The 57,671-nt window shown below is 69.1% G+C and carries 41 protein-coding genes (2 of these 41 cut by a window edge); 23 read left to right on the forward strand and 18 right to left on the reverse strand.

Annotation, left to right across the window (positions count from 1 at the left end; genetic code table 11):
- Positions 1-489: the 3' portion of a SigE family RNA polymerase sigma factor gene (locus AB0J95_RS22330; RefSeq protein ID WP_364760741.1), read on the forward strand. It extends 3 nt beyond the left edge of the window; 489 of the gene's 492 nt are visible here — the last part of the coding sequence; its start codon lies off the left edge, out of view; the stop codon is at positions 487-489.
- Entirely contained in the window at positions 486-1,229 is a 744-nt protein-coding gene (locus tag AB0J95_RS22335; protein WP_364760744.1) for a hypothetical protein, read from the forward strand. The genes AB0J95_RS22330 and AB0J95_RS22335 overlap by 4 nt, the downstream gene beginning before the upstream one ends.
- A gap of 100 nt (positions 1,230-1,329) precedes the next feature.
- Here the strand turns inward: AB0J95_RS22335 and AB0J95_RS22340 are convergent, their stop codons facing one another.
- The 4 genes from AB0J95_RS22340 to AB0J95_RS22355 form a co-directional block, all read right to left on the reverse strand.
- Positions 1,330-2,394, reverse strand: coding sequence for a glutamate--cysteine ligase (locus tag AB0J95_RS22340; RefSeq protein ID WP_364760747.1), 1,065 nt, complete (start codon positions 2,392-2,394; stop codon positions 1,330-1,332).
- A complete protein-coding gene (locus AB0J95_RS22345; protein WP_364760750.1) occupies positions 2,391-4,190 on the reverse strand; it encodes an FAD/NAD(P)-binding protein in 1,800 nt (599 codons plus the stop codon). The genes AB0J95_RS22340 and AB0J95_RS22345 overlap by 4 nt, the downstream gene beginning before the upstream one ends.
- A gap of 94 nt (positions 4,191-4,284) precedes the next feature.
- On the reverse strand, positions 4,285-4,812 hold the full coding sequence (locus AB0J95_RS22350) for an ATP-binding protein (protein WP_364760753.1): 528 nt from the start codon (positions 4,810-4,812) through the stop codon (positions 4,285-4,287).
- 48 nt (positions 4,813-4,860) lie between these two features.
- Positions 4,861-5,193, reverse strand: coding sequence for an STAS domain-containing protein (locus tag AB0J95_RS22355; RefSeq protein ID WP_364760756.1), 333 nt, complete (start codon positions 5,191-5,193; stop codon positions 4,861-4,863).
- 297 nt (positions 5,194-5,490) lie between these two features.
- On the opposite strand from AB0J95_RS22355, the gene AB0J95_RS22360 reads away from it, so the two are divergent.
- Both AB0J95_RS22360 and AB0J95_RS22365 read left to right on the forward strand, forming a co-directional pair.
- A complete protein-coding gene (locus AB0J95_RS22360; RefSeq protein ID WP_364760759.1) occupies positions 5,491-6,315 on the forward strand; it encodes an ANTAR domain-containing protein in 825 nt (274 codons plus the stop codon).
- A gap of 458 nt (positions 6,316-6,773) precedes the next feature.
- Positions 6,774-8,021, forward strand: coding sequence for an STAS domain-containing protein (locus AB0J95_RS22365; protein ID WP_364760762.1), 1,248 nt, complete (start codon positions 6,774-6,776; stop codon positions 8,019-8,021).
- A 140-nt stretch (positions 8,022-8,161) separates the two neighbouring features.
- Here AB0J95_RS22365 and AB0J95_RS22370 read toward each other — a convergent pair whose 3' ends face one another.
- Positions 8,162-9,037 carry a TIGR03619 family F420-dependent LLM class oxidoreductase gene (locus tag AB0J95_RS22370; protein WP_364760765.1) on the reverse strand — a complete coding sequence of 292 codons (876 nt, stop codon included), beginning with the start codon at positions 9,035-9,037 and terminating at the stop codon, positions 8,162-8,164.
- Positions 9,038-9,147: 110 nt separating this feature from the next.
- On the opposite strand from AB0J95_RS22370, the gene AB0J95_RS22375 reads away from it, so the two are divergent.
- Positions 9,148-10,215 (forward strand): hypothetical protein, encoded by a 1,068-nt coding sequence (locus tag AB0J95_RS22375; RefSeq protein ID WP_364760768.1) that lies wholly within the window; start codon positions 9,148-9,150, stop codon positions 10,213-10,215.
- Positions 10,212-10,805 carry a helix-turn-helix domain-containing protein gene (locus tag AB0J95_RS22380; RefSeq protein ID WP_364760771.1) on the forward strand — a complete coding sequence of 198 codons (594 nt, stop codon included), beginning with the start codon at positions 10,212-10,214 and terminating at the stop codon, positions 10,803-10,805. The genes AB0J95_RS22375 and AB0J95_RS22380 overlap by 4 nt, the downstream gene beginning before the upstream one ends.
- An 86-nt stretch (positions 10,806-10,891) precedes the next feature.
- Here the strand turns inward: AB0J95_RS22380 and AB0J95_RS22385 are convergent, their stop codons facing one another.
- On the reverse strand, positions 10,892-12,136 hold the full coding sequence (locus AB0J95_RS22385) for an FAD-dependent monooxygenase (RefSeq protein WP_364760774.1): 1,245 nt from the start codon (positions 12,134-12,136) through the stop codon (positions 10,892-10,894).
- A gap of 89 nt (positions 12,137-12,225) precedes the next feature.
- On the opposite strand from AB0J95_RS22385, the gene AB0J95_RS22390 reads away from it, so the two are divergent.
- Positions 12,226-12,687, forward strand: a complete 462-nt coding sequence (locus tag AB0J95_RS22390) for a MarR family transcriptional regulator (protein WP_364760777.1) — start codon at positions 12,226-12,228, stop codon at positions 12,685-12,687.
- Positions 12,688-12,713: 26 nt separating this feature from the next.
- On the opposite strand, the gene AB0J95_RS22395 is transcribed toward AB0J95_RS22390, so the two are convergent.
- Together AB0J95_RS22395 and AB0J95_RS22400 are read right to left on the reverse strand one after the other, a co-directional pair.
- Complete coding sequence (locus AB0J95_RS22395) at positions 12,714-13,322, reverse strand: hypothetical protein (RefSeq protein WP_364760780.1); 609 nt, start codon at positions 13,320-13,322, stop codon at positions 12,714-12,716.
- Positions 13,319-15,586, reverse strand: coding sequence for a hypothetical protein (locus tag AB0J95_RS22400; protein WP_364760783.1), 2,268 nt, complete (start codon positions 15,584-15,586; stop codon positions 13,319-13,321). The genes AB0J95_RS22395 and AB0J95_RS22400 overlap by 4 nt, the downstream gene beginning before the upstream one ends.
- A 194-nt stretch (positions 15,587-15,780) precedes the next feature.
- Between AB0J95_RS22400 and AB0J95_RS22405 the strand changes: the two genes are divergently transcribed.
- Both AB0J95_RS22405 and AB0J95_RS22410 read left to right on the forward strand, forming a co-directional pair.
- A complete protein-coding gene (locus AB0J95_RS22405) occupies positions 15,781-16,380 on the forward strand; it encodes a hypothetical protein (RefSeq protein ID WP_364760786.1) in 600 nt (199 codons plus the stop codon).
- A gap of 199 nt (positions 16,381-16,579) precedes the next feature.
- Complete coding sequence (locus tag AB0J95_RS22410; protein WP_364760789.1) at positions 16,580-19,777, forward strand: tetratricopeptide repeat protein; 3,198 nt, start codon at positions 16,580-16,582, stop codon at positions 19,775-19,777.
- Positions 19,778-19,815: 38 nt separating this feature from the next.
- Here AB0J95_RS22410 and AB0J95_RS22415 read toward each other — a convergent pair whose 3' ends face one another.
- Together AB0J95_RS22415 and AB0J95_RS22420 are read right to left on the reverse strand one after the other, a co-directional pair.
- Positions 19,816-25,581, reverse strand: a complete 5,766-nt coding sequence (locus AB0J95_RS22415; RefSeq protein ID WP_364760792.1) for an RHS repeat-associated core domain-containing protein — start codon at positions 25,579-25,581, stop codon at positions 19,816-19,818.
- 41 nt (positions 25,582-25,622) lie between these two features.
- Positions 25,623-32,264 carry a LamG domain-containing protein gene (locus tag AB0J95_RS22420; RefSeq protein ID WP_364760795.1) on the reverse strand — a complete coding sequence of 2,214 codons (6,642 nt, stop codon included), beginning with the start codon at positions 32,262-32,264 and terminating at the stop codon, positions 25,623-25,625.
- A 232-nt stretch (positions 32,265-32,496) separates the two neighbouring features.
- On the opposite strand from AB0J95_RS22420, the gene AB0J95_RS22425 reads away from it, so the two are divergent.
- The gene (locus AB0J95_RS22425; protein ID WP_364760798.1) at positions 32,497-33,402 is read left to right on the forward strand and encodes a hypothetical protein; all 906 of its coding nucleotides are present in this window, start codon (positions 32,497-32,499) and stop codon (positions 33,400-33,402) included.
- 15 nt (positions 33,403-33,417) lie between these two features.
- Positions 33,418-34,338, forward strand: a complete 921-nt coding sequence (locus AB0J95_RS22430; RefSeq protein ID WP_364760801.1) for an NAD(P)-dependent oxidoreductase — start codon at positions 33,418-33,420, stop codon at positions 34,336-34,338.
- Positions 34,339-34,409: 71 nt separating this feature from the next.
- Here the strand turns inward: AB0J95_RS22430 and AB0J95_RS22435 are convergent, their stop codons facing one another.
- Both AB0J95_RS22435 and AB0J95_RS22440 read right to left on the reverse strand, forming a co-directional pair.
- A complete protein-coding gene (locus AB0J95_RS22435; protein WP_364761120.1) occupies positions 34,410-35,246 on the reverse strand; it encodes a dienelactone hydrolase family protein in 837 nt (278 codons plus the stop codon).
- 214 nt (positions 35,247-35,460) lie between these two features.
- Positions 35,461-35,703 carry a hypothetical protein gene (locus tag AB0J95_RS22440; protein ID WP_364760804.1) on the reverse strand — a complete coding sequence of 81 codons (243 nt, stop codon included), beginning with the start codon at positions 35,701-35,703 and terminating at the stop codon, positions 35,461-35,463.
- Between the two features lie 329 nt (positions 35,704-36,032).
- On the opposite strand from AB0J95_RS22440, the gene AB0J95_RS22445 reads away from it, so the two are divergent.
- The 3 genes from AB0J95_RS22445 to AB0J95_RS22455 all read left to right on the forward strand — a co-directional run bounded on the left by AB0J95_RS22445 (position 36,033) and on the right by AB0J95_RS22455 (position 45,018).
- Positions 36,033-43,592 carry a DNRLRE domain-containing protein gene (locus AB0J95_RS22445; protein ID WP_364760807.1) on the forward strand — a complete coding sequence of 2,520 codons (7,560 nt, stop codon included), beginning with the start codon at positions 36,033-36,035 and terminating at the stop codon, positions 43,590-43,592.
- A gap of 84 nt (positions 43,593-43,676) precedes the next feature.
- On the forward strand, positions 43,677-43,994 hold the full coding sequence (locus AB0J95_RS22450; RefSeq protein ID WP_364760810.1) for a hypothetical protein: 318 nt from the start codon (positions 43,677-43,679) through the stop codon (positions 43,992-43,994).
- A 22-nt stretch (positions 43,995-44,016) separates the two neighbouring features.
- The gene (locus AB0J95_RS22455; RefSeq protein ID WP_364760813.1) at positions 44,017-45,018 is read left to right on the forward strand and encodes a hypothetical protein; all 1,002 of its coding nucleotides are present in this window, start codon (positions 44,017-44,019) and stop codon (positions 45,016-45,018) included.
- Between the two features lie 67 nt (positions 45,019-45,085).
- On the opposite strand, the gene AB0J95_RS22460 is transcribed toward AB0J95_RS22455, so the two are convergent.
- Entirely contained in the window at positions 45,086-45,562 is a 477-nt protein-coding gene (locus AB0J95_RS22460; RefSeq protein ID WP_364760816.1) for a cupin domain-containing protein, read from the reverse strand.
- Between the two features lie 219 nt (positions 45,563-45,781).
- On the opposite strand from AB0J95_RS22460, the gene AB0J95_RS22465 reads away from it, so the two are divergent.
- Genes AB0J95_RS22465 through AB0J95_RS22475 form a run of 3 tightly spaced genes read left to right on the forward strand, consistent with a single transcriptional unit; the run spans position 45,782 to position 47,606 of the window.
- A complete protein-coding gene (locus tag AB0J95_RS22465; protein WP_364760819.1) occupies positions 45,782-46,150 on the forward strand; it encodes a hypothetical protein in 369 nt (122 codons plus the stop codon).
- On the forward strand, positions 46,147-47,289 hold the full coding sequence (locus AB0J95_RS22470; protein WP_364760822.1) for an EndoU domain-containing protein: 1,143 nt from the start codon (positions 46,147-46,149) through the stop codon (positions 47,287-47,289). Before AB0J95_RS22465 ends, AB0J95_RS22470 begins: the two co-directional genes overlap by 4 nt.
- Entirely contained in the window at positions 47,289-47,606 is a 318-nt protein-coding gene (locus AB0J95_RS22475) for a hypothetical protein (protein ID WP_364760825.1), read from the forward strand. The genes AB0J95_RS22470 and AB0J95_RS22475 overlap by 1 nt, the downstream gene beginning before the upstream one ends.
- Positions 47,607-47,800: 194 nt before the next feature.
- Here AB0J95_RS22475 and AB0J95_RS22480 read toward each other — a convergent pair whose 3' ends face one another.
- Positions 47,801-49,246, reverse strand: a complete 1,446-nt coding sequence (locus AB0J95_RS22480) for an MFS transporter (protein ID WP_364760828.1) — start codon at positions 49,244-49,246, stop codon at positions 47,801-47,803.
- A 121-nt stretch (positions 49,247-49,367) separates the two neighbouring features.
- On the opposite strand from AB0J95_RS22480, the gene AB0J95_RS22485 reads away from it, so the two are divergent.
- From AB0J95_RS22485 to AB0J95_RS22505, 5 genes are read left to right on the forward strand one after another with little or no spacing between them, the layout of a single operon-like run.
- Entirely contained in the window at positions 49,368-50,576 is a 1,209-nt protein-coding gene (locus tag AB0J95_RS22485; RefSeq protein ID WP_364760831.1) for a cytochrome P450, read from the forward strand.
- A 6-nt stretch (positions 50,577-50,582) separates the two neighbouring features.
- On the forward strand, positions 50,583-51,260 hold the full coding sequence (locus AB0J95_RS22490) for a TetR family transcriptional regulator (RefSeq protein ID WP_364760834.1): 678 nt from the start codon (positions 50,583-50,585) through the stop codon (positions 51,258-51,260).
- Positions 51,257-51,451: a ferredoxin gene (locus AB0J95_RS22495; protein ID WP_364760837.1), complete on the forward strand. Its 195-nt coding sequence runs from the start codon at positions 51,257-51,259 to the stop codon at positions 51,449-51,451. Before AB0J95_RS22490 ends, AB0J95_RS22495 begins: the two co-directional genes overlap by 4 nt.
- The gene (locus AB0J95_RS22500) at positions 51,448-52,638 is read left to right on the forward strand and encodes an FAD-dependent oxidoreductase (RefSeq protein ID WP_364760840.1); all 1,191 of its coding nucleotides are present in this window, start codon (positions 51,448-51,450) and stop codon (positions 52,636-52,638) included. Before AB0J95_RS22495 ends, AB0J95_RS22500 begins: the two co-directional genes overlap by 4 nt.
- Positions 52,635-53,834: a cytochrome P450 gene (locus AB0J95_RS22505; protein WP_364760843.1), complete on the forward strand. Its 1,200-nt coding sequence runs from the start codon at positions 52,635-52,637 to the stop codon at positions 53,832-53,834. Before AB0J95_RS22500 ends, AB0J95_RS22505 begins: the two co-directional genes overlap by 4 nt.
- 69 nt (positions 53,835-53,903) lie before the next feature.
- Here the strand turns inward: AB0J95_RS22505 and AB0J95_RS22510 are convergent, their stop codons facing one another.
- Positions 53,904-54,068 (reverse strand): hypothetical protein, encoded by a 165-nt coding sequence (locus AB0J95_RS22510; RefSeq protein WP_364760846.1) that lies wholly within the window; start codon positions 54,066-54,068, stop codon positions 53,904-53,906.
- A gap of 129 nt (positions 54,069-54,197) precedes the next feature.
- Positions 54,198-54,335, reverse strand: coding sequence for a hypothetical protein (locus AB0J95_RS22515; protein ID WP_364760849.1), 138 nt, complete (start codon positions 54,333-54,335; stop codon positions 54,198-54,200).
- Positions 54,336-54,400: 65 nt separating this feature from the next.
- Between AB0J95_RS22515 and AB0J95_RS22520 the strand changes: the two genes are divergently transcribed.
- Positions 54,401-54,949, forward strand: coding sequence for an isochorismatase family cysteine hydrolase (locus AB0J95_RS22520; protein WP_364760852.1), 549 nt, complete (start codon positions 54,401-54,403; stop codon positions 54,947-54,949).
- On the opposite strand, the gene AB0J95_RS22525 is transcribed toward AB0J95_RS22520, so the two are convergent.
- Together AB0J95_RS22525 and AB0J95_RS22530 are read right to left on the reverse strand one after the other, a co-directional pair.
- Entirely contained in the window at positions 54,913-55,239 is a 327-nt protein-coding gene (locus AB0J95_RS22525) for a hypothetical protein (RefSeq protein WP_364760855.1), read from the reverse strand. The genes AB0J95_RS22520 and AB0J95_RS22525 overlap by 37 nt on opposite strands.
- 60 nt (positions 55,240-55,299) lie before the next feature.
- Positions 55,300-57,671, reverse strand: partial view of a cutinase family protein gene (locus AB0J95_RS22530; protein ID WP_364760858.1) — the 3' portion only. It continues 487 nt past the right edge of the window; 2,372 of the gene's 2,859 nt are visible here — the last part of the coding sequence; the start codon falls outside the window, past its right edge; it ends in the stop codon at positions 55,300-55,302.

The following is a 57,671-nucleotide window of genomic DNA, read 5'->3' on the forward strand; positions in this document are numbered from 1 at the left end:
GATCGTGATCAGGAGTTCGGGGAGTACATGGACGCACGGGCTCTCGTGATGCTGCGCACCGCGTACCTGCTGTGCGGGGACTGGCATCGTGCCGAGGACATCGTGCAGATCGCGCTGACCAAGCTCTACGTGGTGTGGCCTCGCGTGCAACGCGGCGGCACGGTGGACGCGTATGTCCGGAAGATGCTGGTGCGCTCGGCGATCGACGAAAGCCGGCGCGGCTTTCTCCGGCGGGAAAGGGCCGTACCCGACCCGCCCGATGTATCGGTCCCAGTGGCCACGCCGGATCTCGACGTGCGGCGCGCGCTGGCCGCGTTGCCGCTCGGGCAACGCACGGTCGTGGTACTGCGGTACTGGGAGGACCTCAGCGTCACCGAGGTCGCCCGCCTGCTCGGCCGGACCGAAGGCACCGTGAAAAGCCAGGCGGCGAAGGGACTTGCCACGCTGCGCAACCTGCTTGGCACCCCAATGTTCGAGGAGCGGCGATGAACGACATCAAGCGGGTACTGGCGACTGCGTTCGAGGCCCAACCGCCGGTCCGGCTGGACCGGGCACAGGTGATCGAGAGTGGCCGGCGCCGGTTGTGGCGCCGGCGGATGGCGATGGCCGGTGGGACGGTGCTCGCTGTGGCCGCGATCGTGACCACGACCGTGTTCGTCGGATTTCGCCAGCCGCAACAGCTTCAGGTCGGTACGCCCATCGTGACGGGGTCAGGAGCCCAGACGCCGCCACCGTCATCGGCGGGCGTGGCGCAGCGGTTGACCAAGGTTCTTGCCGAAAGCCGGATCGTGCCCGCCGGGATCACGCTTCAGGCCCTTCCCGACAGCGGCGATGCGCTTCAGTTCCAATGGGAGCGCAACAGGTACGAGGCAGCGGCCGACCTCGTCAACAACCAGGGCGACGAGGGAACGTTGTTCGTGATGGTGGCCGAGAGCAAGGCAAACGACGCCAGGCCGACCTGCGCGCCGCCGAACACCTGCGTCCAGCGCGAATTCGGTGGACGATCGGTACAACTCACCACCGCGCCCATCGGTTCCCGGGGTGAGGTACTCCTGATGGCGCACACAAAACTCCCCGACGGCGTACAGATCTACGCGATGACGTCCAACGTGTCGGTCAAAGCCGCGACGCAGCACGGCAAGGGCGCATCCTCGCCGACCACCCCAGCCCACCTGCTCACCCTCGACCAGCTGGGCCAGATCACCGGGCTGGCCGGGTTGAAGCTCTGACCCGGCGGTCACCGGCTCGGTGCCGGGCAGCAGCGCCGCCGACCGGCACGCGGCGCTGCTGCTGCCACCGGCGGTGCGGCGGCGATCGTCGGGTGGACGATCAAAATTGCTCGGCCAGCAGGTCGATGACGTCGCGGATGCGCCGGCGCCGGGCGAACACGGCTCGTTGCCGGAACGCGCCGCCGGGGACGGATTTCAGTGCGGTCACCCGGCGGTCGACGAACTCGTCCTCCCCCGGGGCGAACTCTTCTCGCACGTGGTCGACCAGTCGCTGCAGGGCAACGGTGGCGGGCATCAATCGTTCCGCGAACGGATCGGGGCACAGCCCTTCGAGGCCGTCCTTGCCCGCTCGCCACAATGCGGCCGCGATCGTCTCGGTGGGGACGGGAGGTGCGTCGGCCCGTTGTTGCAACGCTGTGGCAGCCAATGCCCGGGTCAGCACAGCCAGGAGGGTGGCGTCCGGTGCGGTCGGCGCCACGTCGCACACCCGGATCTCGACAGTGGGATGTCGGGGGGACAGCCGGATGTCCCAGTAGATCATCTGCTCGTCAACGATGGCCCCGGTGCCCAGTAACGCTTGTACCGTCGCGTCGTAGTGGTCCGGCGAGTCGAAGTGCGGAGGTGGTCCGGCAGTCGGCCACATGGCGATGGTCTGGTGGCGCCAGCTGGCGTGGCCGGTGTCGCGGCCCGCGGCGAACGGCGAGTTCGCGCTCACCGCGAGCAGCACAGGCAGCCACGGCCGCAGGTAGTTGCTCACCCGCACGCCACTGGCGCGGTCCGGGATCCCGATGTGGACATGGCAGCCGCAGATGTTCGCGCTGTCGATCAGTGTTCCGAAGTGGGTGGCCATTCGTTCGTACCGGCGGTCGGCGGTCACCGCGGTCTGCCAGGTGTCCGGCTGGGGTGCGGTACCCGCGGGCAGCAGCCGCAGATCGTGCCGTCCGGCGGCCTTGGCGAGCTGGTCGCGTTGGGTCCGCAGGTGACCGAGCAGTTCGTCGGCGGTCGAGCACACCGGGGTGGCCGATTCGACCTGGCAGCGGACCAGCTCGGGCTGCAGTTCGCCGTCGGCGGGCGGGGCGTCGGCCAGGACGGCCGCGCTGGCGTTGCTCAGCCGGCCGTGCCTGTCGACCACCATGAACTCCTCCTCGACACCGAACGTGATCATCGGCGTCCTCCCGCGCTGGTGGCCATGGATCGGACGATGTCCTGGGCGATCGCGTCGGCTTCCCGGCAGAACGGGCTGTCCTGGCCCGGGCGGCCGGTGCCCACCTGGGTGAACCAGCGGGTCTTCTCGGTGGCCACCCCGATCGCGTAGATGTCGGGGTTGACCTGCCCGTCGGCGCCGATCACCCGGCAGGGCGCCGGGGTGATCGCCATGCCGCCGGTGGCGAACGCCTCGCCGGACACGGGGCTGGTGTTGACGAACTCGGTGATCAGGCCGTCGGCCAGCATCCGGCGCAGCAGCGGCATCGTCGTCCGGCGGATGTCGTTGCCCGGTACCCGCGCCTCTACCAGGGTTTCCGCGGTCCGGCGCGACCCGGCGACCTGTGGCGAGCCGATCGTGAACCGGCCCGTCCGGTAGTCAGTCCCGAAGCGCGTGCCGGGACCGGTCACGGTCACCACTCCAGCCCGGATCAACGCGACCAGGTGGGCGACATGCGCATCGGGCGGCCCGGCGGACAGGATGAAACTCAACGGGGCGAACCGGGACAGGAAATCCCGGTGTGAGTCCGGCAACAAGCCACCGAAGTCCACAACGGACGGCAACAGTGGACGGAGGCTGCGCAGCGTCTCCAGCCCGGCCTTGACCGGGCTGGCCTGAATGCCCTGACGCGCCTGGGCCACGTCCGCGCGCAGCAGGTTCACCAGGCGGCCGCTGAAAGCGGCGGGACTGCTGAACCGCTGTCCACGGAACGGGTTCCCGATCGTGTCCAACCGGAACAGACGACTGGGCAGGCCCTGCCGGGCGGCGCACGTGTCATACGCGGCCTGCGCCTCAGCGGCGAGCAGCGGCTCGACCTGCCGTGCGAAGTCGAGCTGAGCCGTGCCCCGCCGGGCGAAGGCTGCCGCACGCATCTGCGCAAGCCGTTGCTCGGTAAGGATTTTCGGGCGGACCGAGGTGTCCGGTGCGTGGCTGAACCGTGCTCTGGCCAGGAAGGGCAACCCGGTGCGGGACCCCGCGAGGATGACCGGCTCCCGCCCGCTGGGGCGGTACTCCACCCGCCCGGACCGGGCATGCGTGAACCGGCCGCCGCGGCCGATCGTCAGCGAGCGCACGATGTCGTAGAACGACAGTCCCAGCCCTCGTACGGCCACAGTGGTCCGCGAAGGGATGTCCTCAAGGGGCAGATCGGCCGCGATGTTCCCAGCCAGATAACGGCATTCCGCGTTCTGCCCGGCGTGCTCGGCGAAGCGCTGCTGCTCGTCGCTGAGTTCCTGCGGCGTGTGGCCCGTTGCGAGCACGACCTTATGAGCGAATATCGGCGCGGCGGCAGTGTCTACCGTGAGGACATAGCCCTTGGCCGACCGGGACAACGAGGTGACCTCGCCGAGCACCGGACGGACCGTGACGGACGGCGGAACATCTGCGCACAGCCGCTGAAAGGCGTCCTTCAGGTAGGCCCCGTAGACCCGCCGTGGCGGATAGTCGGTGGGCCCCACCGGTTCGCCGCACCAGGTCCCGCTCGCTGTCCATTCCACCAGCCCTCCGCCAGGCAGGTGGCTGTCCGGCGATCGAACCGTGACCTCGCCCCCGGTCGCGTTCATCGCCAGCCACTCGGGCTGGCCCGTGCGCCACACCCGGCCCGAGCCATGTTCCACGGTGTCAACGGCCCAGATCGTCACCGCACGGCGTTCGTAACCCGATCTCAGCCGGATCAGCAGGCGCTCCACCACGGACAGACCTCGCGGCCCCAGCCCCACGATGGCAACGGACAACCCACTGGATCCGGCGCATGTCATGTTCCCGACTACCCGGACTGCCGCCGACGAATCCGGACCTGGCGATAACCCTGGTCACACAGGGTGCCCTTCAGCGTTCTACAGTGGATTCGACTCAAGCCGGCAGGGACCAGCCGAGAACCACGGTGGTGCCGCCTGGGCCGGACATCAGCCGGAACACCTCGGCCACCAGTTCCATCATGGCCAGGCCGCGGCCGCGGAATCCGGGGTCTGCCGGGGGCGGGCGCCACAGCCCCTCATCCGAGACGATCACCCGCACCGCGTCCCCGGACCGCGTGTGGGCGGCGAAGATCGTCACCGTGCCCGGTGTGCTGGGGTATGCGTGCTCGACGGCGTTGCTGGCCGCTTCGTCGACGGCCAGCACCACGTCCTGCCTCTGCACCGCCGTCAGGCCGAGCCGGCCTGCCCAGCCGGTGAGCTGCGCCCGGATCAGGCCGACGTGTTCGGCCATCGCCGGCATCCGGGTGTAGATGTGCGGCCGGGAGGTATCCGTCTGGGAGACCACCTCGGCGGCGAAAGAAGGCAACGAGCTCGCCCAGTCGCGCAGCGCGGGGGCGGGTAGCACGGAATTGGGGTCGTCGGGCATCGGCGAGTCGTCACCCACTTCCGGAGAAGGCGTCACCGGAGGTCATACCCAATGGTCTTCCGTCCTAACCGAACGGCGATATCGCTACCGCGTTTCCGCTTCCTCGATCGACGGGTAGACCGCCAGGACCTGACCCAACCCGGTGACGTCGATGATCCGGCGCACGATCGGCGACATGCCGGCCACTCGCACCGAGCGCCCTGCCTGCTGGGCGTCCGCGTGGACCTGGAGCAGGACCCGCAGTCCCACCGAGCTCATGAAGGTGACCTTGTCCAGGTCGACGATCACCACCAGTGCTCCGCTGCGCATCCCCGTGCGCATGGCCTCCTCGAAGTCGGGTTGCGTGGCGATGTCGATCTCGCCGCTGACGTGCACCACGGTCGAGTGCTCGCCCGGTTCGACCGTCCAGCCCAACACGGATTCTGCCTTGCCCACGGTGTGCCCGCCTCATCGTGGATTGCCCGTCTGCCACCCTGGCCACGCCTGTTCACAGCCTGCGCGAGGTTCGGCCCTCACCTTAGCCGCACGGCGTCGTCGTTCGCTCGTGTGGGTGATCCACTCGAGGTGACTCGCGCCGAGGTCAGCGCCTGAATTGGGCGGTGCTCACCCGTCTGGTGGGCACCCCGTGACGGGTGGTTTGACCGTCGGGGCATCGGGGAATATGCCTGACGGTCGATGGCACGTATCGACGGCGTTTCCGAAGGAGGCGGGGGCGTGACCGGCAACCTGACCGACGCCGCGGACCGGTGGAAGCCTTTGAACGAGCAGTTGTGGCTGCTGCTGGACCACATCGCGGCCGACATACCGGGGTGCATGGGGGTCTCACTGACCACGAGGCAGCATGGTGGGCCGCTGTCCGTCCTGGCCACACATGGAATAGCCGAGTATCTCGCCGAGGCGCAACTGCGGCACGGTGGTCCCATCACGGCAGCCGCCGCCACGGGCGACCCGGTGGCGGCCCGCGACCTGTTCGCGGATGATCGCTGGCCCGCACTCGACCGGGACAAGCTGATCGAGCAGGCTCCCGAGCTGGCCGACCAGTTCCAACGCGTCCGCGGAGCCGCGGCGCATGCCGGGATTTGGAACGAGAACAACACCTTGGTGCTGGGCGCCGCACTGGACCGGCCGGCCGGCAGGGACACGCTGGCCGTGCTCATGGGGTACGAGCGGCTCACCGCGCTCACCCTGACCGTGGCCGAGACGGCGGCCAACGGCGCGGAGCAGATCCTGAGCCTGCTCGCCTCGCGTGCCGCCATCGAACAGGCCAAGGGCGCGATCGTCGCCGTGCGCCGGTGCAGCCCCGACGAAGCCTGGGAAACACTCCGGCGAGCCAGCCAGCAGTTCAACGTCAAAGTCCGCGACCTGGCCATCGCCCTGGTCGAGTACGTCGCGGACGCACCGACATCCAGCCAGGACGGGATACCGGCCGTCCAGCCCGGAACCGCAGCACGTCAAGCCGCGCAACTGCTGTGGGCCGCGTTCGCCGGCCCGCCGTCGCACGTCCGAAGCCCAAGATCATCACGCGAACGCGGCTTTTGAGTCACCAGGCTCCGCGGCAGGGTCGCGCAGTGGGTATCCCGCGCGATCCGCGAAGGACCGGCTGGCCGGCGCTCCACCGAGAGCCCACATCCTGGCCGTCCACTCTGGACGACCAGGATGACACCAACCCAGCCACGCCGATCCGTGCTACGCAACCCTTCCCGACTTCGCGCGCCCGGCCTGGAACCGTCCACATCGGACCGTTGGTTGTGGCCGGACGCGGCATTCCGGGCGAGTTCCCGACGGATAGCTATCACCTGTCTCAGAGTTGGTCACCACGCAGGGCACAGAGATGCACCGCCCTATTGATGTCCACAAAGGAATTGCACTCCGTGACCGGCGTACCTTTGCCATGCGATTGTTCCCCCAGCGGCTCACGGTGAGTTATCGTGGATTGGGTCTGTCCAGCAGCGTGGCGTCCCGTCAGGGTCCGCGCTGGATGGGCGAAGGGGTGTGTCGTGACGGCAACCAGAGGGACTGTCCGTCCTGGTGGCGAACGGTCCCCGCTGCGCATCAGGCTGTCCGCCGATCGTCCGGACGGGGTCATCGTCGTGCGGGTGAGTGGGTCGATCGCGGGCGATGACTGTCCGACGCTTGATCACTTCCTGCACACGAAGGTTCCTTGGCGCACAGGCCACGTCGTGATGGACCTCAGCGGGGTCACCCTGCTGAGCGCGGCCGGCATCCGCGTCCTCACCCGATATGCGAACAGACTCAACCAGCGCGGCCGTGGGTTCTCGCTCGTCGCGGTCAGTGAGCAGGTCCGGCGCACCCTCGAAGTTGCCTGGGCCGACGCCATGTTCAAGATCTACGACTCGGTTTCCTTGGCCGCGGCCGGCCACAGCAGCCTTCCCACGCCGCAAGTCACCCCCGACCCGCCGCAGGACCAGAACGATCGGCTGGTCACGGCGCTCGACCAGGTGCTGCGCCTGCGTGCGGCCACGTACACGAAACCGGTCATCGCCCGGGCGGTGGGCGTCATCCAAGGCCGCTACGGCATCGATGACGCCGACCATGCGTTGCGACTGCTCGGTCAATGCGCCAAAAACCATCATCTGCCCCTGGTCCTGCTCGCCAGAACCCTGCTGGCCACGCCCGCACCGACTGGTACCGGATCGTGGCTGCCGGATCGGCCCCATCGCACGGAACCTCTGCTGACCTTCTACGTCCGCCCGGCCGCACATCACGCCAACCGGATCGCAGTCGTGGCCGCTTTCCTTGACACAGCCGTGAAATACATGGCCACCACCATGGGAGCGGTGCACGTCGCCGACCCCCTCGGCGACGGGTTGTGCCTCGGGCAGCACCAAGGCCTGCCGGACAGCCTCGCCTTCCACCTTGTCGACCCGGAGGACGGCCACCAGGTGGCCCTGGCCGCGCGGGCGGGGCGTACCCGGATCACCATCCCCGACATCGCGGACACCACCACGAGCACGCAGGTTCCCGAGCAGACAGCACGACTGCTGATCCGGCTCGGCATCCACGCCCTGCAGTGCACTCCGTTGCTTACGCCCGAAGGCCACTGCGCCGGCACCATCACGACCTACCACCGCGACAGCGGCCACACAGCCAGTGAGCTGGCCTACGCCAGACTCGACCAGGCAGCGACGGAGCTGGCCGACTGGCTGGAGTGGCACCAGGCCACGATCGCCCGCGAGGCCCTTGAACAACTGCACCAACGCGCCACCGACACGCGGGTCAGATAGGCCGGTGAATGACGTCCGCTGGTCAGGCGGGTCGCGACGCCATCCCGCGCCGGAACGGCGGAATGGCAATCTGCGGACCAGCGGTGGAGTTCGTTCAGCGCACCAGAGTCATGCTCGGCGCTCCCCCGGTCCTGCCGTGGTCAAGGGTTGACCTTCGCGATCACGCGTTCGGCGAAGCGCTCCAGGTTCATGATCTTGCGGTCGAGCGGCTCGGTGTCGGGGCCGACGATGTAGGGCAGGCGGAAGCCGACGATCACGTCGGTGACGCCCTTGTCCTCCAGGCGCTTGACCCCGTCGGGGGTGTAGGCGTCGAGGGAGATCACGTGGATCTCGAACGGCGCGTCCTGCTTGCCCTCCGCGTGGCGGATCGCGTTCAGGCGGGTCAACAGCTCGTCCAGGTCGTCGGGGCCGCCGCCGTGCATCCAGCCGTCGCCGCGGACCACCGCCCGGCGCATCGCGGCCTCGCTGTGCCCGCCGACCAGCAGCGGGATCGGCTCGGTCGGAACCGGCGACATCTTCACCGAGTCGATGTCGTAGAACTCGCCGTGGAAGCTGAAGTAGCCGCCCGCGGTCAGGCCGCGGACGATGTCCATGCACTCGTCCATCCGGCGGCCACGCCGCTCGAACGGCACACCCATCAACGCGTAGTCCTCCGGCCACGGGCTCACCCCGACGCCGAGGCTGAGCCGGTTGCCGGTCAGGCAGGCGACCGAGCTGGCCTGCTTGGCCACCAACGCCGGTGGCCGCACCGGCAACTTCAGCACGAACGGGGTGAACCGCAGGGTCGTGGTGACCGCTCCCATCGCCGCGGTCACCGTGAACGTCTCGATGAAGTCCTTGTCCTCGAGGAAACTGCGGTCCCCGTCCGGCGTGTACGGGTAGGTGGAGTCGGAGACCTCCGGGTACGCCAGGCTGTCGGGCACCGTCATGCTCGTGTAGCCCGCCGCCTCGGCCGCCTGGGCCAACGGCAGGTAGAAGCTGGGGTCGGTCATCGCCTCGGCATAGCTGAACCGCATGCTCGGTGCCCTTCGTCAGGTGTCCGACCAGCCCAATTGTGACAACGCTAGTCATCTTGACAGTCATAGTCAATCGAGGTTCCATGGCCGGGACAGCCGGGAGACAAGCCATGACGTTCACGGTCATCCAGTGGGCCACGGGAGGCGTGGGACGAGGCGCCATCCAGGCGGTTCGCCGGCACCCCGATCTCGAACTGGTGGGTTGCTGGGTGCACAGCGCCGACAAGAACGGCCGCGACGCCGGGGAGATCGCAGGCGAACAACCCATCGGCGTGGCCGCCACCACCAGCGTGGACGAGTTGCTCGCCATGGACGCCGACTGCGTCGTCTATGCCCCGCTGCTGCCGGACGAGCAGGTGGTGACGGCGTTGCTGCGCTCGGGCAAGAACGTGGTGACACCGGTCGGCTGGATCTTTCCCGACCCCGCCCGGACAGCCGGCATCGACGCGGCCTGCCGCGACGGCAACGCGACGTTGCACGGATCCGGCATTCACCCCGGCGGCATCACCGAACGCTTCCCGCTGATGGTGTCGGCACTGTCGTCTGCCGTGACCCATGTGCGCGCCGAGGAGTTCTCCGATATCCGGACGTACGACGCTCCCGATGTCATCCGGCATCTGATGGGCTTCGGCGGTTCGCCGCGGCAGGCGTTGGCCGGTCCGATAGCAGGCGCGCTGGGTAAGGGGTTCAAGGCATCCGCAAGGATGGTCGTGCACGAACTCGGACTCGGCAGTGCCGCCACAATCCATACGCGGCAGGAGGTCGCGGTGGCGGCGGCGCCCATCGACTCACCGATCGGGACCATCGAGCCTGGGCAGGTGGCGGCGCGGCGGTTGCGGTGGGAGGCGAGGATCGGCGATCGACCCGTCGTGACGGCCGCGGTGAACTGGCTCATGGGCGAGCAGGACCTCGAACCGGCGTGGACGTTCGGGCCCGGTGGTCAGCGGTTCGAGATCGAGATCACCGGCGACCCGTCGGTGCTGGTCTCGTTCACCGGACTGCACAGCGAATCCGTCGCCGCGGGCCTGTCGCACAACCCTGGCGTGGTCGCCACAGCCAACCACTGCGTGAATGCGATCCCTTACGTGTGCCGCGCCTCGCCGGGAATCAAGACATACCTCGATCTTCCGCTGATCGCGGGCCGCGCGGCCCGGTGGCGGGCAAAGGAAACACGATGATGGCCACCCAGCGCCCAACGCTTCGCGACCGGCGGCGGGCCGAGCTTCGTGAGCGAATCATCCTGGCCGCTCTCCCGCTGTTCGCCGAGCACGGCTTCGACGCCGTCACGCTCGACGAGATCGCGGCGGCCACCGGGATCTCGCTGAGCACGCTCGTCCGCCACGTTTCGAGCAAGGACGACCTGCTCATCGACAGCGTGCACACCGGCCGCTCGCTGATCGTCGCCGGCTTCGAACAACGACCCGCGGGCGAACCGATCCGGGAGTCACTGGCGCGAGCGATTCTCAGCCAGGTCGAGCAGTTCGACGACCGGACCGAAACGGTCGAACTGTGGCGCCGGGCGATGGCGACGGCGCCCCAGCGGATCCGGCGAGCCGCATTCCTGGACGACGACGAACGCAGACGACTCATCGCGCTGGCATCCACCCGCATGAAGACGACCAACGAGCTCGCGGCGGGCGTCGTGGTCCACAGCGTGCTCGCCGCCGCCGAATACGCGTACGACTACTGGCTGAGCCAACCGACGAAACGCACACTCCGCGACCTGACCCGCGAAGCCCTGGACATCGTCAGCAGCCAGCCACAGTGACCACGGGATCCGAGGGGCCAAATGATCTACCAATGATCGTTCAGCCGCCGGGTATCCACGGAGGCGAGCCGTAGCTGAAGAGGTACTCAGCCGCGCGGCTTCATCGGGGCGGCGAAGTACGGCCGGCGCGAGTTCTCCACCGCTTCGAACCCGTAGCGGAGCATTTCCGTCTCGTATGCGGCGATCGCGGTGGACAGTGCACTCCGGCCGGCTGCCACGTCGGCGAGCCGGGCGGTGAGCAGCGCCGCGTCACGCAACGCGGTGTTGGCGCCTTCGCCGCGCCCAGGGGTCATGGTGTGGATCGCGTCGCCCAGCAGGGTGACTCCGGGTTGGCTCCACCGCTGGACCGGCCGGGCGCAGAAGATACCGAACGGGTAGGTGGCCTCGGCGTCGGCGTTGTCGATGATCGCGCGCAGGCCCGGGTGCCAGGTCGCGACCAGGTCCTCGGCGATCGCCTGCAACGCGGGACCGGTCGAGCCCCAGAACCGGCGTGCACCAACCAGTCCCTCCTCGCGCAGGCTGAGTGTCCAGCGCAGGTAGTCACCGGTGGCGGTGAGCCGCACGTGGGGAGCGAGCCGGGCGGTGGCCCGCGGGAAGGGTTCGATGGCGGTAAAGCGAGCGGCCCCGAGCGTGCGGCCGCGATCGTCCTTCGCGCGAGCCATGCCGTGCAGGAAGTCCGGGGGGATCCGGTCGGTCAGGGCGGGGGTGAGTGGGGTGCGGCCGTAGATGGACCGGCCGAAGTCGTCGAATCCGGCGTCGGGGACGAGCTGGCCGCGCACGGCGGAGTCGGCGCCGTCCGCACCGACGATCAGGTCGGCGTCTTCGCCGGCGCCATCGGCGAAGTGGGCACGAAGCCGGCCTGCCGGGCCGGTGTCGTAGCGGCGGAATTCGCTGTTGTAGCGGATCGCGTCGCCGAGTTCGGCGGAAAGGATCTCGCGAAGGGTCTGCCGGTTGACGCCGACACCCACACGCGGCCGGTCCACGGTCTGGGCGGGCAGCGGCCGGCGGAGGATCTCCCGGAGCCCGGCGGTGAACAGCACGAAGTCGCCGGTGGCCGCGGGTGAGGCGGTGGCCCGGTACAGCTCGTAGAGGTGGGTGGGCAGGCAGGCGCTCAACGCGGCGTCGCCGGTTTCGTTGATGTGGAAGCCATAGCCCTGCCGCCCGGTGGTCATCGAGGGGGCACGGTCGAACACGGTGACGTCGATGCCTTCGGCGCGCAGGCCTTGGGCCAGGCACAGGCCACCGATCCCACCGCCGATGACCAGTACACGGAGGTTGGTCGCGGGCCGGGCCGGATCGTGGCTGTCGCGCGGGACGCCCGGGTCTGTCATGCCAGCCAGATTAGCAGCCTGGACAGTAACTGTCACGACTGTTAAATGGCGGTCATGACCGCAAATGTCACTGCCGCTACCCTGGCTGCATGAACGCGACGCGCCACGGGAACGCCAAGCTCGCGCTGGTGCTCGGCGGAGGGTCGGCCCTCTCGCAGGTGGCCAAGGATCTCGGCACCGCACTCGACCGGGCCTTCGCCGACCTCGACCTGACCGCGCAGCAGGCCGCGCTGCTCATGCACGCCAGCCGCTCCGTCAGCAGCCCCTCCGCGCTGATGACGCGGCTGGGTACCGACACCGCGGGCATGACCAAGCTGCTCGATCGCCTGGAAGCCAAGGGACTGCTGCTCCGGCGGCGAAGCGCCGAGGACCGGCGCTCCGTGCTCATCGAGCTCACCGACACCGGCAAGCGACTCGCGCCCAAGGTGCCGATCGTCTTCGGCAAGATCACCCGGCAGCTGTTCGACGGGTTCACCGCCGACGAGCTCTCGGCGCTGTCCGCGATGCTGGACCGGATGAGCCACAACATCACCGGCAACCCCACGGCCTAGCTCGGACTTCCGATCGCCGCTGGGAATCAGCCGGCGACGGCGATCCGCACTCGTGGATGGCTCTGCCACTGCGCGTTGTCGGCGCTGAAGGTCGCGTCCCAGTCGATGAATGACGCGCACAGCTCGCCGTCGGGGGAACGCAGGTAGGTGAAGGAGGTGAAGGGGCCGGCCTGCCAGCCGCCGCCGGGCAACTGGTGCGGGGTGAACCGGTGCAGTTCAGGCAGCTCGGAGGACAGACCTTCGGCCTCGTCACCCTCCTGCACCAGAACCGAGGCTCCGGCCGGGCCTTGTTGCTGGACCAGCAGTTCGGCCAGCCTCGCGGGCTCGATCCGGGTGCAGGCCCATCGGCCGAACGCCTCGAACGCGGTGGGAGAGGTCAGCGCCACCTGACCGGTTCCCGGCACGGTGGCGACCAGGGTGGGGCGGCGGGTCATGCCGTCCGACGGTGAGCCGAGGTAGACCGCGCGGAGGTCCAGTCCGGGCTCGAACGGTTCGCTCACCAGCAGGTACCCGGTGCGCCGAGGCACGAGGAAGCCGCGTTCGCCGCGGGTCACCGCACCGGCCATCACCACGTCGTCGCAGCCCGCGGCGATGGCGGCGGCCCTCGCGGCCCTGGCGTCGTCCTGTTCGGTCACCGCACACCGTCCAATGCACATGTCACCATCAGGGCCAGATCATGCCGGGCCTGCCCGGGGGTGAAGCCGGCCGGGATCGAATAAGCCGCCGCCAACGCCGGGTAGCTGGCCCGGTAGGTCTGGCTCACCCGGCGGGCGACCTCGTTGGGCTGCATGGTCACCAGCCACCGGTACTCCGCGGGCACCACGTCGGGGTTGCCTGCGACTCTGGCGACACTCAGCAGGTAGTCGCGCTGGGCCATGAACGCCTGGTATTCCGCCATGAAGGTGAGCAGCGGCTGACCGTTGGCGTGCTGCAGGAAGTGAACCGACTCGTGCACGAGGGTGCCCGCCATCGCCTGAGCGTTGCGTTCCGCGACGAACAGCATCCGCAGCTCCGGGGAGTAGAAGCCGTTCGCGGCGCCGACCGAGGCCAGGTCCCGCAGCGCGGCGGCCAGCTTCGCGGGATCGGTCAGCTTCGCCCTGATGGCCGCCTCCGACATCAGGCAGACCCGGTCCTCCCGCATCAGCTTCGCCGCGAACTCGGCGAACACGTTGTTCTCGGCACCGATTTCGAGCATCAGCTGGGTCAGTGTGAGGTTGGCCTGGGTGCGTGCGCCCGTACCCAGTGCGGCCACCGCGGCTTGGACCCGTTCGACGACCGCGCTGTCCGACTGTGCTCTCGCGATGACGCGCTCGGCCAGCGCCGCGTCCGGAACGACGCGGCGGATCTCCGCGGCGAACCGCTCCACGTCACCCGCCATCGTGAGTGCGCGTTCGGCCTGGGCGACCCGCCTGGCGATGCCGATGGCCGAGCCGACGTCCATGCCGATGCCGACGATGTCCATGACGATGGGCAGCAGCTGGGGCTGGTTGCGGGAGATGTCCGCCAACGCGGGATCGACGGACACCTGTCCGGCGGCCGTTTCCGCCCGGTACTGCTGCACGTCGTGGCCCAGTTGTGCCAGCCCGATACCCGCACTCACCCCGGTGGCCGCCGCGGCCACCACGAAGGCGCCGCCGGCCGTGGCGATGCCCGCGACGACGCCCGCGGTGATGGCCAGAGCGGCCACCGCCACCTCGCGAGCGTGCTCCTCCGACCGTTCCCGCTCCCGGTGACGTTCGATCACCTGGCCGAGCGGGCCGGACGACGGGATCCCCAGCGCGCGCCAGGTCAGCTCGGGCACGTCCCGCAGGTCCCACAGCTTGAGCGTTCCGTCGGCGATGTTGGCCCGCGTCCGGGCGATGTTGTCGAGGGTGCCGGTGGTCCACGACCCGATGAGCTGCTCACGTTCGCCTTCCGGCAGCCCGGCGATGCTGCCCGGGCGGTAGCTGTCGCTGAGCAGGATCGGGTAGGCCAGCCCCTGCGCGGAGCGTTCACCCGCCTGCTCGGCCTCCAGTTCACCGATCCGCGCGTCCAGTGTCGCGATGGCGGTGTTGTCCCGGGTCATCTCCTCCAGGCCCTCGGGCACCCCGCCGGGCAGCGTCTCACCGCCCGGCCGCAGCCGCGCGTCCACCTCCTGCCGCTGCCGCCGCAGGTCCGCGATCTGGTTCGCCCTGGCCTGCAGCCGCCGGTCGGCGTTGAGCAGGCCCTCCACGTCGGCTGAGCACACGTTCGACCGGTAGCGCGTCTGTTCCCTGCGGACGACGTTCTCGTTCTCGGTCAGCATCGTGTCCGCGATGGCGTGTGCCCGTGCCGCCCACATCGCCGGGAAGCCCTCCTCGACCCGGTGCCGCAGCCCCGCCTCGTCCGTTCCCAGCTCGTGCAGCGCGGGCCAGATCCGCGCGTTGAGAGCGTCGATCTCCTGGGTCAGCGCCTGGGCCTGACTGCGCAGATCCGCCATCAACTCCGGTGACGCACCAGTGCCGCCGGACAGCTCCTCCCCACGCGCGAGCGCCTCGTTGCGTCGCTGGTAATCGACCTGAGCCGCGTTCACCTCGTTGAGCTGCCGCCACTTCTCGTCCCTGGCGAGCAGGTTCTCGTACACCGGGAACCCGGACAGCAGCGTGCCGAGCGAACGCTGGTCCTCTTGCGACATCGGCGAAACCTGCCTGAGCACCGTCGCCTGGTAGGCCAGTTGCCGCACGTCCTCCGCGGACATGCCGGGGCTGGGCGCGGGCGCCGCCACGACCGGGTCGCGCTGTACCAGCAACGAACTCACTGCCCTGTTGCCCGCACTGCCCTGTAACCGCAGCAAAGCGCCGACGACACCTGTCTCCGGCTCGGTCTCCCGGTCCTGCACGGTCAGGCCCGGCCGGGTGCTGCGCTGATCAAGGTCACGCATGGAGCCGCCTCCATCCCCTCACCCCACTTTGGCACCCCCAGCACCAAGGCGATAGCGGCCCGCGTGCACCTCCGGCAGCCCTTTCGGACGCACCTGCGGGAATGACGGCGACGTTCCACCGGTGCGGGATCGCGTGGTGATCTGATTTCCGAATACGGACCGTCAGGGGTCAGTGCGCACGATAGGTTCCCGCAATGGCCGATTCGGTGACGTCCCTGGAGGACACGCTGCGCCAGCGTGCCAGTGCCACTGTTGTGATCATCCTAGGTACCGCGGTGACCGTGGCTGGTTACGTGGCGTCCAACTACATCGGGCTGCTCCTGGTGGGCCTGGCCGTGACCAGCGTGGGTATCTCGTGGCGGCTGGAGGTCCGGCGCCGCACACGCATCGCCAATGGCGCCCAGGCGATCCGGGCGTTGTGGACGCTGACGCGCTGCATCCCGGACCATCGGCTGGTGGTCGACCCGGTGACCCGGCGAGTCTTCGGCGCTCACCGACGGCCCGGGTTGCTCAACTTGTTCGTCCTGCGTTATCCCGACGAACCGGGCGACGAGAGCGACGTCCTGATCACCCACTACCTGGTTGGGGCGTTCGGCAGGCCGCATTCGCCGCCGCTGGTGCGCCACGAGGAAACGATGTCCGAGGACCCCACCACCCCCGCACCGGCAAGGACCATGTCCAGGAACGAGGCGCGAGACCTGCTGGCGTTCGGCGACGCGACCGGCGTTCTCGCCGCCGACATCGAGGAGATCCGCTCCCTGACCGCCGAACTGACACGCGCATTGGCCGTCTGAAACTCCTTCGCCCGGCTGAGCGGCGAACAGCTCGCTTGTCTCTTGTGGACGTTGGTGATTTCGTGGTCAGGCGGCGCTTCACGCTGGGCGCGGCTGCATCCCTCCAGTGCCTGTTTCAGCAGGTCCGCCGGATCTGGCGCCGGGCCGGGTTACGCTCTCGGCAGCGGGCGGCTGGGCGAATCCGCCCGGAGGGGGAGAGTTGTCGACATCGGACACGTCGGGACTGGCATTCGGGATCCTCGGCCCGCTCGAAGTGACGCGTGGCGGCACGCCGGTGCCGGTGAACGGGCCGAAACTGCGGATCATGCTGGCGGCGCTGCTGCTCCGCCCGAACGCGACGGTCCCGGTGGACCGGCTCGCCGAGGAGCTGTGGGGCGACGAGCAGCCCTCGACCGCGCGCAAGAGCACTCAGCTGTACGCGCAACGGCTGCGGCGCGCGCTGGGTGAGGCCGTGATCGAGACGCGGCCTGATGGGTATCTGCTGCGGCTGGAGCCTGGGCAGCTGGATCTGCTGCGTTTCCGCGCCCTGGTCGAGCGGGCCCGTACCGCGGAGCCGGCGGCCGAGCGGACGCTGCTGGCCGAGGCGCTGGCCTGCTGGCGTGGCGCGCCGCTGGTGGATGTGCCGTCCGAGTCGCTGCAGCGCGACCATGCGGTGCCGCTGGCCGAGGAACGGCTGCGCGCCAGGGAGCGCTACCTGGAGGTCAGCCTCCAGCTGGGCGCGCATCGCGAGATCATCGGCGAACTCGCCGCTCTGACCAGGGAAAACCCCTGGCAGGAGTCGTTGTGGGTGTTGTACATCCTCGCGTTGCACCGCAGCGGGCGGCAGGCGGACGCCCTGGAGACCTACCGCGATGTGCACCGGATGTTCACCGACGAGCTCGGCGTCGAACCCGGACCGCGGCTGCGCGCGGCACACCGCGCCATCCTGACCGCGCAGGAGGAGATCCCGCTCACCGAGCCGCTGCCCGCTGTCTGCCAGTTGCCCGCCGACCTGCCCAGCTTCTCCGGCCGGACATCGGACCTGGCGAACCTGGACGCGCTGCTCGGCGACCCGCCCGGGCACCGCACCCTGGTGATCGCCGGACCTGGCGGTATCGGCAAGACCGCGCTGGCCGTGCACTGGGCACACCGGGTGGCCGAGCGGTTCCCGGACGGCCAGCTGTTCGTCGACCTGCGCGGGTATGCGTCGACCTCGCCGTTGTCCAAGACCCAGGCGATGACGTTGTGCCTGCGGGCGCTCGGCGTGTCCTCCACCCACGTGCCGATGACACTGGACGAGCAGGTCGTGCTGTACCGGACGATGCTCGCCCGGCGACGGGTGCTGGTGGTGCTGGACAACGCGGCCGACGCCGACCAGGTCCGCCCGTTGCTGCCACCGAACCCCGGCTGCGCGGCGCTGGTGACCAGCCGCAGCGACCTGCGCGGGCTGACCGTGCTCAACGACGCGCAAGTGCACGCCCTGGATGTACTGTCCACTTCGGACACCCGGGTGCTGCTCGCCGACCTGCTCGGCGCCGACCTGGTCGATGCCGAGCCCACGGCCGTGGACCGGCTCGCCGATCTGTGCGGATACCTGCCGCTGGCGTTGCGGATCGCGGCGGCGAACCTGCTGGGCGGCAAGCACGCCCGGGTCAGCGACTACGTGGCCGCGCTGCGCGCCGACCCGCTCGCGGAGCTGGCCATCGAGGGCGACCCGGACGTCGCCGTGCGGGCCACCTTCCAGCTGTCGTACCAGGCGCTCGACGAGCCAGCGCGGCGGGTGTTCCGGCTGCTGGGCCGCGTGCCCGGCCCGGACTTCGACCTGGCCGCGGCCGCGGCGCTGACCGGCGCGGCCGAACAGACCCGCCGCTGCCTGGACCGGCTGGTCGCGGCGAGCCTGCTGACCCGGCGCGGGCCGTCCCGGTTCCAGTTCCACGACCTGGTCCGCGAATACGCCGCCGACCGCGCGCGAGCCGACGAGACACCCGAGGAGCTGGCGGCGGCCGACACCCGGCTGTTCGACCACTACCTCGGCATCGCGTCCGCGGCCACGCAACGGCTGTTCCCGCTGTTCCGGCGGCTGCTGCCCGGTGCGGGCGAACCCACCGTGGCGTTCGACGACGACGAGCCGGCGATGCGCTGGCTCGACACCGAACGGCCGAACCTGGTCGCCGCGGCCGAACGCGCGACGAGCTGCCCCGGGCTGCGGCACTACAGCGTGCTGCTGGCGGACGCCCTGCGCGGCTACTTCGCCGGACGCGGCCTCGCGGCGGACGGGCTGGCGGTGGCGAACGCGGCGCTGGGCGCGGCACGCGAGGCCGGTGACCGCCGCGCTGAGGTCGCCGTGTTCGTGCTGCGCGGGATGATCGCGTACAACCTCAGCGACTACGACGCCGCGCTGGCCCATTTCGAGGAGGCCCTCGAAGGCAGCGTCACCGTCATGGACCCGGCGGCCGAGGCGGAGGCGCGCCACGGCCTGGGCCGGGTGTGCTCCCAGCTCGGCAAGCCCCACGACGCGACGCGTCACCACGAGCGCGCTCTGGCCATCGCGCGGCAGGCGGGCGACGAGAGCACCGAGGCACGGGAGATCAACTACGTCGGTGTCTCGCTGCTGTCGCTCGGCCGCGTCGAGGCGGCGATCATGTGCCACACCAAGGCGGCGGAGCTGAGCGCACGGATCGGCAACCAGCACATCCGGCTGCTGTCGCTCAACGGCCTCGGCCTGGCCCACTGGACCGCCGGGCGGATGCGCGAATCCGCCGAGTACCACGAGGAAAGCCGGCGGCTGGCCGACCAGTGCGGTATGCGGCACGGTTTCACCTCCGCGCTGGTCTGCCTGGCCGAGACCTACTGCGACCTCGGCCGCTACGGCGACGCGGAGAAACAGGCCCGGCAGGCCCTCGAACAAGGACGCGAACTCGGCGAGCGCCGCCACGAGGCGGGCGCACTGGAGATCCTCGCCACCGTCGCGCGGCGGCGTGGCCGGTTCGCCGAGAGCATCGAGGGATACGCGGTGGCTCTCGAACTGTCCCGGAAGATCAACTTCCGCTACGGCGAAGCGTCCATCCTCATCGGACTCGCCGCGGCCCACCGCGCCATCGGCCGCCCCTCCGACGCGGTGACACACACCGAACTCGCACTGGCCAAGATGAACGAGACCGGCATGCGCGTCCTCGAATGCGCCGCCCTCACCGAACTGGCGGCCGCACACCTGGCGCTGGGTGACGGGCCGACCGCCACCCGCGACATCGGCCGGGCACTGAAGATCGCCCGTGAGGACGGCCAGCGGCTGAACGAGGCCCGCGCTTTGCGGGTGGCTGCCGCGATCCGTGAGTCGTACGGGGAAACCGCCAAGGCCGCCGAGCTGACTTCGGCGGCCCTGGAGATCCTCACCGACTTGGGTGTCCCGGACTTGTGAGCGTTCCAGGCGGAATGCTCACAAGTCCGGTCACCGGGTCACCTCCAGCCGAGCCGTCCCACCCGGTAGGCCTCCTCCATGTGGACCTTGTTGAAAGCCGATAGATCGATGTCCTTGAAGTAGCCGGACCTGGCCCACTCCCCTCCGCCGGCCACGGGCCACGGAATCTCGGCCTCCTTGCCGCGCGAGCCGCTCACGGACAGCGAGTACTTCCCGTCCGAGCTGCGGCCGATCTCCACGCCCACGGGGGATTCCTTGATCCCTGCGCTGGCCCAGACCCCGGTGCCGCCGAGGTCTGTGATCGTGCCCTCACTCACCTTGATGCTGAAGCCGTAGCTGTAGCCGACCTTCGCGCCGACGCCGGTCTTCGCCGAAGCCGACCAGCCGTAGCCGATGGAGTCCCTGGCGATGCACACCTCACCGGCCCCACCAAAGCCGGCGAAGGCCTCCGCACCGGCGCAGATGGAGATCGTGATGCCGCCGAGACCGTCCCGCCCCGGCAGATGAGCCGCCGCGAGCCAGTCGTCCATCTGCTTCTCATTGGCCTGCCTGAGCATCTGGACCCCGGCCAGCAAGTCGATCGAAGGCTTCGGGGGCGGCGTGCCGAGGATCCGCTCGTTGGTCTTGCGTCCCGCCTCCAACTGCCCGGCCGCCTGCCGGCAGCCGCTGTCCGACAATATGTCGCTCCGGTTGAACAACGGACCGGCCGCGCACCGCATCGCCCTTTCGTCCGCGTTCGTGAGCTCGGAGCGCCACACCTTCACGTCGGTCGCGCTGATCCTGGCCGGCTTCGTCCCATTCTTGCCACCGATCGAGGAGTAGACGCGAGGGTCGTAGCCGGGGAGAGATCTCATACCGAACGGCTGCTCCAGCGAAGGTGCTGGGGACGGTGTTGGGGAGGCTGGGTTGTAGCCGCCGGAGTGGCCGCAGTCGTCCATCATGCAGCGTTGGGCGATCAGGCCCGATGGGTCGCTCTCGGTGACCGGGTTGTTGTCGCTGTAGGTGTATCCGTTGAGCTGCTGCGGATCTCCAGCGTTCAGCACCGGGTCCACCGAGATGAACCGGCCGGTGTCCGGGTCGTACTCGCGTGCACCCAGGTGGGTCAGGCCGGTGCTGGAATCCATGACACCGCCGACGAAACCGCGCGTGCCGGGGAATGCCGGAGCCCCGCCACGCGGACCGCCGAACGGGAGCTGGCGGCGCTGCACAACGTCCAAAGTGGACGAATTGACCGCCGTCCGCGCCGTGCTCTGGTGGTCGGATGCCAGCCACGTCAAGGCGCCCCGGCCTTGGCGCATCGCCACCGTCCGGCCGCCGTGGGCGTAGTACCGCGTCACGGTGGGGTTTCCGCCCGCGGCGGGAACGCGCAGCTCCTGGTTGCCCAGGTACAGCGTGGTTCCACCCGGGTCACGCCGGATCAGCCGGGCGCCCGAAGCGTCGTACACGTAGGAGGTGGACTGGGAACCCTTCGTCACCGACGCCAGCTTCCCCTGCTCGTCCCACGTGAACTGCTCGCCGGACGACCGCGAGGCCAACTGCCCCGCAGCGGTGTAAGCATACGAAGTGACACCGCTGGGCCCGCTGACCGAACCCAGAGCGTGTGCGTGCCCCGGGACCTCACCCTTGTACGTCCGGATGACATCACCCGAAGCCGCGTGATCGGTGGAGGTGGCCCGGTTACCCGCCTTGTCGTAGGTGAACGACTGCCAGTACGGCGCCGGGCCGCGCAGACCCGCCACCGACGGATCGGCCGAGCACGCCGGGGCGGTCCACGCCTCGGTCAACCGCTGCAACCCGTCGGTGCGGAAACACTGGACGTCACCGGCGAAACTGTCCGCGATGGACGTGATGCTCCCGGCCTGATCGTAGGAATAGCGCACATCGGACTGCATCGGCGACGGCACCTCAGCGTCCACAATGGACCGCGTCAGGCGCCGGTCGTTCTGGTCGTAATACTGCGACAACCACACCCGTTTGGTGCCGGCACCCAGCGTCAGCCGCGCCAGCTCGCCGTAACGCGTGAAATCGGTCGCCGACACCAGGTCGACGGTGGTGCCCTCGTAGCCGCCCCAGCTGGTCGTCAGCGGGCCGAGCGCGTCGTAGCCGAAGCTCACGGTCTCGGCGGGCAGCTCACCGGCCGCGGGATAGGCCTGGCTGGACATGCTGCCGTCCGGGTTGTAGCCCGCGTACGACGAATACGTGCCCGCCAGCAAGCCTTCCGAGGCCGGAATGATCAACGACGTGCCGGTCGGCCGGTACGCCGGGTCGTAGCTGAGCACCTTCCCGGTGTAGGCCTTCCCGTTCACGAACGCGGTCGACGAGGCGGGCTGTCCCTTGCCTCGGGTCACCGTGTCGTACGTCCATTCCGCCAGCTTCGTACCGTCGACGGAACCCGCGAACTTCCCAGTCGCGCGCCCCAAGGTGTCGTAGGTGTACGCCAGCACCGAACCGCCGGCGTCCCGCGACGTCAGGACCTGACCGGCGTCGTTGTACGTCTTCGTGATCACGCCGCTGTCGGGGTCGTCGCTGCTGGTCTGACGACCGAGGAAGTCGTACCCGAACCGCCAGACCGCGCCCGAGGGGTCGGTCATCGTCGACGTCCGGCCCGCCTTGTCGTAGGTGTACTTGGTGGAGTCGAAGCCGCCGTCGTGGTGCTGCCGCAGCTCGACGGTCTGCCCGCGCACGTCGGTGTACGTCGACGTCGGTGTTCCGCCGGGAGGCGGCGTGACGTCCACGTGGTCACCGAAGTACGCCGTCGTGGTCCGCCGCTTCTCGAAGGCACCCGCGAAGTAGATCGACGCATCCGCGCGCCCCGCTCCGTCGAAGTGCGACCGGGTGTGCCCCGGGATGTCCACATCGGACGCGATCCGCAGCTCGGTGTCCACGGCTTTGTCGTTGTAGTACGGCTGGGTGGTCTTCCACACGCGGCCCTGCGAGTCGTAGCGCGTGTCGGTGAGCAGGCGCCCGCCACCCATGGCTGGGGCCTGGACCTGACGGGGCCGCAGCAACCCGTCGTAGATGGTGTTCCCGGAGACCTCGGCGCCGGTCGGGCCGATCCCGGTCGTGGTGATCACCGTCGGCGCATCGGCGCGCACGAGGTACGCCATGCGGCTGAAGGGCACGTCCGGGTGGTCGGCCTTGGTCCAGGACGGTGTCCACACCGCGGTCGCACGGCCGAGTGCGTCGTACTGCGTCTCGGTTTTCCGCGCGTTCGGGTCACTGGTAAGCGTGGGCAGTCCCCATGCCGGGTCGAACGTCGTGGTCGACACCAATCCGGCTGGCACAGCGTCGGTTCCGGGGCTGGTGACCACGGTCTTGGCGACCGGGCCGCCGACCTCCGGCGTGAACGCCGTCTTCGTTGTGCGCCCAAGGGTGTCCGTACTCGACGTGACCCGCCCGTGCGCGTCGTAGACGGAGGTGCCGGCCGTGAAGTACACCGGGCCGGCCGCCGGACGCTCCTTGGCGACCTCGGACTTCACGGCGTTGCCGTGCTCGTCGTAAGTCGTCTTGCTGTCGGACAACGCATCCCGCGGATGCTCGACGTCAGCTCCACAGTGGACGGAATCCGTCCACACGTGCCCCGGCAAGCCCATCAGCCAGGCGTCGGAGTTGCGCGCGTACTCGGTGTGCGTGCAGCGGTCGTCGGCGGCCGTGTCGGGGTCGCCGAGGTCGTTCACCTTGGTCACCAGGCCGAGGTCGTCGTACGTGGTCTCGGTCCGGGTCTTGCGCCAGCCGGAACCCAGTGCGGTGTAGCCAGTCGACACCCCAGCGCCCACGAGATACGCCTTGAACGCACCCCGCGTGGCCGTCGGCCCCTGCACCGACGGCTCGGTGATCGACTTGCTCACCCGTGCCGGATCCGGCTGGTCCGACGGCCCCTCGCGGTCGAACGTCGCGCTCTCGAAACCGAAGCCCGCCAACCAGTCCGAGTCGGCCCGCACGCCGCCCTCGGAGTCGGACACCGAAGCCTGCCGTGTCCCCGACGGCAGGTGATCACCGTCCATGCCACGGTAGAACCGCTGCTCGGACATGGTCACCGGACCTGCCGGATCGTCCGCGGTGCCGTTGCGCACCCGCACCCGGCCGAACCCGCGGAACTCGTTCCACGTCCGCTTGTCGTCCTTGGTGAACTCCGAGGTGTCCCAGTGCCAGGCCGCGCCGTCGAGGTACTCGTACCGGGTGACCTCCTCGGGGAAGGTCGACCTCGGCTGCCCGTCCACGGTCAGCCGGTCGGTCTGCGTCACCGACGTGACGACGTACTTGTGGAAGTAGTCGGTCCGCTCGGCGTGGTTCTTCTTGGCCCACCGCACCGGGAAGCACCGTTTGGTGTTGGTCTCCGGGTTGGCGGGCAGGTTGCCCGGCTTGCACTCGGACTCGTAGGTGATCGAGGTGAACCCACCGGTCTCGGACACGATTCCCGTCACCCGGTAGCGCATCAACGGCGAGGCGCCGTCCGCCGGCATCTCGACGCGGTTGTACAGCGGCGTGCCCTGGAACGTCACCGACGGCATCTCCGCCGTCCCACCGGCCAGGCCGGTGTGCTTGATCCCCTTGAGCCACAACGCGGCCTTCTCCCCGTCACCGGGATCGGGGTACTGCTGGTCCAGTTCCCACCGGTCGACGTCGCCGAAGTCCGTGCCACGCCACACCTTCGTGGTCACCGACGCCAGCCGCTTGGTGGTCCAGAACGTCGGCGAGTGGTTGTCCGCGCAGGTGGCCTGGTCGCACTTGGCCTCCCACGGCACATCCGGCCAGTTGTCCTTCTTCTCCGGCTTGCAGTCGCTGCCCGGCACACACCGGTCGGCCGTCGTGAACACGACCCGCCCGGACGGCTGCGTGACGCCGTCGCGCAGGCCGTAGTCGATGTGGTCCAGGTACCCGCCACGGGCGTACGAGACGGCGTTGTCCTTGCCGTTGAAGCCGTAGGAGTTCGTCTCGGTGGTGTAGTAGAACCGCATCTCGTTGCCGTTGCGGTCCACCACGCGGCTGAGGTTCCACCGCCACGCCTGGGTGCACGAGGACGCGTCGAACGAACCGCCGTGACACGGCTCGCCGGAGTCGTCGCCGAACACCGGCACCGTCCACGTCGACCCGGCGTCCGACCCGAAGAAGTACTGGGTCCCGTCGACGGTCGTGATCTTCCACGACTCACCGTCGTTGTCGCCGTTGCCCGTGCCGGTGATCCGCTCGATGCGGGACCCGTCATCGTCGCGCGGCCGCCACTTCCCGGTCGCGTCGTCCCGGATCAGCATCCCGCCCGCGCCACCGTAGGACGCCGTGGCGTTGTCGCTGCGCCAGCACAGGTCCCCCACCTGTGGTGGCTTCACGTCGCCCTCGGTGTCCGCCGAACACCCCCCGTAAGTGCGCTCGACGAACCCCGAGGACAACGCCCAGCCGTCGCCGATCCACGACGGCTGGTTGTTGGTCACCGTCGTCCGTCCGTCCACAGCGGACGATCGGTAGGACAGCGCGAGGCTCGGCGTCAGCCCGCCCGCCGCTGGTGGCACCCGCAGCGGGTACGACCAGGTGAAGTCGCCGGTGTGCGGCGACACCGCCCAGCTCGCCGACGGCGAGAGCGAGGTCGCCGTCGACGTGCCCGCGCCCTCCTGCGCGGGCTTGGCCGGCTGGTCGCCCGCGAGCTGGTGCGCCGACGCCTGGTCAGGCTCGATGGTCCGCCAGGACGGGCTGCTCACCGGCACGGACGGGACACTGTCCAGCTTTGTGGACGGCTCCCCCGCCCACACCGGTCCCGCGACGGCCAGCAACACGGACGCCGCCAGCTGCGCGGCCACCGTCAAGGTCAAGCCACGCCTGGTTCTCCTACGCACAACTTCCCCCTTGGTCTTCATGCGGTGAGCAGGTAGCCCAGCGAGCCACGGACGGTCTGGCCCTCGCAGGCGGAGTCCCTCGACACGAACAGTTCCCCGGCGGCGATGTTCGACGCGCACTGGAACACCTGGATGTTCGGCCGTCCGGCGGGCGGCTGGGTCCAGATGTAGCCGGCCGTGCCCTCGACGGTCTTGCCCGCGCACGCCGGGTCGGTCGACACGAACCGGTCCGAACCGTCCACACAGGACTGCAGCAGCTGCGTCCCGGCCTCGTTCGTGCGCGCCACCAGTCCCAGCGTGCCCTCGAACCGGTAGCCCGGCGGCGGTCCGCCCGCGTCCACCGAGTGCTCGCCCGCCCGCGGCAGCAGGTACCGGACCAGCGGCGCGTACGCCGGGAGGTACCCGAGCAGGCCGTCCACCACCTGGCCCTCGCACGCCGGGTCGTTCGACTCGAACCGCTCGCCGTTGAACACGCACCGGTAGAGCGGCATGGTCGTCACCCCGGCGGGCCGGTCGATGTAGCTCGAACCGACCTCGCCCAGCTTCGTCGCACCCTCACAGGCCGGGTCGATCGAGACGAACGCGTCGACGTCGTTCTTCAGGCAGCTGAACATCGGGTGCGTCCCGGCGGTACCCGCGGGCACCAGCCTGCCCAGCGGCGTCTCGAACCGGAACCCGGCCGGGATCGGCGCGAACCGGTCCCAGATCCCGGTGCTGGTCCCGGCACTGCGGTGGTCGCCGGGGCCGACGAACCGGCCGAGCTGGCCGCCCGCGGGCGGCGCCCACCCGGCGCGGGCACGGATCTCCGCCTCGGGCACGACGCCCTCGTCGGTGTAGACCTCGTCGATCGCGCCGGTGAAGAACCCGGCGGGCACGCCGTTCTCCTTGTCCCGGCCGATGGTGAAACCGCCCCACGCCGTCCACAGCAGAACGTTGTCCTTCGTGCCGACGAGCTCCCCGTTGACGTACAACCGAAGCTGACGTGCCGGGTAGTCGTAGACGCCGGTCAGGTGCGTCCACTCGTTGAGCGCGGGAGCCGCCAGCGAGTTCGCGTACACCAGCGGACGGTTGTCCGCGTCGGCGTCGTCCGACCTCGGGGCACCGAAGATCCACCGGCCGATCTCCGGGCGGTACTGCAGCACCAGCCCGCTGTGCCGCGCGCCGTCCTGGCCGAGCACCGTCGCCACCTTGTCGCCGCGATGCAGTTTCGCCCACGCGGCAACAGTGAAGCTGTCGCGCATGACGGCCCCGACATTCCCGGTGGTGACCGCGGACGCGCCGTCGAGCAGCAGCGACTTGCCGGACCGGCCGGGCGGGTAGCTCGCGGTGCCGGTCAGCGTGGCCGTGTTACCGACCCAGGAAGAGTCCTTGAGCGTGCCGTCGTCGAAGCGCCAGGTCCCGCGGGCCGCGGGCGGGATGTCGTCGTGCACCTTCCGGACCTCGGCGTCGGTCAGCGCTTTGTCCCCGTACACGCGGACCTCTTCGATGCCGCCCTTGAAGAAGCACGCGTTGGTGCCGTTCCAGCGGCATCGGCCGATGGCGAACTTCCCGTTCGCGGCAGCCACTGTGACTCCGGTGATGACCCCGGAGAGGCCGCCGTTGACGTACAGCTTCAACTGGCCCAACGCCTTGTCGTAGACGAGCGTCAGGTGCACCCAGCCGTCGATGTACCCGGCCTCGGTGGACAGGACGTACTTGAGCTCGCCATTGACCGATGCCACGGCGGCCCACTTCTTCGCGGTCGGGTCGTACTGGACGTAGAACGAGCTGAGCTGGTCCCCGTCCTGCCCGAACACCGTGGTGTAGCGGGTGTTGTCGAGGTTGTAGACCCACGCCGACACCGAGAAGCTCGTATTCGTGTCGACGACCGGGCCCGACGTCTCCGCGGCTCCGGTCTTGCCGTCGAACCACCCGGTGGTGGCGTTGCGGCCGGAGTGCCAGCTCGCGCCCGCGCTCAGCGTCGCGGTCTTCCCGCGCCCGCTGGCGTCCGCCGCCGTGGTGCCGGTGTTCTCGTCGAACTTCCAGTACCCGGCATCGGCCGCCGGGAGCGCCGCCGGCTGATCGACCGGGTAGGACGAGTGCAGCGCCGAGACCCGGTCCGCGGTCAGCGCGCCGGTGTAGAGCCGGACGTCGTCGATGCCGCCGTGCCAGTAGTCGCCCCAGTTGTTCGCCGTCTTCGAACGGCCGAACTGCAGCCCGCCGTTGGCCTGCCACGGTTGCAGCAGCGTGCCGGACTCCTTGCGGACGCCGTCGACGTACAACCAGATGGTCTTGTTCGGCGCGTCGTACACGCCCGCCAGGTGCACCCAGCTGTTCAGGTCGCTCGGCCAGACCTCCACCGACGCCTTGGTCACCGCGCCGCCCGCCTCCGGCACCTCGAAGATCCAGTTGTTGTCGTGGCCCTTGTCGTCGATGACGTTCCCGAGCCGGAACTTGCTGGTGCTGCTGGTACTGCCGCCGTCCAGCGACACGGCGCTGCGGAAGCACCGGTCCGTCTGCTCGATGTCACAAGGGTTGTCCTTGAGGTTCACCCACGCGGACACCGTGAAGCTGGTGTCGGTGCGTATGTCCATCTCGGGCGTCGTGGCGTAGCCGCCGTTGGGCAGGTCGAGCGCGTTGCCGACGCGGCCAGGCGCGAACGTCGCGCCCGCGCTGAGCGTCGCCGGCTTCACGCCGACGGCGTCGGCACCGCGCGTTCCCTTGCCCTCGTCGAACGTCCACTGGTGGGCGAGGCTGACATCCCGCCCGGACATGGTCTGGATCTCGCCCGCGAGCAGTGCGCGGGTGTAGAGCGAGACGTCGTCGATGGCGCCGGTGAACGCCTCCACCTTCGGGTTGTCCGCCCACAGCGACCGTCCGATTTGGACATTGCCGGTGGCGTCGAACCCACCGGTGTGCGCGGCCGAGCCGACGAGCACACCGTTGACGTACAGCTCGATCCGCTGGCGGTCCTTGCTGTAGACCCCGGCCAGGTGCGTCCAGACCCCCGGCTGCGCGACCGGGCCGGAGGCCTCGTCGCCGGTGCCCGGCTGGTCGGTGTTCATGGCCACGAAACCCCAGCGCCCGTCCGAAAGCGCGCGCAGGTCGAACCCGGCGACGTGCTGCCCGTTCTGCGATACGACCGCGGCCTGGCCGCCGATCTTGTCCAGCCGCGCCCACGCGGTCACCGAGAAGCTGCGGTCGGTGTGCACGACCGGCCCCGTGGTAGTGACTGCGGCGGAGCCGTTGAGCCGCAGCGCCAGGTCACCCGGGTCAGGCAGGTTGGTCTGCCCGGCCGCCCAGTCGGCGCCCGGCTCGACCGTGCCGGGGAACCGCCCGTTCACCTCGGCGGGATTGCCGTCGAACTTCCAGGTCGCCGCCGTCACACCCGCACTGGTGACCAGCGCGCGGACCTCGTCCGGCGAGATCGCGCGGCTGTACACGCGGACGTCGTCGACCGTGCCGGGCAGCCGCTGGTGCGCCTCGCCGCGGATCAACGCCTGGCCGATCCGGAAGGCGTGCAGCGCCTGCCACGGCGTGATTCTGGTGCTCTCGCCGATCTGTTCACCGTCGACGTAGAGCCGGATCTTGCCGCTGGGCGCGTCGTACGTCCCGGCCAGGTGGTACCACTGGTTGCGGACCGGCTGGAAGCTCGTGCTGACCCAGTCGTAGCCCGTCGGTGTGTCCGCGTCCGAGCGCGGCAGTACGAAGACCCACTTCTTGCCCTGGTACTGCAGGCAGAACGCGCAGATCTTCTCGCCGTCCTGGCTGAGCACGGTGAACGTGCCGTTCTCGTCGGCGTCCGCGTTCAGGCGAACCTGCGCCGCGACCGAGAAACTCTGGTCAGTGCGCACCATCGGGCCGGGTGTCGAGGCGACGCCGGTGGCGCCGTCCAGACGCAGCCCGCGGCCGACCGCACCGTCGGAGACGAACGCCGCACCACCCTCCAGCACGGCGTCCGTCCCGCCTTCGACCGCGTTGCGGGCGGTCGTGCCCTTGTCGTCGTCGAACTTCCACTGCGCGACCTGGACGTTGCCCGCGCTGACCAGGCCCATGACCTCGCTCGCCGCCAGCGGGCGGTCGAAGATCTGCACCTCGTCGATCGCGCCGGGGAACGCGTCGACGATGTTGCCGTCCCAGATGATCCGGCCGATCCGGACCGGGCCGCCCGCGTAGTCCGTGGCCGGCGGGGAGTGCGTGGTCGCGGCGAGCCTGCCGTCGACGTAGAGCCGGATCTCGTTGGCGTCCGGGTCGTACACGCCCGCCAGGTGCGTCCACGTGTTCTGCTGCGGCGCCCCGACCGCCGACTCCGCCATCGCGATACTCGTCCACGACCCGGTCGAGGTCGGTTTCCCGAACACCCAGCGCGGGTTGGTGCCGTCGGGTTCGGCCCGGAACCAGAGCGCGAAACCGGGGAACTTCAAGCCGTCCTGGCTGACGATCGCGCGGGCATAGCGGCTGTCCTGCAGGTTCACCCACGCGGACGCGGTGAACCCGGCGGTGGTGCGGACCGCGTTCGGCGCGGTGATGTCGTCGTCGTTGCCGTCCAGCTTGATCGCCGAGCCCTGCGCCCCGCCCGCCTGGAAGGTCGCGCCGTTGTTGAGCGTGCCGTGCCGGTCGCCGAGGAACGCGGTGTCCCGCGCGTTGCCGTCGAGCGACCACTGCGCCAGCGGGCCGTTGCCCGCGCGGACGTAGAACCGGTACTCGCGCTGTGGGCTCTCGTTGCCCGCCCGGTCGTAGCTGCGCACGTAGAGCGTCTGCGGGCCGTCGCCCGGCATGGGCAGCTTGACGGTCGCACCTTGGCCGAGGGCGTTCGCGTCGATCGGGATGTTCGGCGGGTCCTGCCAGCCGTACTTGTAGTGGTCGATGTCGCCGACACCGTTGCTGCCGAAGGTGAACGTGCCGGGCACGTCGGTGCCGCCGTGCCAGCGGTTGTCCTCTGTGTACAGATCGGACGCCACGGTCGGCATCTTGTCCGGGCGGGTCCGGTCGACGACGAAATCCTTGCCATTGGCCTGCCCGCTGGAGACCACGCCGTCGCTGGCGTGCACCCACCAGCCGATCCGCTGACCGTCCTTGTCCGCCAAGTTGATCTGCGCGGTGTGCACCGCACCGGACCCCTGCGGCGGCCCGCCGTCCCACGACGCGATCTCCTTGCCGTTGGCGGACACCCGCCACTGCGCGAGGAGGGAGTCACCGTCCGGATCGGACAGTTGCGCGTTCAGCGTGATGCTGTCCTGGCCGATGTAGGGCAGGCCGCCGCAGAACTTGCAGGGCGGGGGCAGTACCGGGTCGGTGCCGAGGGCGCCGGGCACGTCCGGCGTGCGGTTCCACTTGACCTTGAGCACCGTCGAGCCCGGGTCGTACTTGCGCCAAGCGTAGGAGTCGCCCGCATTCTTGGCCGCGAGGAACAGCGGGGTGTGGCCCCCGGTGGCGATCAGGTCGATCGGGATGTCCCACCCGACCTCCTTCCAGCCCGTGCCGCAGTCCCCCTCGTGCACGCCGGGCACCGAGATCGTGCGGTTCCAGCCGCCGCCCGGCTTGTTGTTCCACGTCGTGTTGACCCCGATCCCGCGGTCTGCCAGGAACACCACCTGTTCGCGGTTGGAACAGTCGGGGCTGGAGATGACGCTCGTGGTGAGGGTCGCGTTGATCAGCGTCCGGCCGCCCATGCCCGAGGTGTCGTACTGGAAGTAGGACTGCCCCACCCCGATCCCGTTGCACCAGCTGCCGCCCGGCAGGTCGCTCGGGCACTTGCCGACCTGCGCGTTGCCGTCGCCGCTGGTCCACCAGTACGCCGTGTCCGGGTGGCCGGACAGCACGTTCGCCCAGGCCCACTTCTGGATCGTGGTGAGCGTCGGGTCGACGGTGACCGGGTATTTGACCGCGGGGTCGGCGAGGAACTTCGCGTCCGGCGCCAGCAGCAGCGCACCGTCCACAACGGACACCCCGATCGGCGCGATGCGCCCGGCGGCGTCCCACATGGTCGACGGCGGCGCGCCGAACAACTCGGCGCCGGCCTTGTCGACGGCGTGCAGAGCGCCGTCCTTGTCCGCGGTCAGGGTGAGGCCGTCGGCCTTCACCAGCAGCCGGATCGCCTTGAGCGCGGGGTTTTGCGCGGCCTCGGCGTCGTGCACCACGAGGTGCTGGCTGAACCCGCTCCGCTCGGCGATCATCACCAGGTCCACACCCGGGAAGACGCCGCGGTAGGTGGCATGCGAGCCGGACAGCTCGGGCGCGGGCAGCGTGCCGGGCCAGGACAGCGCCAACGTCTTCCCGTCGCGCCGCAGGGTCGCGAGCGCGCCGTCCCCGCCCGGGGACAGGGTCAGGTCGCCGTCGGCGGCCTTGGGCGCGACCACACCGTCGGCCTGTTTGCCGAGATTGGTGTCGACGCCGACCCACTTGCCGCCCTTCTGCACCCGCACGGGCACGGCCGTCAGCTCAGACGTGAACGTGCCACCGGGGTTGGCGTACACCGCCTGGGTCGGCGTCCGCTCGCCGGCGACCTCCACCCGCGTCCCCTGCAGCCTGGCGGCCACCATCGCCGCGGGCGCGTCCGGCGCCTCCGCGATCGGCGCCGGCCGCGGCGGCGCCAGCTGACCGCTGCCCACGAGCAGCGTCAGCATCGAACCCATCAAGGCGGTGACCGTACCGGCCACCACGACACGACGCAGGTGCACCGTGACTCCTCCCCGCAGTCCCCAGTGGACAAACAGGGCAGAATCATGCGGAAAGGCGGCATCAACCCAGCATCAACCCGACATCAGGCGGGTTTGGCGTCCTCACGGGCAAAACCGGCAGTCAGTGATTCTCCGGATCATCGGACACCTGGGTGAACAGTATCCACGACAGCGGTGTTGACCGGTGAGGCAGGATGGCTGCCGGGGACTGGGGTGACTGGAGGGATTTCGTATGCGCAAGATCCTGGCCATACCGCTCGTGGTGTCATCGCTCGTGCTGGGGCTGGCCGGCCCGGCAGCGGCGGCGACCAAGGTGATCGTGCTTCCCGGCGCCACCTCCGCCGAGGGAATCACGGACGCGGGCGACGGCACGTTCTACACCGGCGACCTGATCGCCGGCACCATCTTCCGCGAGGACATCAGGCGGGGCACCGCGGAACGGTTCATCGAAGTGCCGCCCGGCACCGGGGCGGCGGGCCTGGACCTGGACCGGCGCCACAACCTGCTGTTCGTCGCGGGCGGGAACGGCGGCAAGGCGTACGTCTACAACACCCGCACCAAGGCGAAAGTCGCGGACTACACGTTCGGCGACCCTCAGACGTCGTACATCAACGACGTCGTGGTGACCCCGTATGGGGCCTGGTTCACCGACTCGTACCACCCGCAGCTGTTCTTCGTGCCGGACCTGTTCGGCGTACTCGGCTCGCCGCGCACACTTCCGTTGAGCGGCCCCGGGGCCGGCGGCTCCCCCGGCGAGTTCTTCATGAACGACATCATCGCCACACCGTCCGGGGACACCTTGCTCGTCGCCGCGACCACGCCCGGCAAGGTGTACACGATCAACCCGGTCACCGGAGCCAGCAAGGAAATCGCGGGCGTCGACGCGCCCAGCGTGGTCAGCCTCGTCCTCGAAGGCAGGCGACTGTGGGCGGTGCAGCTCAACGACACGATCAGCCGGTGGCGCCTGGACGGCGACCTGAGCCACGGCGTCGCGGCCGGCACGATCGAGGACGACCTGTTCGACCAGCCGGTCTCGGCGGCCAAGGTCGGCAACCGGCTCGCGGTGGTCAACTCGCACATCTTCAGCGGCTTCCCGCCCACCAGCCCGACCTACGAAGTCCTCCTGGTCGGCGCGTAAACCTTCGGAGGCGACATGGCGACCGTCGGCGTTGCTGGGGTGGGCAGGATCGGCACTGTCCTGGTAGGTCGCCTTGTCGAGGCAGGACATCACGTCGTCGCGACCGACATCCGCGCCGAACGTCGCGACGACGTGGTGACATCAGGCGCGCAATGGGCGCGGGACGTGGCGACAGTCGCGGCATCGTGCCCGGTCGTTTTCACGGTGCTGCCGGGAAGCCCAGAACTGCGAGAACTCGTACTCGGCGACAGCGACTTCTTGTCCACTATGGAGGATGGCGCGGTCTGGATCGACATGACCAGCGCGTCGGTCGAGCTCGGGCAGCAATGCGCGCGCGTCGCCGAAGTTCACGGCGTCGCCTACCTCGACGCTCCGATCGGGGGCGGTGTCGCGGCAATGCGCGACGGCACGGTCACCCTGCATGTGGGCGGAGATCTCGTTGTGCTGCAAGCGAACGCACCGATCCTCCGTGCGTTCGCCAGCACGGTTCACCATGTCGGCGGCCCTGGCATGGGATACCTGAACAAGCTGTTGATCAACCTGATGTGGTTCGGGCACTCCGTGCTGACCTCCGAAGCCCTGCTGCTGGCCCAGCACCACGGGCAAGCTCCCGGCCGGACGCGCGAACTCCTCCTGGGCAGCGCAGGCGACAGCGCCTATGTCAGGCAACACCTTCCTGCGCTGCTGGCTGGCGACTACCTCCGCGACTTCGGGCTGGACCGATGCGTCGAGGAACTCGACTCGGTCGAACGAACTGCCGGCCGAGCCCACCTGCCCCACCCGCTCACCTCCGTCATCGCCGAAGTGCATCGGCTGGCGCTGCAACGTTTCGGCGCCGTCGACGGTGAACTCATGGCCACTGCATGGCTTGAGGAACAGGCCGGCACCGAGCTACGCCGAAACAGCCCGCTACGAAAGAAGAACCAGCGCGACTGACTTTCCGTGGCCGGGTGGCGAGAACGAGAGAATTCGACAAGGGCGGGACACCAGGTCCCGCCCTCGCGCGATCAGGAATGCGGGCAGGTGTCGCGGTACTCCTCGATCACCGAACTGGGGACCGGGGGCGGGCACAGGAACTGGTCGTAGCGGGTGTCGTTGTCGATGAACCGCTTCAACCAGGAGATGCTGTACTTCGCGATGGTCGTGTTGGCGGAGGTCGGCGCGGAGTGGCCGGCGTTGTTGAGCTCCAGGTAGGCCTTGTCCGGAGCGGATGTCAGGCTTTGGTAGAACGGCTCGGCATGCGAGGCGACCGGGGCCGTGGTGTCGTTCTCCGCGCCGATCACCATCGTCGGTACCTTGACTGATGGCCAGCTTTTCGTTGTGTGCCAGGGAGTCAGCGGGATGGCAGCTTGCAGGGCGGGCCGGGTGGCCGCGGCCCGGAGCGTGCCGCCGCCACCCATCGAGTGACCCATCACGCCCAGCCTGCTGCCGTCGATCCTCGTGCTGACCGCGCTTCGCTGCACCAGATAGTCCAGTGCGGCAAGCAGTTGCGTACTGCGGCTGTCGGGCGAGTCGAGCGTGGACAAGGTGTCGATGGTGATCACGACAAAGCCCTGGGAGGCGATCCGCGGCCCGTACCAGGCGATGCTGGACTGGCGAGCGGTGAAGCCGGGTGAGATCACGACGGCACCGAACGTGCCCTCGCTGGTCGAGGTCGGATAGTAGATGGTGCCGCCGCCGAACCCGGTGACAGTGCTTGCGGGAACGGTGATCTGCGCGTTCGCGAAGGGGCCGCGGACCGCTTCGACGCTGGCGACGGTGGGAGCGGGACCGCGTTCGTAGGGATTGGCCGCCGCGAGCGCGGGCGTGGGGCCGGCCAGGACGGTGGCGGTGATCGAGAGCAGGGTGAACAGGCTGCGAGTATGCACGACGGTGTACACCTCTTAGGTCGCAGGGAGACCAGTGCCTGTCACGTTACTCACCGGTACATGGCGCCGGTAGCGACGATCGGCTTGACGCGACCCTGCTGACCGCTCGTCCACGCCGACCGTCCACAGTGTCCAGACAGTCGATGGCCGGCCGGGCAGCTGCCCGGCCGGCCATCGCGCACGACGCCGATCACATCACGGCGAGATATCCGAGAACGAAACCGAGAATTGTGCCGAGCACGCCCGCCGCGATCGCCCATTTGCCCAGCGCTTTGTCGCCCATGGCGAAACCGGCGATACCGAGGATGATCGCGCCGGGCCCGAAGATGATCGGGAAGAACAACACCGCGATAGCGGCGAGGACGAAGGCCACGATCGAACAGACCCGGGCCGAGGTGACCGGGTGGCCATGGGGTGTGGCTGCTTGTGACATCGATCCTCCCAGTTCGTGTGCCGTCTTTGTCGGTACCCGCTTTATTCGGTACCCGTCGAACTGACGACCGAAACCATTCCGTGAATCGCTCACGACCAATTGGACTTCGGTTATCGCCGCTGCGGCGGTATCAGTGCTGGTAACAGTGGCCTTGTCCGGCTAAACATCGATTTACTACGCCGTCCGGCTCAACTTTGTGCCGCCGGACGGCTTATACCCAAGTCACTATCCTGGGTCGATGCTCGGACCCGGTGAGTGTTTTTTCTTGCCGGATGACTGGGGAAGATCTTTTTCTGCTGGGGGGTAGATCTGTGTCGAATCGTTCTGCTGTGCTGCCCGAAAGACGTTCGGTCTGGTCGTTGTTGCTGATCTTCTGCGTTGTCGCGACCGGCCTCGTGGTACCGGCAGGCGTGACTCATGCCGCGCCGGCACCGGTCGTTATGCAGGCGCCCGGTGTGGTTCGCGCGAATGGCGCCCAATTGCGCTGGAGCATCGCTGACGCGGCCGGGTTCACCGGCTATCAGGTGCACCGGTCGACCACCGCGAATTTCACTCCGTCGGCCGACACCTTGCTGACCACCATCACCGATCGAGAGGTCACCCGGTGGACTGACACGACGGCGGCGCCCGCGAAGACGTTCCGCTACAAGGTCGTGACCGGCACCGCGGTGTCGCCCGAACTGCCGATCACCACCACCGCGGCCGGTCAGGCCCGGGTGGTCGTGACACCGGCCGACGGTTCCGGTGCCGCGACCTATGTCACGAAGGACACCACCGCACCACAGGGCTGTGCCGACTGGAACAACTACGGTTCCGCGCCGCACCTCCGAGTGGGCGCGGACACCGATGGGACTGTGCATCGCGGACTGGTGCGGTTCGACCTGCGGGACATCCCGGTCGGCGCGCAGATCACCAGTGCCACGCTGTCGTTGTCGTACGGCGCGACGACCGCGCCGGTCGGCGCCACCAGCCTGCAGCGGATCACGCGTGACTGGAAAGAGGGCAAAGCCGCGTTCCCCGGTTCGTGCGACGGATCCGGTGCCAGCTGGCTGGAGACGCAGGGCGGTGTGCGTTGGACGGCCGACGGCGTGGACACCGACCCGGCGCTGGTGGCGAGCATTCCCGCCAGGTCACGGACCACGGCCGGTAAGGACACAGTGGACATCGCCGGTGTGGTCCGGCAGTGGGTCGCCGGCCAGGCGCCCAACCACGGCCTGCTGGTCAAGGCGGTCGACGAGAAGGTCCCGGCCACCGGGCACACCTGGCTGGACTACGCCTCGGACGACGCGACGGACACCGCCGCCCGCCCGACCCTCGATGTCACGTTCTCCGACAGCTCCCAGGTTCTCGCCCCGGCCGTGGCGATCACCGCGCCCGCGCCGGACAGCGTGGCCGAAATCGGCGACACGACCCTGCGCGCGGACGCCGGTGACGATTCACGGGTCACCAAGGTGGACTTCAAGGTCGACGGGGCCCTGGTCGGCAGCGACACCACGGCGCCATACGAGGTGACGGCGAAGCTGGTCGAAGGTGACCGGACGATCACCGCGGTCGCGCTCGACGACGCCGGAAACAGCACGACTTCCCCGCCGGCCAAGGTGAAGGTGCGCCAGCCGTTCACCACCAAGCTGGACAACCAGCAGCCCAAGCCCGGTGACGTGGTCCGGGGTGACGTGTGGGTCACCGGACGGGACTGGGGCAACGGGATCTTCGTCCCCGTCGACGTGATGCAGATCCTGGTCGACGGTGTCGTGGTCGCCTCGACCCGCAACTGCGGCCAGGTCCCCGACGGCGCCGAGTGCACCGACCGGTGGGACAGCCTCAACCCGTTGCGCACCTGGGAGGACGGCGAACACGAGATCACCACCCGGCTGGTGGCGTTGGACGGCCGGATCTCCCCGCTGTCCGACCCGGTGAAAGTGGTGCTGGACAACGACACCGCCGACGACCACCGGGTCAAGCTGACGGTGAACGACCCGGCCACGACCGATGACGACGCGCCGCCGGTGATGAAACAGAACGCCAGCCCGACCCTGCCCGTGCAGGATCCGTACGCGGGCAAGGCCGACCCGGTCACCGGGATCAGCCCCGGCAGCCTGGGCCGGTCGCTGTCCACCTCGCCGGTCTCGATGCTGCCCGCGGCGCCGCCGGCCGACTGTCCGGCGGATGCGTTCTGCGCCAAGGCATCGATCACCAACGAGGGCAAGACCACCTGGGACGGCAAGAACCTGCAACTGTGGTACCGCTGGATCGCCGACAACGGCGCCGTTCTGCTGGAGCAGCAGGCAGACCAAGGACTGCCGCCGACCCTGCCACCCGGCCAGACGGCGACCGTGCCGGTGACCGTGCAGGCGCCGAAACTGCCGCCGGGCGCGGACGCGGGCAAGTTCGAGCTGCGCCTGGACCTGTACGACGTGCCCGGCAAGACCTGGTTCTCCAGCAAGGGCAACGAGGCCGTGTCGCACCAGGTCGCCCTGGTCAAGGACGCGCGTGACATGCTCGGCCTGGAACGGTTCTGGCAGTACGAGTCCGAGGACCTCGGCGCCGGGATGACGAGCCTGACCAACCTGTTCAACGGCAACGGGATCCTGCGCTGGTCGCCGTTCTTCGCGCCCGGCCGCGGCCTGTCGACCTCGGTCGACCTGACCTACAACTCGCTGGAGGACCACTCGAAGAGCCCGGCGGGCAACAACTTCTCGCTGTCCGTCGGCGGGCTCACCCGGCTGGGCGAGCGGCTGGAGGTGACGGGTCTGCTGTTCGCCAACGGCGTCGAACTGGTCGACGGCGACGGCACGCGCCTGCGGTTCGACCGCGTGGTCGCCAACGGCCAGGTCCGCTGGCAGGAACCGCCCGGCGTGAACCTGTACCTGCGCGAGCTCAAGAACAGCACCCCCGACCGGCATTGGGCCGTGACCCGGCCGGATGAGGTGACCTACTGGTTCGACCAGGACGGCTACCCGACCGCGGTCACCGACCGCAACAACAACACGACCACCTACGAGCTGGAGAAGGTCCCGCCGCTGGAGGACCTGTTCGGCCCGGCCAAGCGGATCAGGCGCGTGGTGGACCCCGGCGGGCGCGCGTTCACCATCGACTACTACAGCCGCGACGAGGTCAAACAAGCCAACATCCGCGGCAAGATCCAGCGGATCACCGACCACACCGGTTCCGCGCTGGACTTCACCTACTACGAGGACGGAAACCTGTTGCGGCTCACCCAGGCCGGTGGCATCGCGCCCACCGGCACGGTGGTGCCCGACCGGTCGTTCGTCTTCACCTACACCACCTACAGCGGTGACGATCCGGCGATCGAGAAGCCGGGCGACCGGGTGAACCCGGATCCACGCACCAGGTTCCAGTCCACCCGCGTGTACAGCGTCCGTGACCCCCGCGGGTTCGAGACCAGCTTCGACTACTACAGCCCCAGCGAGGACGTGTCCAAGCGGTGGCGGCTGCAGACCAGGGCCAACCGCAACGGGCAGCTCACGTCCTTCGACTACGACCTGAACAAGCGGGTCACCACCGTGTTCGCGCCGGAGGACCGGGTTTCCCGGTACGGCTTCGACTCCGACGGCAAGCCGCTGAGCATCACCAACGCGCTCAACGAGACGACCGCGGTGGAGTGGACCCCGGACTTCAAGGTCTCCCGGGTGACCGAGCCGACCAAACGGGCGACCTCGTACACCTACAACGCCAACGGCTATCTGACCTCGCAGACCGACCAGCTCAACCAACGCACCGAACTGACCTACATCGACAAGCAGGCGGATGCGGCCGACCCGGCGAAGCACTTGTCGCTGCTGGAAACCGTCACCAAGCCCAAGGGCACAGTGACTCCGGTGGCCGACGACTTCCGGTGGCGCTACACCTACGACGGCGCCGACAACCTCGACACGGTCACCGATCCGAGCGGTGCCGTGACCGACTATAACTACAGCGGTCCGGGCACGGCGGCTCCGGGAACCATTGCCTCACAAAAGGATCCGAACGGCGGCAGCACCAGTTACCCGGCGTACGACCCGTCCGGCCAGCCACTGCGGATGGTCGACCCGCTGGGCAAGGTGACGCAGTTCGGCTACGACGCCGACGGCCTGATGCGGTGGCTGCAGGATCCCAACCACGCCAACGACAGTGGCGCCGACGAACGCTCGTACCGGACCTTCTTCGACTACGACCCGTTCCACCGGCTGGAGCGGCAGAGCGCACCGAAGTCGACCTCGAGCGAACGCGGCCAGCTGGTCTGGTCGAGCGTTCGGTTCGACGCCAACGACAACATCGTCCAGCGGGTCGACCCGCACTACGGCCACGCGGACGCGCCCGGCACCCAGGGGCCGACGGCCACGGCGACCTACGACAACATGGACCAGCCGGTAGTGGTGTCCAACCCGGACAAGTCGGTGGACCCGGCCGGTGAGCGGTTCGCGTTCCAGTACGACGCGGCGGGCCGGCTGGTGAAGCAGACCAAGCCGCTGGGCGTGCTCTCGGCGACCGTGCCGGACGACTACACCTCGGTCTACAGCTACGACAAGCTCGACCGGCCCACCCGCGAGGTGCGGTTCGGCGCGAACACCAGCCAGGCGCGGTACACGCACATGTGTTACGACCTCGCCGGCGACCTGGTGTCGGTGACCTCACCACGAGCCAAGGCGACCAGCGCGGCCTGCCCGGCCACCGGTGGCCAGTTCACCACGACCTACGCCTACGACGCCGCCCACCAGCGGGTCAGCCAGACCGACCCGATCGGCATGGCACAGCGGTTCACCTACGACGCCAACGGCAACGTGGTGAGCTACGAACGGGACATCGCGCCCGGGCGCAGTACCCGCCAGGAGATCGAGTTCGACCAGCGTGACCTGCAGGTGCTGACTCGTACCAGGTTCGACGGCGGCCGCAACCTGACCACCCGGACCACCTACGACGCCAACGGCAACCGCAAGACCGAGGTCTCCCCGCACGGGTCGGACGCGGGGAAGTCCGGGCCGTTCAACGACTACGTGACCAGCTTCGACTACGACGCACGCAACCAGATGGTCCGCGTGACCCTGCCGTCGGACGCCGCGGACGGCACGCAGAAGCAGTACGTGCACAACGAGTACGACGCGAACGGCAACGTCGCCTGGACCAGCCTGCCGGTCTCGCTGCCGAACAAGGCGGACGTGCGGGACACCGCGAAGACGGTCACCACCTACTTCGACCCCGGCTGGATCAGGACCTCCAAGGAGAGCACCGGCCCGACCGTCCGGTTCGACTACCTCGCGCAGGGCTGGCAGCAGACGCGGACACCGGACCAGCAGGGCTCGCCGGGCCAGCCGGACACCGCGCGCCGGGTCGACTGGACCTACTTCGACGACGGGCAGCTCAGGACCCGCCAGGAGTTCCAGGGCCAGCCGAGCACCTACACCTACGACGCCAACGACAACCTGACCAAGGCGGTCGACGCGCGCGGCAGCGAAAGCCCCGACCAGCAACAGCCGACCGAGACCGAGAACACCTACACCGGGTTCGACGAGATCGCCAAGACCCGCATCCACAAGCGCGGCGAGGCGACGTGGCGGTTCAGCACGTACTCCTACGACGAGAACGGCAACGTGATCGTCCGCTCGGAGAACGGCGAGGAGAACGACGCGGGCACCCAGACCAAGGCGCCGCGCCGGCACGAACTGTCCTATGGGGACAATGACTGGCTGTCCTCGCAGCTGGATCTCGGCACCGACGGCGCCTGCAAGGACGACCAGCGGATCACCACGACGTTCTGGGGTGACGGCTGGCAGCGGCAGCAGGAGATCTTCCGGGCCGCCGACGGGTGCTCGGCCGACCCGGCGAGCTGGCCGAAGCAGCAGACCACGACGTGGGACTACTTCGACAACGGCAAGCTGCGCAACCTCGTGACCCGCAACGGTTCCGGTGAGGTGACCGAGTCGCACGACGTCGGCTACCTCGACGACAACGGCAACTACGTCAACGGCAACCGCACCACCGACCGGTTCATCCTCAAGCGCGCGGAGGGCAAGAACGCCACCACCTGCGTCGGCCCGTCGACGTGCCTGGCCAAGTACACCTATGACGCCAGGGACAAGCTGACCCGCCACCAGAAGCGCGAGGGCAAGGTCACCACGTATGACCTCGACCAGCCGGACAAGCTCGACGGGGACAACACCATCCGCGCCGGCAACGTGACCACGGAGCACAACGACAAGGGCGAGGAGATCACCAAGCGGTACGAGGGCTCGCAGCTGCGCAAGATGACCCTCGGCGGCGTGAGCGTGGAGAACTGGTACGACCCCAACGGAAACCTCGACTGCCTGACCCTCGAAGCCGGGAGTGGCAGCGACTGCAGCCGCAGCGGTGGAGCGCCTGCCTCGCCGAACGTGGTGACCGACTACGCCTACGACAACTTCGACCGGCTGCTGAACACCCGCCAGTTCGCCGGTGGCGCGCAGACCGATGCCACCGACTACAGCTACGACGCGCTCGACCGCACGGTCAAGGAGAAGGAGGACCACAACGGCGGCGGCAAGGACCGCACCACCGACTTCACCTACCAGGGCCTGACCAAGCAGGTGACCGAGGAGAAGCAGAGCGGCGGGGACAACCCGCGCACCAAGTCGTTCTCCTACGACACCTACGGTCACCGGATCGCCATGGGAGACAAGGACAACGCGTCCGGCCAGGAGGACAAGTACACCTACTCGCACGACGTGCAGGGCTCGGTGTCGCAGCTGATCGGCGCGGGCGGCAAGGTCAAGGCCTCGTACGGCTATGACGCCTACGGCGGTTCCGACGCCGACAGCAACGACCAGGAGACACTGTCCACTGGGGACACCGACAACCAGGCGCCGGTCAACCCGTACCGGTACTCCGGGCGGCGGATGGACTCCGGGTCGGTCGCCTCCAGCACCACACCGCCGGTACCGGCCGGATCGGCCAGCTACGACATGGGTGCCCGGCGCTACGGGCCGAACGTCGGCCAGTTCCAGCAACGCGACGCCTACCGCAACGCGCTGGCCGACCTCGGGCTCGCGCTGGATCCGTTGACCCAGAACCGGTACTCGCTCGCCGGCGGCAACCCGGTCAGCTTCGTGGAGTACGACGGCCACTGGCCCGACCTCGGCGGCATCGGCGATGCGATCAAGGAGGGCGTCAACAAGGCCACCAACGCGGTCAAGGATGCGCTCGGCAAGGCCGGGGACGCGGTCAAGAGCGCTACCAACGCCGCCGGTGAGGCGGCGGGCAAGGCGGCCAACGCGGTGGGCAAGGCCGCGAGCGACACCGCCAACAAGGCCGGTCAGGCGGCCAACGACGTGGCCAAGGCGACCCAGAACAAGGCCAACGAGATCGGCGAGAAGGCCAAACAGCTGGGCAGCCAGTTCCAGGAGGCCGCGCACGGCGCCGCGTTCGGCAAGGGCCTGGACACCGCCGAAGCCGTGCACGAAAGCCTGGACAACGCCAAGGGCGTGGCCGAGGGCCTCGGCAAGGGCATCGAACAGTTCACCGAGAAGGCGAAGTCGAAGGTCGGCCAGGCGCTGAACAAGGGCAGCAAGGCGTTCAACAAGTTCGCCGAGAGCCCGGGCGCGAAGTTCACCGGCCGGTTCCTGCAGGTCGCCGGGGTCGCGATCAACTTCGCCAAGCACTACAACGAAGGCGACAAGGCGCTGACCGCGGCCGCCAAGACCGGCATCGAGTCCGGCTCGGGCATCGCCGCGGGCGCGGCGGCCGGTGCCGCGGGCGGCGCGATCGGCGGACCGGTCGGCGCGGCCATCGGCGGCCTGGTCGGTGGCGCGGTGGGCGGCATCGCCGGCGAGGCGGTGGTGAAGAAGTTTGAGAAGCCCATCGAGGAGGGCACCAGCAAGGCGCAGGACTGGCTCGGGGACAAGCTCGGGCTGAATTGACCAGCGGCCGCGTCCTGGAAGGTCCGCCGACGTCCGGCGGCGGCCTTCCGGGACGGGCACCAGCGCCAGGGAGCTGAGGCGGCTATGAAGCGGTTGGTGAGTGTCCTCATCGGAGTGATCGCGGCCGGGGTGGTCGCCTACTTCAAGTCGGACGGTGACATCGGCGGCGCCGCCCTTCTCGGGCTGGCGTTCGCCGTCCCGGTCGCCATCACCGCCATCAGCCTGCCGGGGTTCAACACCCTGGCACCGGCGGTCGCGATCGTGTTGCTGATGGCCGTTTTCGGACCCAATGGCAGTGCGAGCCCCGGCGACTGGGCCGTGCTGTGGGTATGCCTCACCGTGGCCGCGGTCGTCACCACCATCTGGACCTGGATCTCCGCCCGGCGTCGCCGCCGGACTTGATCACACTACTGGGAGGAAAGCAGTGATCCGAAGAACCGTCCTGGCGATGGCCGCCGCGGCCGTCCCCGTCCTGCTCGCGCCGACGGCGCACGCGACCGGAAACACGTTGCCGCTGACCGATTTCGGCGATCTCGTGGTGGACCAGGTGCACAAGCACGCGTACGTCACCGGCGCAGCGGCCAACAACAGCGTGGTCGTCACGGACCTGTCCGGGCGGGTGCAGAAAACCCTGCCGAACCAGTTCGGCGCGACCGGGCTGGCGCTCAGCGCGGACAGCGGCACGTTGTACGTCGCGCTCGCCTCCGGCGACGCGATCTCGGTGATCGACACCGTGCGGCTGACCGAGACGGCACGGTTCCCGACCGGGCCGCAGACCTGCCCGACCCATCTCGCGCGGACGGATACCGTGGTGTGGTTCGGTTACGGCTGCGACGACGTCTGGAACGGCCGCATCGGCAAGCTCGACACGGCGGCCACCCCGCCCGCGGTCGCACTCGACCAGCAAGGCGACGCCAGGTTCCAGAAGGCGCCGCTGGTCACCGCGGCAGGCTCCGGCCCGCTGGTGGCCGGGCAGCTCGAGCTCAGCCTGTCCAACGTGCACGTGTTCACCGTCCAGTCGGGCACCCTGACGGCCGGCGCCTCCGGCGGAGCGGTCGGCAGCAACCTCACCGACATGTCACTTTCCCCGGACGGCACGACGTTGTTCACCGCGGCGGGCTCCCGTGACCAGGTCGACGGCTTCGCCACCAGCGACCTGTCCCGCCGTGGCGGTTACGCGACCGGCCCGTACCCGAACGCCGTCGCGGCCTCCCCGGACGGCCTCAAGCTGGCCACCGGCATCCACACCACCGGCGACGACGTCGCCATCTACCGAATCGGCGGGACGGTCCCCGTCGACACGTCCAGCCTCCCCGGCACGTCGACACCCCGGGGACTCACCTGGTCACCAGACCACCAACGGTTGTTCGCGGTGACCCACGAAGAACCGAGCAACGCCCCGATCCTCACGGTTCTGCGCCCCTGACGAACGGCGGGCCCGGCCAGGGCGTGGCGATGTCAGGGCCACGACCTGGCCGGTCCGGTCCGTCCGGTCAGGACACCATGTACTGGTCGTGCCTCGCGTAGAACTCCGCCCACTCGTCCGGGGCGAGCTCGCGCCCACCCTGGCGGATCTCGATGAGTTCGGTGAAGAACCTCTCCCGTGGCGCGCCCGGCGCGAACAGCACCAGCATCGACGCCTCCGCCCCGGAGACGTTGTCGAAGCCGTGCACGCCACCTCGCGGAACGTAGAGGAAGTCCCCCGCGGTCGCATCGACATGGTTCGCGCCGTCGAAGAGCCTGACCGTGCCGGACAGGATGTAGAACGACTCGGAGAACGTGCGGTGGAAATGCAGGCCGGCACCTCCCACAGTGGCGTCCATGTCCCACCGGAACAGCCCGAACTCACCATTGGTCATCGAACCGGGCGCGGTGAACAACGTCTCCCCCGTCAGGCGCCTCAGCCGCGGCTGATCATCGAGTGGGCTGAACTTCGCGCTGATCTCACCACTGACCCCCAGATAGGACATGACCGCTGGCCCTCCAACTCGATCCCGGCACCGGCCCGAACTGTATGCGGCCGGACGGCCGCGTCACCAATGCCAATCGGCGCCTTCCCGATCAGGCCAATACCCCCTCGCCACTGACCACCTCGAGCCACCGCGACTTGTTCGCCATCTGCCAGAACCGTCAGCGCTTCGACGACGGCGACAACGCCGCGGTGCGAGGGAAACGCCGACGATCCAGAAGTGTCCAACTTCCCCACCAGTGAACCGGGATTGGGTAAAGTACCCGTCGCCGTAACGACCTGGGTGGGAGGCTGGGTGAGTTCGGAGGGGTTCGCAGTCGATCTCGATGCTCTTGGTGTGGCACGTGATCGGGTCGACCGGTTGGCCGGCGAACTGGCTGGACCGAGTCGCGATGTCCCGGGTGCCGAGGTGTTCGGGCATGGGCGGTTGGCCGAGGCGGTTCGCGAGTTCGCCGCTCAGGAGCGGCGTGGTCTGGCGCGGCTGGCCGGCGAAGCGGAGTCGATTCGCGATCGGCTCGCCGAAACTGTCAAGTCCTATCGCCAGGGGGACGAAGACGTCGCCGGCCGGTTCGGGGGTATCGCACCATGAGTGCCAAGACCGTCAAGGACCTGGTGCCAGGCGACCCGGAGGAGATCTGGCTGCTGGCCGATTCCTACAACCGGATGGCCCGCACCTGCGAAGAAGTCGGCCGCGGCTTTCGCGCGATAGACGACGGCGGCTGGTGCGGCCGGGCCGCCGAGGCGTTTCACGCGCGATTCGAGCAGCAGCCCAAGCGATTCTTGGCCATGGCCGACTCATATGGCCAGGCTGCGATCGCGCTGGACACCTACGCCGCCACCCTCGCCTGGGCGCAACGCCAGGCCGGTGAGGTGATCGCGTTGAGCGAGAAGGAAGATCCATCCGGCACCACGAGTCCCGCTCCGACACTGGCCCAGCAGGCCGAGCTCACTGGTGTCATCACCGGCGCCGACGAGCCGGAACCGGTCCGCGTCGATCAGCGCGCCCTGGCTGTCTGCACGTACCGCCGGGCGCTCGCCATGCTCGACACGGTCGGCAACGAGTCGGCGACCGCGCTGCTCACCGCCGCCGAGCTGATGCCCGCCTCGTTCCCGATCACCGCTCCCACCGTGCGGCCGGCCCGGCCGATGCCTGCCAACCTGATGGCGCGCACGGTGTTGCGCCACCAGGCGCCCCGAGTCTTCTTCGATACCAGGGCATTGCGCAACGACTTGCAAGACTGGGCCGCCGCCGTCAAGGAAATCCGCAAGCAGTTGCGCTGGGACGGGTTGAACCGGTTGTCACCGCGCCTGAGCCAGCACATCTTCGACGGCCACTACCGGCCGAGCAAGCAGGAGGACACCGGTTATCACCACCGCGAAGGCGGTATTGATCGCGGCGCGCTACGCGTTGCCGGGATCATCGATGGGCCCGACCCGCATGGTGTCTACGTGGCCCGTGTGAGTGGCCCGCACACCACGCCGACCAAGGTCAAGACGAGTACCTTCTTCCCCGACTCCTGGTCGCGCGCCAAGGTCCTGCAGGCCGTTCGCCACGCCTTCCGCGACGCCATGCTGACCGGCGGCTACGACCCCACCAGCCGCCGCTTCCGCGGGGAATACCAAGGAGTTCAGATCGTCGGCCACCTCAAGCACGGCCCGGCTGAGCCCCGCCTCTGCGACATCGTGACGGCGTACCCTCGCGGTATACGAAAACGACGGAAGCGCTGATGAGCAAGGCCACGACCGACGTCCACTTCACCATCGTCGACGACGAACTACAGGTGTCCGCGCCACTGGCGCTGGCAGCTGTCGACGACTTCTTCGAGACCGAGATCGGCACCAGCGAGACCATGCTCGCGCTGATCGAGCACCACGTCCGCCATGACCGTACGTGGCAGTTCACCGGCAACGTCTGCCACCTAGGCCTCGACCACGACACAGTCACCATCGAGCACCACTACACCGGCGCCCGCACCACCCTCACCAGCGCTGACTTCCGCACCCTCCTGGCCGGCCTCCGTTCCCTGCTTGAGCAACAGAACTGAAGCCCTTGGGCGACCGGGGCATCGCCACCCCCAGACCGTCAGGGTTCCAGACCGGAAACGTGGATCCGCCGGGCGTCCTCGGCGCGGCCTGCCCGGCGCAACAACCGTTTCAGCGGCGCGACCGCATCATCCACGCCGGAGTTTCCACACCAGGAACCGGCGGTGGCCACCCAAGTCCTCAGTGGACGATCGGCTTACCGCGCGGCGGCCACCATCTCGTCCGGACGGCTCACCGCGGGTCGCCGGCGGACGCCGCGGTTCGGGATGAACGCGGCGATGGCGATCGTGATGAGCGCGGCGCCGCTGCCGAGGCCCATGATCAGGCGGAAGCCGTCCTGCGACGGCATGGCGACGGGGCCGAGCGAGATGGTCATGTGCGCGAGGATCATGCCCGCGACGGCGCTGGAGACCGACGTGCCGATGGCGCGCATGAGGGTGTTGAGGCTGTTGGCGGCCGCGGTTTCCGAGACGGGGACGGCGCCCATGATCAGGGCGGGCATCGAGCCGTAGGCCAGGCCGATGCCGGCGCCGATGAGAGCGGACACGATCAGCAGCTGCCAGATCGCGGACATCAGCACGGCACCGACGGCGTAGCCGAGGGCGACCACGAGCGCGCCGAGCATCAACGTGATCTTGGGGCCGCGGGCGCGGGAGATCCGCGCGGAGATCGGCGAGGTCGCCATCATGACCAGGCCGGAGGGCACCAGCACGAGACCGGTCACCAGCAGGGACTGGCCGAGGCCGTAGCCGGTGACCGCGGGCAGCTGCAGGATTTGCGGCAGTACCAACGACATCGCGAACATCGAGAACGCGAACATGACCGACGCCAGGTTGGTGACGAGCACCTGGCGGCGTGCGGAGGTCCGCAGGTCGACCAGCGGGCCGCGCGTGCGCAGCTCGAACCAGCCCCACAGCACCAGCAGGACCACGGTGGCGGCGAACAGGCCGAGCGTCAGCCCGTCGGTCCAGCCCCAGTCGGCGCCCTTGGAGATCGCGAGCAGCAGGCAGACCAGCGCGGCCGACAGTCCGATGGCGCCCACGAGGTCGAACCGGCCGCCGGTGCGCACGTTGGACTCGGGCACGAAGGCCAGCACCAGCGCGGTCACCACCACACCGAGCCCGGCCGCAGTCCAGAACAGCATGTGCCAGTTGGTGTTCTCGATCAGGATCGCCGAGGCGGGCAGGCCGAGCGCGCCGCCGACACCGAGCGAGGAGCTCATCATCGCGGTCGCCGCGCCGAGGCGTTCGGCGGGCAGTTCGTCGCGCATGATGCTGATGCCCAGCGGGATGACGCCGACCGCGAGACCCTGCAGCACCCGCCCGGCGATCATCGGGACCAGGGACGAGGCCAGCGCGGCCGTGACCGATCCGGCGATCAGCAGAACGAGGCTGACCAGCAGCATCCGCCGCTTGCCGTACATGTCGCCGAGGCGCCCGACGACGGGGGTGGCGACCGCGCCGGCGAGCAGGGTCGCCGTGATCACCCAGCTGGTGTCGGCCGGTGCGGCGCCGAGCAGCGAAGGCAGCCGTGGGATCAGCGGGATCACCAGGGTCTGCATCAGCGAGACCACGATCCCGCCGACGGCCAGCACTGCCACGACCACGTTGGGCCGCGGCGGTGCGGCTTGGACTTGCGACATGAGGGGCGCCCTTCGCTCCGACGATCTTGAGGGACAGATTAAGTCAGTTGATTGACTTAATCCAGATCTGTTGGCAGGCTGTGAGGTACCGAACACCCCCGGCCACGAAGGAGAACCACCCGTGACCCAGGACGAGCCCCTGCGATACCCCTTCACCAGCGAGGCCGCGTTGGAACCGCCCGCCGAGTGGGCTCGCCTGCGCGAACAGTGCCCGGTCGCGCGGGTCACCCTGGCCAGCGGCGACGAGGCGATGCTCGTGACCCGCTACGACGACGTGAAGGCGGTGCTGTCCGACCCGAGGTTCACCCGGCCGAGCGCGGGCCGGGGCGCGCGGGTCGCGAACATGGAGTCCGGCGGCCTGTTCAACAGCGAGATGTCGAACATCCTCCCCCAGCACGGCGAGGACCACCTGCACTGGCGGCGCACGATCGGCAAGTGGTTCACCGCCAAGCGGATGAACGCGCTGCGGCCGGCCATCGCGGCCATGGCCGAGCAGCTCATCGACGACATGGTCGCCAAGGGCTCCCCCGCGGATCTCAAGGCCTGCCTGGGTTTCCCGCTGCCGGTGTGGGTGATCTGCGACATGCTCGGGGTTCCGGACGCCGACCGCGAGCGGTTCGCGCACTGGTCGGACATGTTGCTGTCGATGACCCGCTACACCCAGGCGGAGTTCGAGGCCGCGCAACAGGAGTTCGGCCTCTACATGGCCGGTCACATCAACGCCAAACGGGCCGAGCCGGGCGACGACCTGCTCAGCGCGCTCATCACCGAGACCGACCGGCACGGCGAGCCGCTGACCGACCTGGTGCTGATCTCCACCGGGATCGGCCTGCTGGTCGCCGGGCACGAGACCACCGCGAACATGATCGGCAAGATGGTCGCGATGCTGCTGGCCGACCGCGGACGCTGGGAGGAGCTGGTCGCCGACCCCTCGCTGGTGCGCACCGCGGTCGAGGAGTCGCTGCGGATGGACGCCAACTCCGGGCTGGGCATGCTGCGGTACTTCACCGAGGACGTCGAGATCGCCGGCACGCTGCTGCCCGACGGCACCAGCGTGATGTGCAGCATGGCCGCGGCCAACCGCGACGAGCGCGCGTTCGAGGGCGCCGACGAGATGAACCTGCGGCGCAGCCCGAACCCGCACGTGGCGTTCGGCGCCGGTGCGCACGCCTGCCTCGGTCAGCCGCTGGCCCGCACCGAGCTTCAGGTCGTGCTCGAGGTGCTGCTGCGCAAGCTGCCGTCGCTCGAACTGGCGGTCATCGTCGATGATCTACGGCGAGTGGAAGGGCTCGCCGTCGGTGGGCTCAAGGAACTTCCAGTGCGGTGGTGAGACATGATGAGCAAGACCGTCGGCCATGACGCCGGCAAGGCCGAGCGGGCGCATGCGACCCGTGAGCTGATCCTGACGACGGCGGAGCGGCTGTTCGCCGAGCACGGCGTGTTCGCCGTGTCCAACCGGCAGATCAGCGAGGCCGCCGGGCAGGGCAACAACACCGCGGTGGGCTATCACTTCGGCACCAAGGCCGACCTGGTGCGTGCGATCGTGCGCAGGCACTCGGCGCCGATCGAGGAGATCCGCCAGCGGATGGTGGCCGCGATCGCCAAGAGCACCGACGTGCGGGACTGGATCACCTGCCTGATCCGGCCGGTCGCGCAGCACCTGGCGGCGGTGGGCAGCCCGACCTGGTTCGCCCGGTTCGGCGCGCAGGTGATGACCGACCCGGTGCTGCGCCCGATCATGATCGACGAGTCGCTGTCGTCGCCGTCGCTGGTGCGGATCGTGGACGGGATCCGCCGCTGCCTGCCCGGCCTGCCCGACGACGTGCGCGCCGAGCGGTCCGACATGGCCCGCCAGCTGCTGGTGCACATGGTCGCCGAACGCGAGCGTGCGCTGGCCGACGGCACACCGACACCCCGGCGGAGCTGGGACGACGCGGCGACCGGGATCGTCGACGCGCTCGTCGGCATGTGGCTCGCGCCGATCTCCGCGAACAGCAGGAAAGGGGAACCATGAGGATCACAGTCGACCAGGACAAATGCTGTGGCGCGGGGACGTGCGTCCTGCTCGCGCCCGACGTGTTCGACCAGCGGGACGAGGACGGGATCGTCGTCCTGCTCGACCCGGCTCCGGCCGAGGAGCTGCACGACACCGTCCGCGAGGCGGCCAGCGTGTGCCCCGGGGTCGCCATCTCGGTGAGCGAGTGAGCCCGGCACCGGACGGTGTGCTCGTCGTCGGGGCTTCCGCGGCCGGTTTGGCCGCCGCGGAGGCTTTGCGCCGCAAGGGTTACGCAGGCCCGTTGACCATGCTGGGCGCGGAGCCGCAGCTGCCCTACGACCGGCCGCCACTGTCCAAACAGGTCTTGTCCGGCGCGTGGGCGCCTGCCCGGACCCAGCTGCGCCAGCCGGATGTGTTGTCCACATTGGACGCCGAGTTCGTGCTCGGTGATCCGGCCGTCGGCCTGGACGCGGCCACCCGTACGGTCGTGACCGCCGCCGGGCGGGTCCTCACCGCCGAGGCCATCGTGCTGGCGACCGGGTTGCGGCCGCGCACATTGCCCGGCCAGGACGGCCTGGCCGGTGTGCATGTGCTGCGCACGCTGGATGACGCCGTGGCGCTGCGCCAGGATCTGCTGTCCGCCTCGCGTGTTGTGGTCGTCGGCGACGGGGTGCTCGGCGCGGAGATCGCCGCCACCGCGCGGGCCATGGGGCTCGATGTCACGATGGCCGGGCCTCAGGAAGCGCCGCTGCTGTACCAGTTCGGCCCGCTGCCAGCCCGTCTGCTCGCCGATCTGCACGCGGCCAACGGAGTCACATTGCGGCTCGGCGCCGGTGTCACCGGACTGTCCAGTGAGGACGGACGGGTGACCGGCGTGTGCCTGGCGACCGGCGAGGTGCTGCCCGCGGACGTTGTCGTGGTGGCGTTCGGCGCCGCGCCCGCGACGGACTGGTTGTCCGGCAGCGGGTTGTTGTGCGACAACGGGATCGTGTGTGACTCGCGGTGCCGGGCCGCGGAGGGGATCCACGCGGCCGGGGATGTGGCCCGCTGGCATCACGAGACGCTGGACGTGTTGCTGCGCCTGGAGAACCGGACCAACGCCACCGAGCAAGGCGTGGCGGTCGCGGACAACATCCTCGGCGCGGACCGCCCGTACACGCCGGTGCCCTACTTCTGGACCGACCAGTTCGACGCCAGGATCCACGTACACGGCATATTGGCCGCGGACGCCGAGGTGACCATTGTGGACGGTGACCCGGCCGGCCGCCGGTTCGTCGCCGCCTACCGCCAGGGCGGCGAGGTGACCGGTGTCTTCGGCTGGAACATGCCCAAACAGGCTCGCTTGCGCCGGCCGGAGATCGCCGGGCGCGCGGCACCAGTGGGAGGAAAATCATGACCATTGAGGCGTTTCCCGGTGTGCGGGCGGAGAAGTGCCCGTTCGACCCGCCACCGGCCATCCAGTCGCTGCAGGAGCGGGCGCCGCTGGTCCGGGTCCGGCTGTCCGACGGCAGCACACCGTGGCTGGTGACCCGGCACGCGGACCAGAAGGCGCTGCTGGCGGACGCCCGGGTGAGCTCGGACGTGCGGCGGCCCGGCTACCCGATGCCGATGGCCACCGTGCGGCGCAGCGAGGCGCCGATCAGCTTCATCCTGATGGACGACCCCGAGCACGCCCGGCTGCGCCGGATGGTGACCGCGCCGTTCATGATCAAACGCGTCGAGGCGATGCGCCCGGGCGTGCAGAAGATCGTCGACGACCTGATCGACACCATGCTCGCCGGTCCCAAGCCGGTGGACCTTGTGCGGGCGTTCGCGTTGCCGGTGCCCTCGTTGGTGATCTGCGCGCTGCTCGGCGTGCCCTACGACGACCACGAGTTCTTCCAGGACAACAGCAAGACGTTGATCAACCGGAACGCGTCCGGCGATGAACGGCTGGCCGCGAGCGGGCGGCTGTTCGGCTACCTCGACGACCTGATCGGCAAGAAGATCGAGAACCCCGGCGAGGATCTGCTGTCCGGGCTGGTGGAACGGATCGGCCGTGGTGAGCTGACCCGGCGCGACGCGGCGCAGATGGGCGTGCTCATGCTCATCGCCGGGCACGAGACCACCGCGAACATGATCGCGTTGGGCACGCTCGCGTTGCTGGAGAACCCGGCTCAGCTGGACCTGCTGCGCTCATCCTCCGGCGATCCCGTGCTGGTGGCCTCCGCGGTCGAGGAACTGTTGCGGTACCTGAACATCACCCACAACGGCCGCCGCCGTGTCGCGCTGGCGGACATCGAGATCGCCGGTGAGACCATCCACGCGGGCGAAGGGATCATCCTGGCCAACGACATCGGCAACCGCGACCCGTCGGTGTTCGCCGACCCGGATCGCCTGGACCTGAGCCGCAATCCGCGGCAGCACATCGCTTTCGGCTTCGGCGTGCACCAGTGCCTCGGCCAGCCGCTGGCGCGGATGGAGCTGCAGGTCGTCTACAGCACGCTCTACCAACGGATTCCGACGCTGCGGCTGGCCACGTCGGTCGACCAGATCCCGTTCAAGCACGACGGTTCCGTCTACGGCGTCTACGAGCTGCCAGTGACCTGGTGAGTCCTGCCTAGAAGGGGTACGGGCGTGGTCTGTCGCTCGCGTAGTCGTAGATGCTGCGCAGCCACGGTTCTACGACCACATGTCGGCAGCCAACGGCACGATGTCCGACAGGGCAATGGGTTTGCCCGACGAGGCGGCGAGCAGGTGGGCCAGCGTCACGGCCATCTCCGCCTGCCCTTCCGCGCTCCAGTACCCGCGCATCTCGAACGGCGGGAGGCTTTCCCGTTCCCGCACAACGGTTGCCCAGTCGGTTGTCGGGTCGGCGCCGACCGGAACCCGCCGTACCGCCGCGGGCTTCCGCCTCCGCCGCGTGATGTCGTTCCGCAGCCGCCAGGGCGCCCCGGAGGGCTCCGGGTCGACCGCTTACGTCCCGGCTTGCATCAACACCGGGAGCAGCAACCCGTTTCCCACCTCCTGGTGGGCGCTGGCGGGAAGCTCGACCCGGACCAGCGGCGCGGTCAGCTCGGCATCGCAAGCGGCACACACGAACACATCCCCCACCTGCCGGATCATCCCCGTCGAGACGCACGGAGTCGAGTGAAAATGCCCAGAGAAGCCTGCTGGTGATGGATGTTCAGAACGCGGTGCTGGCCCGGTACCCGGATCCGGCATATCTGCCCCGGCTCCGGCAGGCCATCGAGGCAGCCCGGTCCGCCGAGGTGCCGGTCATCCACGTCGTCGTCGGGTTCCGCCCGAACTACCCGGAAGTGAGTCCCCGCAACAAGATGTTCGGCGGGCTCACCCGGGCTGGGCAGGCTCCCGGCGACGCCATGCTGATCCACCCGGATGTCGCCGCGCAGCCTGGGGACATCGTCGTCACCAAGCGGCGGGTGAGCGCGTTCGCCGGGAGTGATCTGGAGATGGTGCTGCGCTCAGGCGACATCGAGCACCTGGTGCTGACCGGTGTCGCCACGAGTGGTGTGGTGCTGTCCACCGTTCGTCAGGCCGCCGACCTCGACTTCCGTCTGACCGTGCTGGCCGACGGTTGTCTCGACGCCGATCCCGAGGTGCACCGGGTGCTGACCGAGAAGGTCTTCCCGCACCAGGCCGAGGTGACCACCGTCGCCGGGTGGGTGGCTCACTTCGAGCGGAGCGTGCGCCGCAGTTCCTCGTAGGGGGAGTCGTCGAGCTCCGCCCGCGGCGGTGTGGGTTCGGTGAGCCGCAGCGCCCAGTAGTTGTTGAGGCGTGGCGGTACGTGGCTGATGCACGCCTGGCACACGATCCGCAGGCACCCCTCGGAGTCGTGGGCCCGGTAACCCACGGTGTGCAAGGAGTGCTCACCGTTGCGGCAAGTTGCCGGGAGGATGCCGACCCGGCCTCCGTACCGGTCGGTGCGGTAGATCAGGTCACCGTCGGGTTTCCACGTCGAGCCGGGCGCGTCCATACCGGCAGCATAAGCCGGCATAGAACACATGTTCGATACGATTCGGTGTAGATCACCCACCCGAGCGATACGCCCAGGCGGTCACTCCGGCCGGTGTTGTCCGGGGATCGTCACCGTCGCGACGTTGGACAGCCCGCCGCGGAGGTAGCCGTTGACCGACTCCAACTGGAACTGATAGGTGGCGCCAGGGGTCAGCAGCCCAGCGACCCAGGCAGGTCCGAGCACCGGAACCGGCAGCTGGGTGAACGAGGTTTCACCCGCGGTGACGTTCTTGCGGTAGACGTAGTAGCCGGTCGCGTTCGGCACCTGCGTCCACGACAACGCCGCCTGCCCGTTGCCAGGACTGGCTGCCAGGTTCGTGACCGGCCCGGGGAATGATCCGCCGACGGTCACGGCCACGGCGTTGGACATGCCACCGCGGGTCGCGCCGTTGACGGACTGCAGCTGGAACTGGTACGTGGCACCAGGTGTGAGCAGTTCGGCGACCCAAGTGGGACCCGGCACCGGAAACGGCAGCTGGGTGAACGAAGTCTCCCCGGCGGTGACGTTCTTGCGATAGACGCAATAGCCAGTCGCGTTCGGCACTTGCGTCCACGACAACGCGGCTTGCCCATTGCCAGATCTGGCCGACAAGTCCGTCACACTGTCGGGAACGGGCCCGGCCGGGGTCACCGTCGCGATGCTCGAGAACACACCTTCCGCCGAGCCTTTGACCGCTCTCAACTGGTACTGGTAGGTGGAGCCGTTGAACAGCAGCCCGGCCGTCCATGTTGGACCGGAGACCGGGAACGGCAGCCGGGTGAACGCCGTTTCCCCGGCGGTGACGTTCTTTTGGTAGACGTAGTAGCCGGTCGCGCCCGGCGAAAGGTTCCAGGACAGCACGGCTTGCCCGTCGCCAGGTGCCGCCGTCAGCCGGGGTGCGGTCTGGGGGCCGAGCGGAACGCTGGGATAGGGCCGCGGGTAGGGCGCGCCGACGGAGAAGTTGCCCGCGAGGGAGTCGGCGAAGGCGGCGGCGATCTTCACTTCGCCCCGTGCGTCCGGGTGCGAGCCGTCCCACAGATCGGTGGACGGCACGATGTCGATGCCCACGTCGGCAAGGGAGATCTGCGAGTCCCATGTGGACAGTTCATCGACGGTTCTGCTCAGCCTGGCGTTGTAGTCGGCGACCATCGCGGCGTAGGGAGCGTCGCTCTGCATCCGTTGGTTGGGCGGCAGAGTGCCGAAAACGAATCGCTCGTGGGGGTCCGCCGCCCGGGCGTTGGCGATGAAGGCCCGCAGGCTCGCTTCGGTGCCGGCCGGGTCGCTGATGCCGAAGGCGATGTCGTTGCTGCCGAGCAGGACAAGCAGGTAGTCCGGCGTGTCGGCGGCCACCTCGTCCCGGATGTGGGTCGCGGCTCCGGCGAGTGACTTGCCCCAGAGCGCGTCGTGGCGTTGACCGAAGCCAGGGTCCGCGTAGGTGTGGTTGTCGTTCAAGGTGTTCGCCACGTTGTCGAACAGGTCGTCGCGCGGGCCGACCAGAGCCAGCTGGCCGCCGGTGGCGGACTCGTGCTTGTCGAGGCGGTATCGCCAGGTGAAGTCGCCCGCGCTGCCTTGGGTGATGGAATCGCCGACGATCATTCCTTCCTGCGCGAGCGACATCGTCACCGGCGCGGAACCGGCGCTCGCGCCCCTGCGGTTGATCGCCCTGACGACAACCGTCATGGGAAGTTCCCAGTCGTGGAAGGTGATCTCGGACGGTCCACCATGGTCGAGGATGGCGACCTGCCGACCGTCCGCGGTGACGGCTTCATATCCCTCGGCAGGCGAGGGACCCGCCGCAGGAGGCTGCCAGCTAAGGGTTCCGGACTCGTGGTCGGCTGCAGCCGCCCATGCGACAGCGGTCGGCGCTCCAGGGACGCCGGCATACGCGCCCGGAGGTCCAACGTGGACAGACGTCGTGCCGGTCGCGGACTGCCCCGCGTCGTTGGTGACCTTCAACCGAATTGTGCGCTCCCCCGGACTGGGGAACGACGTCTCGAGGATGCCTCCGCCGGTCACGGTGGCGTACGCGCCGGATCCGTCCAAATCCCACGCATACGTCAGCGGACGGCCCTCGGGATCGGCGGACTCCCCCGCCGAGACCACGAACGGCTCACCCGGGACCGCGCCCTCGACAGGCGTGATCGTCGCTTCCGGCCCGGCGGACGCGGGTGCCGGCCGAACCCGGTTCGCGAAGAACCTGGCGGCGTTCACAGGGTAGGTGTCCTCGCCGGGCTTGTCCCCCACCACGTGGTAGTTGGTGTGCTGGGCTTTGTCGAAGCTCTTCCGCAGCGGGTTCACCGCCGACCACCGGAGAGCACCCTGACAAACCATGTCCAAGGCATGGCAGTAGGACCTGACCTTGTCGAGGGGCGCCGGGAACTCTCCCGGCGACGCGTCGGCCAAGATGCCGTTCCTGTTGCGGTCAAGGGTGC

Source organism: Actinocrispum sp. NPDC049592 (assembly GCF_040675465.1).
Classification (GTDB): domain Bacteria; phylum Actinomycetota; class Actinomycetes; order Mycobacteriales; family Pseudonocardiaceae; genus Kibdelosporangium.

Coding starts and splice junctions, on each gene's coding strand:
- AB0J95_RS22335 (WP_364760744.1), top strand. CDS start 486: ATGAACGACATCAAGCGGGTACTGGCGACTGCGTTCGAGGCCCAACCG.
- AB0J95_RS22340 (WP_364760747.1), bottom strand. CDS start 2,394: ATGATCACGTTCGGTGTCGAGGAGGAGTTCATGGTGGTCGACAGGCAC.
- AB0J95_RS22345 (WP_364760750.1), bottom strand. CDS start 4,190: ATGACATGCGCCGGATCCAGTGGGTTGTCCGTTGCCATCGTGGGGCTG.
- AB0J95_RS22370 (WP_364760765.1), bottom strand. CDS start 9,037: ATGCGGTTCAGCTATGCCGAGGCGATGACCGACCCCAGCTTCTACCTG.
- AB0J95_RS22375 (WP_364760768.1), top strand. CDS start 9,148: ATGACGTTCACGGTCATCCAGTGGGCCACGGGAGGCGTGGGACGAGGC.
- AB0J95_RS22380 (WP_364760771.1), top strand. CDS start 10,212: ATGATGGCCACCCAGCGCCCAACGCTTCGCGACCGGCGGCGGGCCGAG.
- AB0J95_RS22385 (WP_364760774.1), bottom strand. CDS start 12,136: ATGACAGACCCGGGCGTCCCGCGCGACAGCCACGATCCGGCCCGGCCC.
- AB0J95_RS22390 (WP_364760777.1), top strand. CDS start 12,226: ATGAACGCGACGCGCCACGGGAACGCCAAGCTCGCGCTGGTGCTCGGC.
- AB0J95_RS22400 (WP_364760783.1), bottom strand. CDS start 15,586: ATGCGTGACCTTGATCAGCGCAGCACCCGGCCGGGCCTGACCGTGCAG.
- AB0J95_RS22405 (WP_364760786.1), top strand. CDS start 15,781: ATGGCCGATTCGGTGACGTCCCTGGAGGACACGCTGCGCCAGCGTGCC.
- AB0J95_RS22425 (WP_364760798.1), top strand. CDS start 32,497: ATGCGCAAGATCCTGGCCATACCGCTCGTGGTGTCATCGCTCGTGCTG.
- AB0J95_RS22430 (WP_364760801.1), top strand. CDS start 33,418: ATGGCGACCGTCGGCGTTGCTGGGGTGGGCAGGATCGGCACTGTCCTG.
- AB0J95_RS22440 (WP_364760804.1), bottom strand. CDS start 35,703: ATGTCACAAGCAGCCACACCCCATGGCCACCCGGTCACCTCGGCCCGG.
- AB0J95_RS22450 (WP_364760810.1), top strand. CDS start 43,677: ATGAAGCGGTTGGTGAGTGTCCTCATCGGAGTGATCGCGGCCGGGGTG.
- AB0J95_RS22460 (WP_364760816.1), bottom strand. CDS start 45,562: ATGTCCTATCTGGGGGTCAGTGGTGAGATCAGCGCGAAGTTCAGCCCA.
- AB0J95_RS22470 (WP_364760822.1), top strand. CDS start 46,147: ATGAGTGCCAAGACCGTCAAGGACCTGGTGCCAGGCGACCCGGAGGAG.
- AB0J95_RS22475 (WP_364760825.1), top strand. CDS start 47,289: ATGAGCAAGGCCACGACCGACGTCCACTTCACCATCGTCGACGACGAA.
- AB0J95_RS22480 (WP_364760828.1), bottom strand. CDS start 49,246: ATGTCGCAAGTCCAAGCCGCACCGCCGCGGCCCAACGTGGTCGTGGCA.
- AB0J95_RS22490 (WP_364760834.1), top strand. CDS start 50,583: ATGAGCAAGACCGTCGGCCATGACGCCGGCAAGGCCGAGCGGGCGCAT.
- AB0J95_RS22495 (WP_364760837.1), top strand. CDS start 51,257: ATGAGGATCACAGTCGACCAGGACAAATGCTGTGGCGCGGGGACGTGC.
- AB0J95_RS22505 (WP_364760843.1), top strand. CDS start 52,635: ATGACCATTGAGGCGTTTCCCGGTGTGCGGGCGGAGAAGTGCCCGTTC.
- AB0J95_RS22520 (WP_364760852.1), top strand. CDS start 54,401: ATGGATGTTCAGAACGCGGTGCTGGCCCGGTACCCGGATCCGGCATAT.
- AB0J95_RS22525 (WP_364760855.1), bottom strand. CDS start 55,239: ATGCCGGCTTATGCTGCCGGTATGGACGCGCCCGGCTCGACGTGGAAA.